This window comes from Bacillus sp. AFS018417 (assembly GCF_002560985.1).
Taxonomy (GTDB): Bacteria; Bacillota; Bacilli; order Bacillales; family Bacillaceae_G; genus Bacillus_A; species Bacillus_A rhizoplanae.
The window spans coordinates 1-57,671 of the sequence record NZ_NTTM01000026.1; the positions used below are offsets into that span (position 1 = coordinate 1).

57 protein-coding genes (1 of these 57 running past the window's edge) are annotated in these 57,671 nt (G+C 36.6%); 19 read left to right on the forward strand and 38 right to left on the reverse strand.

Translation table 11 applies throughout. The annotated features are described in order from the left end of the window. Positions 1-267: 267 nt before the first annotated feature. Together CN326_RS11735 and CN326_RS11740 are read left to right on the forward strand one after the other, a co-directional pair. Positions 268-954 carry an MgtC/SapB family protein gene (locus CN326_RS11735; RefSeq protein ID WP_098309214.1) on the forward strand — a complete coding sequence of 229 codons (687 nt, stop codon included), beginning with the start codon at positions 268-270 and terminating at the stop codon, positions 952-954. An 86-nt stretch (positions 955-1,040) separates the two neighbouring features. Continuing rightward, on the forward strand, positions 1,041-2,036 hold the full coding sequence (locus tag CN326_RS11740) for a potassium channel family protein (protein ID WP_098309215.1): 996 nt from the start codon (positions 1,041-1,043) through the stop codon (positions 2,034-2,036). Here CN326_RS11740 and CN326_RS11745 read toward each other — a convergent pair. Both CN326_RS11745 and CN326_RS11750 read right to left on the reverse strand, forming a co-directional pair. Then, positions 2,026-2,433 (reverse strand): YugN-like family protein, encoded by a 408-nt coding sequence (locus CN326_RS11745; RefSeq protein WP_098309216.1) that lies wholly within the window; start codon positions 2,431-2,433, stop codon positions 2,026-2,028. The genes CN326_RS11740 and CN326_RS11745 overlap by 11 nt on opposite strands. Positions 2,434-2,576: 143 nt before the next feature. Then, positions 2,577-3,929 (reverse strand): glucose-6-phosphate isomerase, encoded by a 1,353-nt coding sequence (locus tag CN326_RS11750; protein ID WP_098309217.1) that lies wholly within the window; start codon positions 3,927-3,929, stop codon positions 2,577-2,579. A gap of 279 nt (positions 3,930-4,208) precedes the next feature. Between CN326_RS11750 and CN326_RS11760 the strand changes: the two genes are divergently transcribed. Then, positions 4,209-4,442: a DUF378 domain-containing protein gene (locus tag CN326_RS11760; protein ID WP_098309218.1), complete on the forward strand. Its 234-nt coding sequence runs from the start codon at positions 4,209-4,211 to the stop codon at positions 4,440-4,442. 223 nt (positions 4,443-4,665) lie between these two features. Here CN326_RS11760 and yugI read toward each other — a convergent pair whose 3' ends face one another. The 3 genes from yugI to CN326_RS11775 form a co-directional block, all read right to left on the reverse strand. Further along, positions 4,666-5,010 carry a S1 domain-containing post-transcriptional regulator GSP13 gene (gene yugI, locus CN326_RS11765; RefSeq protein WP_098309219.1) on the reverse strand — a complete coding sequence of 115 codons (345 nt, stop codon included), beginning with the start codon at positions 5,008-5,010 and terminating at the stop codon, positions 4,666-4,668. 157 nt (positions 5,011-5,167) lie between these two features. Further along, positions 5,168-6,358 (reverse strand): aminotransferase, encoded by a 1,191-nt coding sequence (locus tag CN326_RS11770; protein WP_098309220.1) that lies wholly within the window; start codon positions 6,356-6,358, stop codon positions 5,168-5,170. Then, positions 6,355-6,852: an Lrp/AsnC family transcriptional regulator gene (locus CN326_RS11775; RefSeq protein ID WP_098309221.1), complete on the reverse strand. Its 498-nt coding sequence runs from the start codon at positions 6,850-6,852 to the stop codon at positions 6,355-6,357. The genes CN326_RS11770 and CN326_RS11775 overlap by 4 nt, the downstream gene beginning before the upstream one ends. A gap of 255 nt (positions 6,853-7,107) precedes the next feature. Here CN326_RS11775 and CN326_RS11780 point away from each other — a divergent pair, with 255 nt between their 5' ends. Further along, positions 7,108-8,076 (forward strand): 2-hydroxyacid dehydrogenase, encoded by a 969-nt coding sequence (locus CN326_RS11780; RefSeq protein WP_098309222.1) that lies wholly within the window; start codon positions 7,108-7,110, stop codon positions 8,074-8,076. Positions 8,077-8,214: 138 nt separating this feature from the next. After that, positions 8,215-9,054, forward strand: a complete 840-nt coding sequence (locus tag CN326_RS11785) for an alpha/beta fold hydrolase (RefSeq protein WP_098309223.1) — start codon at positions 8,215-8,217, stop codon at positions 9,052-9,054. A 221-nt stretch (positions 9,055-9,275) separates the two neighbouring features. On the opposite strand, the gene CN326_RS11790 is transcribed toward CN326_RS11785, so the two are convergent. Beyond that, positions 9,276-9,527 carry a DUF1871 family protein gene (locus CN326_RS11790; RefSeq protein WP_098309224.1) on the reverse strand — a complete coding sequence of 84 codons (252 nt, stop codon included), beginning with the start codon at positions 9,525-9,527 and terminating at the stop codon, positions 9,276-9,278. A 116-nt stretch (positions 9,528-9,643) separates the two neighbouring features. On the opposite strand from CN326_RS11790, the gene CN326_RS11795 reads away from it, so the two are divergent. Further along, the gene (locus CN326_RS11795; protein WP_098309225.1) at positions 9,644-10,822 is read left to right on the forward strand and encodes a MalY/PatB family protein; all 1,179 of its coding nucleotides are present in this window, start codon (positions 9,644-9,646) and stop codon (positions 10,820-10,822) included. 188 nt (positions 10,823-11,010) lie between these two features. On the opposite strand, the gene CN326_RS11800 is transcribed toward CN326_RS11795, so the two are convergent. The 6 genes from CN326_RS11800 to CN326_RS24615 form a co-directional block, all read right to left on the reverse strand. Beyond that, entirely contained in the window at positions 11,011-11,679 is a 669-nt protein-coding gene (locus CN326_RS11800; RefSeq protein ID WP_098309271.1) for a DUF3995 domain-containing protein, read from the reverse strand. A 26-nt stretch (positions 11,680-11,705) separates the two neighbouring features. After that, positions 11,706-12,776, reverse strand: coding sequence for a hypothetical protein (locus tag CN326_RS11805; protein WP_255258127.1), 1,071 nt, complete (start codon positions 12,774-12,776; stop codon positions 11,706-11,708). A 208-nt stretch (positions 12,777-12,984) separates the two neighbouring features. Beyond that, complete coding sequence (locus tag CN326_RS11810) at positions 12,985-14,199, reverse strand: HAMP domain-containing sensor histidine kinase (protein WP_369680115.1); 1,215 nt, start codon at positions 14,197-14,199, stop codon at positions 12,985-12,987. A 134-nt stretch (positions 14,200-14,333) separates the two neighbouring features. Then, positions 14,334-15,008, reverse strand: a complete 675-nt coding sequence (locus CN326_RS11815; RefSeq protein ID WP_098309228.1) for a response regulator transcription factor — start codon at positions 15,006-15,008, stop codon at positions 14,334-14,336. Positions 15,009-15,533: 525 nt separating this feature from the next. Beyond that, positions 15,534-16,091, reverse strand: coding sequence for a superoxide dismutase family protein (locus CN326_RS11825; protein WP_098309230.1), 558 nt, complete (start codon positions 16,089-16,091; stop codon positions 15,534-15,536). Positions 16,092-16,390: 299 nt separating this feature from the next. Beyond that, positions 16,391-16,567 carry a hypothetical protein gene (locus CN326_RS24615; protein WP_176524603.1) on the reverse strand — a complete coding sequence of 59 codons (177 nt, stop codon included), beginning with the start codon at positions 16,565-16,567 and terminating at the stop codon, positions 16,391-16,393. A 126-nt stretch (positions 16,568-16,693) separates the two neighbouring features. Here CN326_RS24615 and kapB point away from each other — a divergent pair, with 126 nt between their 5' ends. Continuing rightward, positions 16,694-17,077: a kinase-associated lipoprotein KapB gene (kapB, locus tag CN326_RS11830; RefSeq protein ID WP_098309231.1), complete on the forward strand. Its 384-nt coding sequence runs from the start codon at positions 16,694-16,696 to the stop codon at positions 17,075-17,077. Between the two features lie 59 nt (positions 17,078-17,136). On the opposite strand, the gene kapD is transcribed toward kapB, so the two are convergent. Next, entirely contained in the window at positions 17,137-17,760 is a 624-nt protein-coding gene (gene kapD / locus CN326_RS11835) for a 3'-5' exonuclease KapD (RefSeq protein ID WP_098309232.1), read from the reverse strand. A gap of 330 nt (positions 17,761-18,090) precedes the next feature. Between kapD and CN326_RS11840 the strand changes: the two genes are divergently transcribed. Then, positions 18,091-19,416: an ArsB/NhaD family transporter gene (locus CN326_RS11840; RefSeq protein WP_141525035.1), complete on the forward strand. Its 1,326-nt coding sequence runs from the start codon at positions 18,091-18,093 to the stop codon at positions 19,414-19,416. A 129-nt stretch (positions 19,417-19,545) separates the two neighbouring features. On the opposite strand, the gene CN326_RS11845 is transcribed toward CN326_RS11840, so the two are convergent. After that, the gene (locus CN326_RS11845; protein WP_098309234.1) at positions 19,546-20,034 is read right to left on the reverse strand and encodes a hypothetical protein; all 489 of its coding nucleotides are present in this window, start codon (positions 20,032-20,034) and stop codon (positions 19,546-19,548) included. Between the two features lie 140 nt (positions 20,035-20,174). Between CN326_RS11845 and CN326_RS11850 the strand changes: the two genes are divergently transcribed. Together CN326_RS11850 and CN326_RS11855 are read left to right on the forward strand one after the other, a co-directional pair. Continuing rightward, positions 20,175-20,858: a DNA alkylation repair protein gene (locus CN326_RS11850; RefSeq protein ID WP_098309235.1), complete on the forward strand. Its 684-nt coding sequence runs from the start codon at positions 20,175-20,177 to the stop codon at positions 20,856-20,858. A 403-nt stretch (positions 20,859-21,261) separates the two neighbouring features. Next, on the forward strand, positions 21,262-22,638 hold the full coding sequence (locus tag CN326_RS11855) for a glycine--tRNA ligase (RefSeq protein WP_098309236.1): 1,377 nt from the start codon (positions 21,262-21,264) through the stop codon (positions 22,636-22,638). Positions 22,639-22,904: 266 nt separating this feature from the next. Here CN326_RS11855 and CN326_RS11860 read toward each other — a convergent pair whose 3' ends face one another. Beyond that, positions 22,905-23,282 carry a hotdog fold thioesterase gene (locus CN326_RS11860; protein ID WP_098309237.1) on the reverse strand — a complete coding sequence of 126 codons (378 nt, stop codon included), beginning with the start codon at positions 23,280-23,282 and terminating at the stop codon, positions 22,905-22,907. Positions 23,283-23,376: 94 nt separating this feature from the next. On the opposite strand from CN326_RS11860, the gene CN326_RS11865 reads away from it, so the two are divergent. The 5 genes from CN326_RS11865 (at position 23,377) to CN326_RS11885 (ending at position 28,978) form a co-directional block, all read left to right on the forward strand. Beyond that, a complete protein-coding gene (locus CN326_RS11865; protein ID WP_098309238.1) occupies positions 23,377-24,120 on the forward strand; it encodes a DUF3298 and DUF4163 domain-containing protein in 744 nt (247 codons plus the stop codon). Between the two features lie 50 nt (positions 24,121-24,170). Next, complete coding sequence (locus CN326_RS11870; protein WP_098309239.1) at positions 24,171-24,761, forward strand: biotin transporter BioY; 591 nt, start codon at positions 24,171-24,173, stop codon at positions 24,759-24,761. A 211-nt stretch (positions 24,762-24,972) separates the two neighbouring features. Next, positions 24,973-26,529: a murein biosynthesis integral membrane protein MurJ gene (gene murJ / locus CN326_RS11875; protein WP_098309240.1), complete on the forward strand. Its 1,557-nt coding sequence runs from the start codon at positions 24,973-24,975 to the stop codon at positions 26,527-26,529. Continuing rightward, the gene (locus tag CN326_RS11880) at positions 26,522-27,589 is read left to right on the forward strand and encodes a glycosyltransferase family 4 protein (RefSeq protein WP_098309241.1); all 1,068 of its coding nucleotides are present in this window, start codon (positions 26,522-26,524) and stop codon (positions 27,587-27,589) included. The genes murJ and CN326_RS11880 overlap by 8 nt, the downstream gene beginning before the upstream one ends. 12 nt (positions 27,590-27,601) lie before the next feature. Beyond that, positions 27,602-28,978: an O-antigen ligase family protein gene (locus CN326_RS11885; protein ID WP_098309242.1), complete on the forward strand. Its 1,377-nt coding sequence runs from the start codon at positions 27,602-27,604 to the stop codon at positions 28,976-28,978. A 35-nt stretch (positions 28,979-29,013) separates the two neighbouring features. On the opposite strand, the gene CN326_RS11890 is transcribed toward CN326_RS11885, so the two are convergent. From CN326_RS11890 to CN326_RS11970, 17 genes are all read right to left on the reverse strand, one after another. Then, positions 29,014-31,566, reverse strand: a complete 2,553-nt coding sequence (locus tag CN326_RS11890; RefSeq protein ID WP_098309243.1) for a YfhO family protein — start codon at positions 31,564-31,566, stop codon at positions 29,014-29,016. A 128-nt stretch (positions 31,567-31,694) separates the two neighbouring features. Beyond that, positions 31,695-34,391, reverse strand: a complete 2,697-nt coding sequence (locus CN326_RS11895; RefSeq protein WP_098309244.1) for a YfhO family protein — start codon at positions 34,389-34,391, stop codon at positions 31,695-31,697. Positions 34,392-34,472: 81 nt separating this feature from the next. Then, the gene (locus CN326_RS11900) at positions 34,473-34,895 is read right to left on the reverse strand and encodes a GtrA family protein (protein ID WP_098309245.1); all 423 of its coding nucleotides are present in this window, start codon (positions 34,893-34,895) and stop codon (positions 34,473-34,475) included. Positions 34,896-34,907: 12 nt separating this feature from the next. After that, positions 34,908-35,912 carry a glycosyltransferase family 2 protein gene (locus CN326_RS11905; RefSeq protein WP_098309246.1) on the reverse strand — a complete coding sequence of 335 codons (1,005 nt, stop codon included), beginning with the start codon at positions 35,910-35,912 and terminating at the stop codon, positions 34,908-34,910. A 140-nt stretch (positions 35,913-36,052) separates the two neighbouring features. Next, a complete protein-coding gene (galU, locus tag CN326_RS11910) occupies positions 36,053-36,943 on the reverse strand; it encodes a UTP--glucose-1-phosphate uridylyltransferase GalU (RefSeq protein WP_098309247.1) in 891 nt (296 codons plus the stop codon). Positions 36,944-37,659: 716 nt separating this feature from the next. Then, positions 37,660-38,052, reverse strand: a complete 393-nt coding sequence (locus CN326_RS11915) for a DUF2304 domain-containing protein (protein ID WP_098309248.1) — start codon at positions 38,050-38,052, stop codon at positions 37,660-37,662. Beyond that, entirely contained in the window at positions 38,049-38,765 is a 717-nt protein-coding gene (locus CN326_RS11920) for a glycosyltransferase family 2 protein (RefSeq protein ID WP_098309249.1), read from the reverse strand. The genes CN326_RS11915 and CN326_RS11920 overlap by 4 nt, the downstream gene beginning before the upstream one ends. 20 nt (positions 38,766-38,785) lie before the next feature. Next, positions 38,786-40,747: a DUF2142 domain-containing protein gene (locus tag CN326_RS11925; protein WP_098309250.1), complete on the reverse strand. Its 1,962-nt coding sequence runs from the start codon at positions 40,745-40,747 to the stop codon at positions 38,786-38,788. 68 nt (positions 40,748-40,815) lie between these two features. Further along, positions 40,816-41,154, reverse strand: a complete 339-nt coding sequence (locus tag CN326_RS11930; RefSeq protein ID WP_098309251.1) for an EamA family transporter — start codon at positions 41,152-41,154, stop codon at positions 40,816-40,818. After that, positions 41,147-41,488, reverse strand: a complete 342-nt coding sequence (locus CN326_RS11935) for an EamA family transporter (protein ID WP_098309252.1) — start codon at positions 41,486-41,488, stop codon at positions 41,147-41,149. The genes CN326_RS11930 and CN326_RS11935 overlap by 8 nt, the downstream gene beginning before the upstream one ends. A gap of 350 nt (positions 41,489-41,838) precedes the next feature. Then, on the reverse strand, positions 41,839-43,563 hold the full coding sequence (locus CN326_RS11940) for a phospho-sugar mutase (RefSeq protein WP_098309253.1): 1,725 nt from the start codon (positions 43,561-43,563) through the stop codon (positions 41,839-41,841). A gap of 162 nt (positions 43,564-43,725) precedes the next feature. After that, complete coding sequence (locus CN326_RS11945; protein WP_098309254.1) at positions 43,726-45,210, reverse strand: leucyl aminopeptidase; 1,485 nt, start codon at positions 45,208-45,210, stop codon at positions 43,726-43,728. 62 nt (positions 45,211-45,272) lie between these two features. Then, entirely contained in the window at positions 45,273-45,653 is a 381-nt protein-coding gene (locus CN326_RS11950) for a DUF309 domain-containing protein (protein WP_098309255.1), read from the reverse strand. 88 nt (positions 45,654-45,741) lie between these two features. Further along, positions 45,742-46,368, reverse strand: coding sequence for a 3D domain-containing protein (locus CN326_RS11955; RefSeq protein ID WP_098309256.1), 627 nt, complete (start codon positions 46,366-46,368; stop codon positions 45,742-45,744). Between the two features lie 131 nt (positions 46,369-46,499). After that, positions 46,500-46,817, reverse strand: coding sequence for a YuiB family protein (locus CN326_RS11960; RefSeq protein WP_098309257.1), 318 nt, complete (start codon positions 46,815-46,817; stop codon positions 46,500-46,502). 24 nt (positions 46,818-46,841) lie between these two features. After that, the gene (locus CN326_RS11965) at positions 46,842-47,333 is read right to left on the reverse strand and encodes an NUDIX hydrolase (RefSeq protein WP_098309258.1); all 492 of its coding nucleotides are present in this window, start codon (positions 47,331-47,333) and stop codon (positions 46,842-46,844) included. 244 nt (positions 47,334-47,577) lie between these two features. Further along, positions 47,578-48,786, reverse strand: coding sequence for an NAD(P)/FAD-dependent oxidoreductase (locus CN326_RS11970; RefSeq protein WP_098309259.1), 1,209 nt, complete (start codon positions 48,784-48,786; stop codon positions 47,578-47,580). 687 nt (positions 48,787-49,473) lie between these two features. Here CN326_RS11970 and CN326_RS11975 point away from each other — a divergent pair. Then, positions 49,474-50,463, forward strand: coding sequence for an NAD(P)/FAD-dependent oxidoreductase (locus CN326_RS11975; RefSeq protein ID WP_098309260.1), 990 nt, complete (start codon positions 49,474-49,476; stop codon positions 50,461-50,463). A 366-nt stretch (positions 50,464-50,829) separates the two neighbouring features. On the opposite strand, the gene yhdJ is transcribed toward CN326_RS11975, so the two are convergent. Next, positions 50,830-51,783, reverse strand: a complete 954-nt coding sequence (gene yhdJ / locus CN326_RS11980; protein WP_098309261.1) for an adenine-specific DNA-methyltransferase — start codon at positions 51,781-51,783, stop codon at positions 50,830-50,832. A 349-nt stretch (positions 51,784-52,132) separates the two neighbouring features. Next, the gene (locus CN326_RS11985) at positions 52,133-52,660 is read right to left on the reverse strand and encodes a hypothetical protein (RefSeq protein WP_098309262.1); all 528 of its coding nucleotides are present in this window, start codon (positions 52,658-52,660) and stop codon (positions 52,133-52,135) included. A gap of 413 nt (positions 52,661-53,073) precedes the next feature. Here CN326_RS11985 and CN326_RS11990 point away from each other — a divergent pair, with 413 nt between their 5' ends. Beyond that, positions 53,074-54,324: an MFS transporter gene (locus tag CN326_RS11990; RefSeq protein ID WP_098309263.1), complete on the forward strand. Its 1,251-nt coding sequence runs from the start codon at positions 53,074-53,076 to the stop codon at positions 54,322-54,324. Between the two features lie 17 nt (positions 54,325-54,341). On the opposite strand, the gene CN326_RS11995 is transcribed toward CN326_RS11990, so the two are convergent. Then, a complete protein-coding gene (locus CN326_RS11995) occupies positions 54,342-55,232 on the reverse strand; it encodes a helix-turn-helix domain-containing protein (protein WP_098309264.1) in 891 nt (296 codons plus the stop codon). A gap of 127 nt (positions 55,233-55,359) precedes the next feature. Between CN326_RS11995 and CN326_RS12000 the strand changes: the two genes are divergently transcribed. Both CN326_RS12000 and CN326_RS12005 read left to right on the forward strand, forming a co-directional pair. After that, positions 55,360-55,812 carry a 2-thiouracil desulfurase family protein gene (locus CN326_RS12000; RefSeq protein WP_098309265.1) on the forward strand — a complete coding sequence of 151 codons (453 nt, stop codon included), beginning with the start codon at positions 55,360-55,362 and terminating at the stop codon, positions 55,810-55,812. A gap of 106 nt (positions 55,813-55,918) precedes the next feature. Continuing rightward, complete coding sequence (locus tag CN326_RS12005; RefSeq protein WP_098309266.1) at positions 55,919-56,557, forward strand: acetylglutamate kinase; 639 nt, start codon at positions 55,919-55,921, stop codon at positions 56,555-56,557. 16 nt (positions 56,558-56,573) lie between these two features. On the opposite strand, the gene CN326_RS12010 is transcribed toward CN326_RS12005, so the two are convergent. The 3 genes from CN326_RS12010 to CN326_RS12020 all read right to left on the reverse strand — a co-directional run. After that, a complete protein-coding gene (locus tag CN326_RS12010) occupies positions 56,574-56,723 on the reverse strand; it encodes an FbpB family small basic protein (protein ID WP_098309267.1) in 150 nt (49 codons plus the stop codon). Positions 56,724-57,175: 452 nt separating this feature from the next. Further along, complete coding sequence (locus CN326_RS12015) at positions 57,176-57,331, reverse strand: FbpB family small basic protein (protein ID WP_098309268.1); 156 nt, start codon at positions 57,329-57,331, stop codon at positions 57,176-57,178. A 339-nt stretch (positions 57,332-57,670) separates the two neighbouring features. Beyond that, position 57,671, reverse strand: a 1-nt sliver of a protein-coding gene (locus CN326_RS12020) for an amino acid permease (protein WP_098309269.1). Its footprint extends 1,337 nt past the window's final position; a 1-nt sliver of its 1,338-nt coding sequence is all that appears in the window; its start codon lies off the right edge, out of view; the stop codon is cut by the window's right edge — 1 of its three bases falls inside, at position 57,671.

Genomic DNA, 57,671 nt, shown 5'->3' on the forward strand with positions numbered 1-57,671 from the left:
GTTTTCAAAGAACTTGTCCGTCGCTCAATTGCGACTTCCTTATGTTAACATCTTTGTTTTTTGATGTCAACATTGTTTTTTATTTCTTTTTTCTTTTCGCTTTCTGCTGTTGTGCATCAGCGACGTTTATTAATATAGCATGGTGAAAATCGAAATGCAACATCCTTTTTAAATTTTTTTTATAAAAACTGTCCAACTTCCCTTCCTTTTACCATATACATAAAATATAAGCTCGTCTATTACCTCAATTTACAGGAAGGGATACAAATGGAACACTTCGATTTATTACTCAAGCTAGGCCTCTCTGCCATTTTAGGATTTGGGATTGGTTTAGAACGGGAATTAAAGCGCAAGCCACTAGGCCTCAAAACTTGCTTAGTTATTTCTATTATTAGCTGTTTACTTACCATTGTTTCAATTGAAGCAGCTTATAACTTACCAAGCTCCGTCTCAAACAGAATCGGCATGGATCCCCTCCGCTTAGCAGCTCAAGTTGTATCAGGAATCGGTTTTTTAGGAGCAGGCGTTATTTTACGAAGAGATAACGATAGCATCGCAGGCCTCACCACTGCTGCAATGATTTGGGGAGCATCTGGAATTGGCATCGCAGTCGGAGCTGGTTTTTATCTAGAAGCAATCTCCGGCATGTGCTTTCTTATGATTAGTGTAGAACTTATTCCTTTTGCAATGAGTGTTTTAGGGCCAAAGTCACTTCGTCAACGCGAGATTGCTGTAAAACTCGTTGTGAATAGTATGGAAAGCATCCCTATCGTTATCGAAGACATCAAAAAGATGGATATAAAAGTTAAAAATATGAAACTCAAAACGTTAGAAAATGGAGCTCATTTTCTACAAATGAAAATATCTGTTGACCAAAAAATGCATACAGCTGACGTGTACTATGCCATTCAGCATCTTGAAAGTGTACGACAAGCCGAAGTGGAAAGCATGTGAAGACTCCCTTATTCCTATAAGGGGGTTTTTCTTCTTTTTATAATGGTAACACTATAACCATATGAACTCGGGAGGAGCTGCAGACATTGAATGCAAGGAGTAGTATTTTAGACACATTTCGCAACTCTATCATTTTACGATTGGTTACCCTAATTACTGGATTCATTATCCTCTTTGGATTTCTTATACACAAATTAGAACCACTCCACTTTCCAACATGGTTTGACGGCATATGGTGGGCGCTTGTCACAACGTTCACTGTTGGATACGGCGATTACGTTCCTCACAGTATAAATGGAAGAATGCTCGCAATTATTCTCATTTTATTAGGAACTGGATTCGGCTCCTATTATATGGTATCGTTCGCTACGGAAATGATTAGTAAACAATATATGAAAATAAAAGGTGAAGAGGCTGCCTCTTGTCATGGTCATATGATTATTGTCGGTTGGAACGAACGTGTTAAGCATGTTGTAAGCCAATTGCACGCATTACAACCAAACCTTGATATTGTTCTTATAGATGAAACACTTCCTCTACTGCCTAAGTCATTTCATCATCTACAATTTATTAAAGGCTGTCCTCATCATGATCATATTTTACTCAAAGCAAACATTCGTACCGCACATACAATTTTGATTACAGCTGATAAAGAAAAAAGTGAGAGTTCTGCTGATACACAATCTATTCTAACCATTTTAACAGCGAAAGGATTACATCCAAATATTTATTGTATTGTTGAAATGCTGACTTCCGATCAAGTTCGAAATGCAAACCGAGCTGGGGCGACAGAAATTATTGAAGGAAATAAATTAACAAGTTATGTATTTACCGCTTCCCTATTATTTCCTTCGATTTCAGAAGTGCTGTTTACAATTTATAATGAAATTACTGCAAATAAATTGCAGCTTACGCATATTCCTCAGACATACGCTGGTGAAACATTCGAATATTGTAACAGTGCTTTATTAAAACAGAATATACTATTACTTGGTATACAACGCGACGGACAATATCACATAAATCCAGTTCACTCACTTACTCTGCAAGAAAATGATTCACTCATTGTCATTAAACATTAAGGAGATATCCTTCTAACTCTCGAACTATAGCTTTACCAATATCAATATGTTTAGCTTGCATGTCCCCATCTGCATCTTTCGGTTCTGCAAACTGATCGAAAGATAAGCCTGCTGTGAATGTATTCACCTCATCATCTAGTTCATCTTGGTACACATGCGAAAGAAGATAAGGTGTATCAAGACGAACGATAACTCCGTTTACATCAAGCTCTCCTTCAACTGCTGTAAACGGTAATCGTAAAAATTGATATCCGTCTTCTTCATCTATTTTATAATCGAAACATCCTTTCTCATAATCCCAATTCCCGCCGATTGTATAACCGAGCGGCTTTAATATTTCTTCTAACTGGAAAAGAGCGAATGTTTGTCCTTCTAACTTTGAATGAATCCCAATCAAATGTATCATCCTTTCTAGATTTTTTTTAGCATACCCATTTCGCGCTCCATATATCGGCGCTTCGGCACAATATAAAGACCTTGCGACAACATTCGACGCATATTCATCAAAAAAAGCTGTTGGGATTATCCCAACAGCTTTTCTTATTTCAAACGTTCTTCTAGTTCTGCTTTTAGTTCTTCGAATCCTGGTTTTCCAAGTAGAGCGAACATGTTTTTCTTATATGCTTCTACGCCTGGTTGGTCAAATGGATTTACGCCTAATAAGTAGCCGCTCATCGCACATGCTTTTTCGAAGAAGTATACAAGATAACCGAATGTATACTCATTTAGTTCAGGAATATTGACGATTAAGTTTGGTACACCGCCATCGCTATGTGCAAGCAATGTTCCTTCATATGCTTTTGTGTTAACGAAGTCCACTGTTTCACCAGCAAGGTAATTTAATCCATCTAAATCGTTCTCATCTAATTCAATTTTTAGTTCGTGTGTAGATTTTCCTACTTTTAGAACTGTTTCAAATAGGTCACGGCGTCCTTCTTGAATGTATTGACCTAAAGAATGCAGGTCAGTTGAGAAGTTTGCAGAAGATGGGAAAATACCTTTTTGATCTTTTCCTTCACTCTCACCAAATAATTGTTTCCACCATTCAGCAAAATATTGAAGTGCTGGTTCGTAGTTAACAAGCATTTCAATTGTTTTACCTTTATTGTATAAAGCATTGCGTACAACTGCATATTGATAAGCTGGATTTTCTTCAAGTTCTGATTTCGCAAAATCATCACTAGCTACAGCTGCCCCTTGCATCATTTCTTCAATATTTAAACCACTTACAGCAATCGGCAATAAACCAACTGGTGTTAATACAGAGAAGCGACCACCAACATCATCTGGAATCACGAATGTTTCGTATCCTTCTTCGTTAGCTAATGTTTTTAAAGCACCGCGCGCTTTATCTGTCGTTGCATAAATACGTTTACGCGCTTCTTCTTTTCCGTATTTCTCTTCTAATTGCTTACGGAAAATGCGGAATGCAATTGCAGGCTCTGTTGTTGTACCTGATTTAGAAATAACGTTAATAGAGAAGTCTTTACCTTCTAATACATCCATTAAATCTTTCATGTAAGTGGAGCTAATGTTTTGTCCAACAAATAGTACTTGTGGAGTTTTGCGTTGTTCCTTAGACAGCGTGTTGTAGAAAGAATGGTTTAGCATTTCAATTGCTGCTCGCGCTCCTAAGTAAGAACCACCAATCCCAATAACAAGTAAAATGTCAGAATCATTTTTAATTTTCTCAGCGCATTTTTGAATGCGAGCAAATTCCTCTTTATCGTATGCAAGCGGAAGTTCTACCCAACCTAAGAAGTCATTTCCTGCTCCTGTTTTTTCATGAATTGCATGGTGTGATACTTTTACTGCATCACGTAAATATGTTAATTCTTGTTCACTGATGAACGATAACGCCTTTGAATAGTCAAACGTTACATGTGTGCTCATCTTTTTCCCTCCAATACAATATGTATATGTATTTCTGTCTTCACTTTAGCGAAACCACAGTTGTAAATCAAGCGAACTACAAATTGTAAGCGTAGCCAATTTATTTTTTTTACAAAATCGTCATAACTTCCGTTTTTTGGTCTAGACAAGTATACAATGAGAAATTTTAATTTTTTGGGTATAAGAACAACAAAAGGTATCCATTCTATAAAGGAAGCTTCATTAAACGAGTGAATGTATCTCGTTTTTGCTTCATCATTTAAGGAGGGACTGCTTAAAATGAGTACATTACAACGCATTGCCTTAGTATTTACGATTATCGGCGCAGTAAACTGGGGACTCATTGGTTTCTTTCAATTCGATTTAGTAGCAGCTATCTTCGGAGGGCAAGATACAGCATTTGCTCGAATTATCTATGGTATTGTGGGTATTTCAGGTTTAATTAACCTTGGCTTATTATTTAAACCTTCTGAAGAACTTGGAACACACCCAGAAGCACGTGAAGTACGATAAATCTAATACCATTCTAAAATGATATTATAAAACATGCATCTCCACTTGTTTTCACACAAGTGGAGATCTATGATGCTTTACTAACTTCTGACATACGGATGTTTCTTTATACTGATTACAAATGCAGCAAAAGAAATGTTTGATTATTTTATATCATAATGTATCACATTCACCGATTACTTGGTGAACAAGTAATAAAAGCAGAGAGCTATGCTCCCTGCTTTTATTTTGTGATTTGAGATTCTTCAATCCACTCTGTTAACTTTTCTCGCAATGTGTTAAATCCATTTGCAGAAGGATTCGGTATACGCACCTTTCCTTGCTTACGTTTGGCAGCCTTCAATGATAGACTCATTTTTCCGTTCTCTCTATTAACTGAAAGCACCTTTACTTCTACTTCATCCCCAACTTTTAAAAAATCATGAATATCTTTCACATACCCATTTGTAATTTCAGATATATGCACAAGACCTTGCGTTTCTTCATCTAATGCAACGAATGCACCGTAATCTTGAATTCCTGTCACTTTTCCCTTCACAACCACTCCTGTTGTGTATTTGTCTGACATAAGAAACACTCCCATATGTTTTACCTTTTGTATTAGTAAATTATACCACTTACTAACATTTCATTCAAAAATCATGAAAAAATTTTCCTTAACATGTATAAATCTTCAAATATCGGGATAAAATACTAACACATGGCTTTCTAGTATTCCCCCCCTTTTATGGACAAAACGTATTATGTTTTGTCCTTTTTTCGTTCTCCATAAACCGTTTCATGCGTTTCATCGCTTCCATAAGTTGTTCAAGTGATGTTGCGTATGAACAGCGAATAAATCCTTCACCACTCTCGCCAAACACACTTCCAGGTACAACAGCGACTTTTTCCGCTAATAATAAACGTTCGGCAAATTCCGCCGAAGATAATCCCGTTGAACGAATTGAAGGAAATACATAGAATGCTCCGCCTGGCATATGACAATCTAGTCCCATTTCATTAAATGAAGTCGCCATAAAGTTTCGGCGTTGTTTATAGCTCTCACGCATTCGAACAACTTCTTGTTCTCCAGAGCGAAGTGCTTCTAATGCTGCAAATTGCGACATCGTCGGCGCACACATCATAGAATATTGATGGATCTTTAACATCAATTCCGCAAAATGTTGAGGGGCTGCGATCAAACCTAGGCGCCAACCTGTCATCGCAAATCCTTTTGAAAAACCAGAGATTAAAATTGTATGATCACGCATATGTTTCACACTCGCAAAGCTTGTATATGTCTCATCATAGACAAGCTCTGCATAAATCTCATCGGATAGTACGATTAAATTGTATTTCTCTATAATGACCGCAAGTTTTTCTAACTCTTCTTTATTTAAGAGCGTTCCTGTCGGATTGTTTGGCGAACATAATAAAATCGCTTTCGTGTTCGATGTAATGGCAGCTTCAATCTGCTCCGGCTGTACTTTAAATTCATCCTTTGGAAATGTAGAAACAGGTACCGGTACCCCGCCAGCCAGCGTAACAAGCGGTGCATATGATACAAAGCTTGGTTCAATAATAATAACTTCATCACCAGGATTTACAATTGCACGCATTGCGACATCTAACGCCTGGCTTGCTCCAACCGTTACAATAATTTCTTCTTTCGGATCATAAGATACTGCGAATTGTTTTTCTAAATATTTTGCAATTTCTTCGCGCAGCTCTAACAATCCAGCATTCGCAGTATATGCCGTATATCCTTCTTCTAATGAACGAATGCAAGCTTGTCTTACATTCCAAGGCGTTACAAAGTCAGGCTCGCCAACACCTAATGAAATAACCCCTTTCATACCCGCCGCTAAATCAAAAAACTTACGAATACCGGACGGTTGTAAAGATTGTGCTACTTTTGATAATTCAAATTTACTCATGGTGCCACCACAATTCGCTTATCATCATCTTTGTTTTCATATATAATTCCTTCATGTTTATACTTTTTCAAAATAAAATGCGTTGTCGTCGATACAACAGATTCTATTGTCGCTAACTTTTCCGCTACAAATGTCGCAACTTCAGCCATCCCTTTTCCTTCTACAGTAATGGAAAGGTCATATGTACCTGACATTAAATAAACTGACTTCACCTCTGGATATCGGTAAATTTGCTCCGCTACCGCGTCAAATCCAACACCGTGCTTCGGTGTAACTTTCACATCAATCATTGCTGTTAAACCTGTATGTTCTTTTACCTTTGTCCAATCAATAAGCGTAACATAGTCTACAATCACTTTTTCCTTTTCTAATTTTTCAAGGATTGCTATCACTTCTTCTACATCTATGTTTAGCATTTTGGCTAATGTTTCTTCAGATAATCGGCTATTCTTTTCAAGACAAGCTAACAATTCTAATTCTTTTTCTGTCATCATATTCGTCCTTCCCTTTTTGTGTATTTTCTAAATTATACAGACTGCTTTTCCTATTTGAAAAGAAGATTTTTTCAGAGAATTATGTAACAATAAAGTGAAACTTCCTTTTGGAGTGTTCTTCTCCAAAAGGTTAGTTGAACCAATCGGGCGCATGCCAGCAGTTAACTCTCACCTATCTTCTTGTTTTCTCACAATCTTGGGGTGAGAGTCTTACTGCCCAAAAGTAGTGGGATAATATAAAAAGGGGATGAAACCATGAAACAAAGAGTATACATCGCAGAACAAGTTCCTGCCTTTGTTGAAGAATACATTGCTGAGCATTATGAATATGAGGCATGGGATAAAAACGAAAAAATCCCACGCCACGTACTATTAGAAAAAGTAAAAGATGCACATGGACTATTAAATTTCGGGGCAAACATTGATGAGGAATTACTCCAAGCAGCTCCGCAGTTAAAAGTAGTAAGTAATATTTCTGTCGGCTATGACAACTTCGATATCGAAGCTATGAAAAAAAGAAACATAATCGGAACAAATACACCGTACGTGTTAGATGATACTGTCGCTGATCTTGTATTTGCATTAATGCTATCTGCCTCTCGCCGCGTTTGCGAGCTTGATCGTTACGTGAAATCTGGAGAATGGAATGCAGAAATTAACAAAGAACATTTCGGCTTAGACGTTCACCACCAAACAATCGGAATCATCGGCATGGGTCGCATCGGAGAAGTCGTTGCCAAACGTGCGAAATTCGGATTCGATATGGACGTTTTGTACTACAATCGAAGCCGCAAAGAAAAAGCAGAACGAGAGCTTGGCGCAACATATTGCGAATTAGAAACGTTACTGCAAAAAGCAGATTTTATTGTTCTACTTACACCATTAACAGAAGAAACTCATCATTTAATTGGAGAAAAAGAATTTAATGTAATGAAAGAAACGGCTGTTTTTATTAATGCGTCTCGCGGTAAAACGGTAAATGAAACAGCATTAATCGAAGCGCTGCAACAACGAAAAATTTTCGCGGCAGGCATTGATACATTTACACAAGAACCAATTGAAAAAGATAATCCATTGTTATCTCTACCAAATGTCGTTACGCTCCCTCACATTGGTTCCGCGACGTTAAAAACACGCCAAAACATGGCGATGACAGCAGCAAAAAACTTAGTAGCCGGACTGCAAGGGATTACCCCTCCAAATCTCGTCAATGAACTGAAATGATCAACCAAAAGACAAGACCACATCACAGTGGTTTTGTTTTTTTTATACATTTGGTTTTCTTCCTGCTTTCCCTTCTTCCACGGGATAATTTCCCCTAACTAGGAGATGATATGAACAAAAAACAACGGAGTGATGAAGATGGAAAACGAAGTTCGACTCCCTCACTTCACCTTTTCTACAAGAGGGATTACGGTTCATTATGAGCTCTATCAGTCTTTTTGTGCAGAAGAAAAACCAACATTTGTTTTAATTCATGGTTTTCTCTCTTCGACCTTTAGCTATCGGCGTCTCATCCCGCTTTTAGCTCAGCAAGGGAATGTGATTGCTCTAGATTTACCGCCATTTGGAAAAAGTGATAAATCATTTCATTTCACATATTCTTATCAAAACCTCGCAACGATTGTTATTGAACTCATTGAACATTTACAAGCAAAAAACATTATTTTAGTAGGGCATTCAATGGGCGGACAAATTGCTTTATATATAAGCCGGTTGCGGCCTGATTTAATCCAAAGGACAGTTCTTTTATGCAGTTCAAGCTATTTATCACGAGCAAGATTGCCACTTATCTATACTTCTTATTTACCGTTCTTTCATTTATACGTAAAAAATTGGATTATACGACGAGGCATCATCTATAATTTAATGAACGTTGTTCACGATCATTCTTTAATCGATGATGAAATGATGCAAGGCTATGCAGCACCTTTTTATGATAATCGCATCTTTCCTGCACTAACCCGCATGATTCGAGATCGCGAAGGTGACTTAACATCAAAAGAACTACAAAAAATTAAAACACCTACTTTGCTTATTTGGGGAAAAAAAGATCGCATTGTTCCTATTAATGTCGGATACCGATTACACAATGACCTGCAGCATTCACACTTTATCTCTTATGAAGACACAGGACATCTATTACCAGAAGAAAAGCCGGAACACGTATATGAAGAAATTATGACCTTCTTAGCAAATTGAACGCACTTGGCGCATACCAGCACTAAGCCCTCGAATAGCAGGATAAAGAAAGAGGCTGACACCCAAAAGTCTAACTTCTATGACCTTCTGGATTTCAGCCTCTTTCTCCCGCTACTTACGAGCACTATACTTAAGACAATTCTTATGAAAGAAGCGTCCGTAAGGGCCTGATTGGTTCAACTAACCTTTTGGAGAAGAACGCTCCAAAAGGAAGTTTCACTTTATAGCGTACAGCTTCCGCCACCTTTTAATAGTAACAATTGTTCTGCTAACCATTGACACTTTTCAATAGGTAATGTTTTTTCAAATGATAGCAAATAAATGTGCTGTATTTTCTTTGCGATATATTTCGCATCATCAAATGTACTTACAATGTAGACGATGTCACTTGCTTCTGTTTCATAAAATTCTGGCCCCATTCGAAACGGATCCCAACTCTTCACAAAATCTATCATTTTCTCATACGTCCCCATACACTTCCCGCCTTTTTCTTATTTTCCACTTTTCTTTATCGTATCATATCAGCTATGCTAGAAGAAATGAGAGAACATTCAGTACTTTTAACCTATTATTGAAAGGAGTAACAAATATGGGGAATTTTAACGAAATGGTAAATCGCCGCGGGACAAATTCCGTTAAATGGGATACACATAAAAACGAGGAACTTCTTCATGCCTGGATTGCAGACATGGACTTCCCTGTTCCTTCACCAATTCAAGACGCCTTAACCAAACGGTTACAACATCCGATTTTCGGTTATAACACTTCAAGTGAACAAGTAAAAGAAGCAATTTGTCATTGGGTAAAAACACAATATAATTGGGTCATTGAAAAAGAATGGCTTGTCTTTAGCGCTGGCATCGTTCCTGCACTTAGTGTTTCTGTACAAGCTTTTACCGAAAAGCAAGATTCAGTACTTGTACAGCCGCCTGTATATTCACCATTTTTCGAAATGGTAACAACGAATGGACGTCAAGTGCTTACCAATCCACTGCGCTTAGAAAACGGTGTTTACAAAATGGATTTTGAACAGTTAGAGAAACAATTTCAGCAAGGTGTGAAACTGATGTTCCTGTGCAGTCCGCACAATCCGATTGGCCGTGTATGGACAGTGGAAGAGTTGACTAAACTCGGTACGCTCTGCGAAATATATGATGTAATCGTCATTGCAGACGAAATTCATGCTGATATTATCTTTAATGGACGCAAGCATATACCACTTGCCTCTTTATCAGCAAACTTAGCAGAGCGAACTGTTACATGCATCGCTCCAAGTAAAACGTTTAATATTGCTGGACTGCAAGCATCGGTTATTATTATTCCAAATGAAAAGCTGCGAGATGCCTTTACCGCTGTGCAGCACCGCCAAGGCTTTCACGGCTTAAACACGTTTGCTTACGCAGCAATGCAAAGTGCATACACAGAATGCAATGAATGGCTAGCGGAGCTGTTACCTTATATAGAAGAGAATGCACGCTTTGCATGTGACTTTATTAAACAGCATATTCCGAAACTATCCGTCATTCAGCCAGATGGTACATTCTTACTTTGGATTGATTGTTCCAAACTTGGGCTGACTCAAAATGAGCGAATGGAATTATTAGAAAAAAAAGGGAGAATCATTGTAGAGCCAGGAGAAAAATTTGGTGTTGGCGGTGAGCAACACATTCGTTTAAATCTCGGCTGTCCACGCCCTGTATTAGAAGATGCGCTCCGCCGCTTACAATGCGCGTTTTCATGTACTTCCAAGGAAAAGCTATCTATGTGACTTAAGCCTGGTTATTATACATTCCAACATTCTTTGATTGAACTACCCCCACCTATCTTCTTTGCTTTTCTCTGAATCTTGAGGTGGGGGTCTTACTGCCCGTTAATGCGGGATAAAAATCCGCTGCTGCGCCAAACCAAAATCTGTATGGTGATAGATTCATATAAGATCCGACGCAGTAGCGGTAATTATAATTTTCCGAAGTCAAAAATTATAGCGAACACAAAAAGCGCAGTAAGGAGAAAAACCAAACTCAAATAAATTAACGTACAGCGTCTAAATGCAGAAAGTGAAACACCGGAAGCTTGCGCATAATGGGAAGCAGTCAAACCTGCCAAAATACCCATAATGACAAACCACGGTTCGTAAAACAAGAGATCCCATACAGCTAGGCTATGGACATCGAGTACAATCCAGCCAGGGAAGTTAATTGTAATAACACCTGCCAAAAGCAAAGCTTTTGTAATCATGCCACTGACTCCATGAGCAATTAAAAAGGCAGTTCCGATAAGAGTAGGGATTAATAAAATAAGACGATGGATCTTTCTGTTTCCAATCAACGGCACCCATTTCGGAATGACCTTTCCCCATGGTTTGATAAGTAAAAGCAAGGCAAATCCACATAACATGATGATGACACCAGCAATGTAACTTGCCATATAAACTGATTTAGGATCATTAAATTGGCCCGAAAGGCCTATCTTCCCCCCTGCCGCTTCATAAAACCGAACAAAAACTGCATACATGAATGCCCATAGACAACCAACGTAACCAGGCCATACCGCTTTCTTTGTAAAGCGTTCAAAAACATTCAATATTTGCACGGAAGATTCTCCATTATTCGTTATTTTGTTCATATTCATGCAACTCTCCTTTTTCTGCTTCAATTTTGATCGTCTCTCCCACAATGCGTACACTTACCACGCCGACGATAATAGTAAGCGATGGCAGCAAGACCAAGCGCTACTCCCCATGGCACCCAGAAAACCATAGGTCCAACCGTCCCCCATATCTGACTGAGGAGGATGTTATCGACTGGCATAAGGTGAAATGTCACAGCAAAAAAACTAAAGGTAAAGACAAAACCGGCTGCAGTTACAGCAATGGCTATAATAGAGGCTGGAACTACCGCGAGCATGATGGGAACTCTTTTACCACCAATGAACGGGAACCAACGAGGGAATATTTCACCCCATTTTTGAATCAAACCAAGTGTAAGAATCCCTCCACCTATGCAAATAGACCCAAATACCCATTCTGTTATCTGTGCCGTAGGATTGAGCTTTGAAAAATCATGAAGGAATTGCGGGTCGACTCCTAAAGGGATATTAAGTGCCCACGCAAAACGTGTGAGGGCATAGGGAATAGGTGCAAGAGCTGCAATAATGGTCAGCCATCTCCCCCAGCGTACCAATAAAAATGTGTTTCCATTCTCTGTCCGTCCACAATATTCACAAGCATCACGGGTCCTACGTTGATATGCGACAGCAGTCATAATCCAAAGAAGAGCACCTATAATACAAATGACCTGATTGAGCATAATCCAGTTAAAAGCAAACTTAAATAAAAAGGCATAAGCCATGACCATAATTAGGCTAATATCAGGAATAAAAAGGAGCAAGGCAACAGCAAAACCCCAAGCAAAAGTAAGGATTAGCCACCGAGGAAAAACATTTCTCCATGTTTTTTGCATAGCTACACCAATCACTATTCCTAATAAACAAAGAATAACAAAAATGAGGCCTCCAACTTTGGAGGGAAGATAAGTAACCATAGCCGCAAACAAATCCATTTCACCACGTTTGAAGGGATAACCCCCCCCTCCAAGTAACCAATAGAGCTGTACAGCCCCGTAGAGCAGTGACCATCCCACAGCGCCATATCCAATCCATAAGGGCCATCGTGTAAAACCTTTTCTAATCTTTTCTTCAATTATGGGTGATGAAGTCTCCATTGAAATCATCCTCTTTTCTTTACTATTGTAAACACCTACGACCTGAAGCTAAGGAACCAACCAGATAGGGTATTGGTATTTATTTATGTTTCAAAATTTAACCCCACCATCATTCTAATCAGTGAAGGTTAAAATGATGGTGGGGTCTAGTTTAAATTTCGTTTAACTTTTTCCAGACGAGCTAATGCATGTACAGTGCTTATTTCATTTACAGTTCAACTTTTTCATATAGATAAATGCGAGTGCCGTTCGTAGAACTTGTTATTTGCCATTCAAGATTCATTTCTTGGAGCATCAATGAAACGATGGATAAGCCGATTCCGGCTCCTTTTTCATTAGAGATGCTATCCATTCCGGGGCCTTTGTCCTCAACAACAATAGCAGTCCTTCCATTTAACTCTTCCAAACTTACACCAACATACCGTCCAGCTTTTGCGTGTCTAACAACATTCTGGAATAGATTATCTAATATACGGGTAAACCAGTGCGGATCAACATTCCACATTAAAGCTTTTTCTGCCAAATGAACTTCTACTTCAAATCCTTCCTTTTCAAATACAGGAAACCACCCTGCAGCGGAAGTCCGGATTAATCGGATAATATCTGTCTTCTTCTGTTGCAAAGTATATTTTCCCGCCGATAATAACGTGTAGGAAAGAAGGTTTTCAAGCAATTGGCTAAGAGCATCTACCTTTCTTTCAATCAAATGAAGCGATTCCCTCCCTTTAGGAGATAAAGTTTCCTTTTGCAATGAATAAGCATGTCCACGGATGGTGGTGAGTGGTGTCCGTAAATCGTGTGATATATTAGCAATCAATTGTTTACGAAGAACTTCCTCCTCCAGTTCACGTTTCCTACCGTTTGTCAACTCGTCAATCATATGATTGAATGCCGACCCTAGTTGCGCGATTTCGTCCTTTTTACGAATGAGAATTTTCTGAGGAATGCCGTTCTCATCGACTTCGGCCATTGCGGTTTGTAGTTGAACGAGCCGTTTGCGAATTTTCGAGAAAAATACCCAAGATGTAATTAGAAAAATTGCAAAGACAAGCACAGCATATACTAGCAAAAACTTATCATCGATGAAAGACAAGCTGGCTGGTTGTGTAACGGAAAGAGGGACTTGAAAAACCATAAAGCCTTGACTCTGGTCGCCGCCAATAAAAGCAATCATTGTGAACAGGTTATTATCAACATTTTTCTTCATAAACTTAGTGCTTTCCTGAAACGTCCATTGGTCAGGTATACTCTGTTTTTCGGGAAGTTTGAGCTGCGTTTTGCCTGCGGCGTCAACCCAAAACATTGTCGCCATTGAATATCGCTCTTTTAACGAACGGAGTTGTTTGTCCACTTGATCTGGAGGCGCCCCGTCCAACTTTGCTGCCTCATCATTCCACATTTGTTCCAACTTTTTTGTATCCATATACTTGACCTTTTGGTACATCTCCTTGTCTAGTGTATATTTCGGCAAGTAATAAAGAGGTAAAACAAACGGCCATAAAACGAGCGCAGTTGTAATGATCAACAAATATCTAGCTAACAGCGAATGTCGGAATTTCATTGTTTCACCCTGTATCCAATACCGCGAATTGTTTCAATTATTTGTGGTTGACTTGGCTCCTGCTCTATTTTTTCGCGTAAATGGCGGATATGTACCATTAAGGTTTTATCTCCTTCGATATACGGATTTCCCCATACAGCCTCATAAATTTGTTCTTTTGTTAAGATTTGGTTTGGATGACGGAGTAAATAGGTGAAAATTTGAAACTGCTTAGCCGTAAGTATGACATCATTATTCGATCTGGAATCCACAATGCGGTTCTCATTCAAATAAATGCGGAGATGTGATAGTACAATGAGCGGGGAGCTTATCTTGTCAAACCGTCTGAGCAGCACTTCCACCCGTGCCGCGAGTTCATCGGGGTGAAAAGGCTTTGTCATATAATCATCTGCAAACTGCAGCCCCTGCACCTTATCATCAATCGATGATCTAGCGGATAGCATTAAAATAGGGGTTTTTGGAAATTCCTTTTTCAATCGCTGTCCAACTGAAAAACCATCCAATCCTGGAAGCATAATATCAAGAATTACTAGGTCGATTTCCGCCATATGTTCAATGGCACCTTCACCTGAAGTAATCCAAGTTACCTGATAGCCCCGTTCGAATAAATCTTCACATACCCAAGCACCAATTTCCTTATTGTCCTCAATATATAGAAGCTTCTTTTTCATGTAATCCCCTTTCTTTATCCCCCGCCTATCTTCTTTAGAAAAGCGGAAGCGGCTCGCTCAGAATCGCAGGACGTTGGAGCCCCCGACAGAGAGGTGCTTTTTGCCTCGTCCGAGGGGGCGAAACGACCGGAGATTCTAGCCGCTAGAGCTGGACAACGTTTCTCTCTGAATCTTGAAGTGAGGGTCTTACCGTCCACAAATACAGGGATAAAATGGAAATATCATATATTAATAGGTTATATTAATACAAACTGGGGTATCAAGTAGTAAAACAAATATTTTCAGGTGATAAAGTGAAACTTCCATGTTCGTTCTTCGACGGCTGCTTATCGTCGTGAAATTGCCCGTGCTTTAGCGGATGTCGCACGTGAATATGAGTTACCTTACACAAAGGATCAAATTTTGTTGAAACACTTTGTGCCCGCATCCAAGAACGTGTATCCGCGATTTTAACATCAAAATATATAAAGGCTGCCGAGACTTTCCCGGCAGCCTTTAAACGTTCGGTCTTTCGAACATTTTTCTTTACTTCCCTTTTCCTTTTTCCTTTTTTATCTCTGAAGCTTTTTTCACAATCACACCGCATACAATCCGTTTCCCCGAATTTCCAGCTGGTTGCGTCATCCCGTCATCTGCATTTTCTGTAATAATAAGCGATGCGCCGTCTTTTTTATGCAGCGTTGTTTTTCCTTCTTTTAAACTCACTTGCGGTGCAGTAAGGTCCGCTTTAATCTTTCCTTCACCATCTGCAATTACATTCGGTAAATCTCCGTTTTCATACCCTTCCGGATGCAATAATCCATGTTTCTTTTTTTTATCGAGATTAAAATGATCTCCAGAAGAAATAAAGTCCGGTGCTTTACATTCACCCATTTCATGAATATGTACTCCGTGTACACCAGGTGTAAATCCTTCTGCTTTAATAGAAATCTTTACACCGCTTGTCTCCTGAGAGACCTTAGCTGTTCCAACTTTATCTCCAAAAGCATTGTAAAGCTTCACTTCTATTTTTGTCGGCTTCTCTTGTGCACATCCAGCAAAGAGGAAGGCTGCGAAACATCCCAATACGAGTTGCTTTTTCATCCGTATTCCCTCCAGACTCATTCTGTTCTTATATTGTCCGAGCCTAGAAGGAAACATACAAAAACTCCTGCCACTTATAGACGCTATACTTAAGACAATTCTGGACGAAAAAGCATCCGTAAGTGCCCGATTGGCTTAACTAACCTTTTAGAGAAGAGCACTCCAAAAGGAAGTTTCGCTTTATCCCGCTCTAACAGTCGGTAAGATGCTCGGCTATGAAGAAATAACAAACCGTCTGTAAGAACCCGATTGGCTCAACTAACCTTTTGGAGAAAAACACTCCAAAAGGAAGTTTCGCTTTACCGTTTCTCTTGTCCCATAATACGTTTTTCCATCTCTTTTAGATTCTCCGCTTCTCGTTCTGATGATTTAATAAAAATACGCCATGTAGCAACTGCTCCAACAAGAAATAACACGCATACAATACCAGGTATAATATATTCTGTCTTGTCTTCTGGAAAGTATAAAGGCATCATAATTCTTCACTCCTTTGTTTATTTCCTTATACAACTAATTATACAGAAATTTCAGTCTAAACAAAACTTCCTTTCTTTTTTGACTCCTTCTCTTTCATTGCTTACTATGAAAAAGAGGTGAATAATATGAATGAAACATTCCAAATTGGTGATGTTGTAACAGGCATTTACAAAACAGGGAAGTACATTGGTGAAATTACTAATGTTCGTCCACAGCATTATCTTGTAAAGGTGCTCGCAGTTATGAAACATCCAATGCAAGGCGACTTACATAACGTAAAACAAACTGACGTGCCCTTTTTCCATGAACGCCGTGCCTTAGCATTTCGTGAACAAACAAATATCCCACAGCAAATGGTCAAGCAATATGAAGGTGACGTGCCTGATTATAAAGAATCGCTTCAAAAAGCATTAACCGAACAAATGCAACAATTACAAGAGGACGACTCTCCATTTGCACAGCGAAGTTTACAAATGCTAGAACAATTAAAGCATGATTATCAATTGTAAGATCAGTAGCGCTGAACAAACAAAACAGCCAAATTACAATTATGATTGTAATTTGGCTGTTATTGTGCACTTACCTTTTTTAATACTTTCGAAAAGTCTACAAGCTCGCCAAGTGTTGGAGGAGCTGGTTTTACTAAGTATTGTTTATCTTTCTCAACAAGTTTAAAAATGTTATATGTCGTCATCGCATCATCTAACGCACAGTGATGCTTACCTGTAGCGACCTTTCCGTATGCTTCAATAGCTTTCCATAATCCAGTTTGGTTGCGGTCCCCAAAAAAACGCTTATACTCTAACGATAAATCACGGCATTGTCCCGTAAACGGATAAGGAATATTCGCTATTTCGCAATTATGTTTCAGCACTCTCATATCCATGTTTCCCCACGTCACAATTGTTGTACTGCAACGTTTATCATAGTTTGCCAGCTTTTCAACAAGCATTGCAAATGAAATCCCATCATCCACTGCTTCTTGCTGAATTCCTAAAAACTTTTTGCACCGTTCTGTTAACGATGAAAAAGTTTCCGGTTTTACATAAGAAGAATACGTATCAACTACAACATGATTTACAACCGAAACAATTCCTACTTCAATAATTTCCGGAAAAAATCCTTTTGGCTTTTTTCGATTCTGAGGCATCGTGAACTCAAAATCTAAAAATAATAATTGTTGTTCATCCATACGATCCCTTCCTTATAAATTCTTCCATATTCATCCATTATATCACACCAAATACCCGCGAACACGTTTACATACATGAATCCTAATTGAGAAAGGAAAAGCTTCCGTAAGAGCCTAATTGGTTCAATGAGATGTATCTTATATATATGTCAAATAACAGCAAATATTTTCAAAAATAAGAAAATAACTCAATTCATTTATGCAGAAAATATGACAAAACAATTGCTTTCATTTACATCTTACATTTTTCTACTTTATAATGGCTTTAATTGTGTTTATTACATAATCGTATCAAACAATAAGAAAAACTACTGAGAGGAGATGGGATTTTTGCATGAAACAACACAAGAAATTGCAAACTGGCAATACTATTTTGCAATTGCTGTCTTTTTAGTTACATATGCCATCATCATTTCTGAAAAAATTAACCGCGCTGTCATCGCACTGCTTGGTGCAGCTTTAATGGTAATTGTAGGAGTTGTTGACTTACATAATGCTTTTACGAAGCATATTGAATGGGGAACGATTACCTTACTCATTGGTATGATGATTTTAGTTAACATTACGAGCAAGTCAGGGGTCTTTCAATATGTTGCGATTAAATCCGCTAAGAAAGCGAAAGGAAATCCAATTCGTATTTTAATTATCCTTTCTTTATTAACTGCAGTTGGCTCCGCTTTTTTAGACAACGTAACAACGGTTCTTCTCGTTGTACCAGTTACACTATCTATCACACGTATTTTACAAGTAAATCCTGTTCCGTATTTAATATCAGAAATTATTTTCTCAAATATCGGTGGAACCGCTACACTTATCGGTGATCCTCCAAATATTATGATTGGCTCTGCAAATAAACATTTAGATTTTAATGCTTTCTTAGTGAACTTAGCTCCAATTGTAATCATCATTATTGCAGTGACAGCGGTTATGCTGTACTTCATGTATAGAAAACAATTAATAGCTGATCCAATCCAAATTAAAAAATTAATGAGTCTAGATGAAAAGCAATACATTAAAGATCCAGTACTAATGAAAAAATCACTAACTGTACTGGGGCTTACAATCATCGGATTCATGACGCACTCTATTTTTCACGTTGATGCAGCAGTTATTGCCTTAACAGGAGCAACAGTATTAATGTTAATCGGTGTAAAAGAGCATGAAATTGAAGAAGTATTTGCTAATGTAGAATGGGTTACAATTTTCTTCTTTGCTGGCTTATTCGTACTTGTTGGCGGTCTTATCGATATTGGTTTAATTAAATCGTTAGCACAGCAAGTATTAAATATAACTGGCGGTGACATTTCTTTCGCTGCTGTACTTATTTTATGGGTATCTGGCATCGCTTCTGCAACGATTGATAATATTCCATTCGTCGCAACAATGATCCCGCTTATTAATGATATGACAATTGGACTTGGCTTAACACCATCTGATGCACAGGTCGACGTACTCTGGTGGGCGCTAGCACTTGGCGCTTGTTTAGGCGGAAACGGAACATTAATCGGGGCATCCGCAAACGTAATCGTTGCAGGTATTGCAAACCGCGAAGGACATAGCTTTAGCTATATGGAATTCTTAAAAGTTGGCTTCCCAATTACAATTGTTTCATTAATCATTTCGAACATTTATATTTATTTCCGTTACTTAATGTAACGGAAAGCGAAAGCGGCTCGCTCAGAATGAGAAGTGAAGCCACTGACCATGCTAGCCACTGACCATGCTAGCCGCTTGAGCTAGACAATAGAAAAAACGGAAGGAAACCCCTTCCGTTTTTTCTTATCCTTAATATCTCGGTTCCTTATTTCGAATTACAAATAAGTGAATTGGAAGAAAAATAGAACATGTAATAACATGTAGCACCGTATATAGTACTGCATTTGTTGTGTATCTTTCTAATAGTAAATATACGATATAAATACCTAACGCAATCAATAGGACTGAAGATATAGTATGCAAAAATGGAATCCATCCGATAATAAAGCAGGCAACATACACACCAAATAACTTCCATCCCGCTTGCGGCTGCATAAATTGCGGTAATTTCTTTCCAATTAAATCTCCCCATGTTTTACAGTTTAAAAATGGAATAAATGCAAAGAAGGCATCTTCCAATCCATCAGCTTTTGCCATGTTATACAGCGCAAATGCTGTTAATAAATAAGCAGCTACAGCCCAAACTAAAAAGATAATGACAAAAATAAGTCCTAATGCTAAAAATCCGGCTATAATCCCGTCATCCGCTGTCCCGCTTATTACAACTTGATCCCCCATCTTAATACCCCCTTTTAACTCAGTTCCGTTCTTTTTCTATATATTCGTAACGGAAAGTATTAAGAAGTGGATAAAAAAATTTTTATCTTGTCCCAAAAGCGTTACACTTAAATAGAAAAATAAGAATAAGGAGTGAATATATGCATCCTTTCACAGAAAGCCTACAGAAACACTTTGAAGCACATCGCAACCGGGAAAAAGCAGAACCAATGGAACGTTATATGAAAAATCACTTTCCATTTCTCGGCATTCAAACACCAGAGCGAAAACAGTTATTTCGGGAAGTGTCACAAAATACTGAGGCACCAAAAGGAGCAGAACTTCCTGTTATTCTTCGCGAACTATGGGCACTGCCAGAACGAGAATTTCAAATGCTTGCTTTAACTCTATTAGATAAATATCGCAAACATTTAAAGGAAACGCATTTACCACTCTTAGAAGAGCTCATTACTACAAAATCATGGTGGGATTCTGTGGATATGCTTGCAAGTCATTTTGTCGGCCTCATCTTGGCGGCGCATCCGCATTTAATCGAACCGTATGTGCAAAAGTGGATGGCGTCTAACAATATGTGGCTACAAAGAACATGCCTTTTATTCCAGCTTAAGTATAAAGAAAAAACAGATATGAAACTCCTCTTCTCGTTAATCGAGCAGCTCAGTCACTCTAAAGAATTTTTCATTCAAAAAGCAATTGGCTGGGTGCTTCGTGAATACGCAAAAACAAATCCGAAAGCTGTATGGGAATTCGTACAAACACATCATCTTGCACCGCTTAGTAAACGTGAAGCTATTAAACATATCAAAAATGTATTCGAGCAGTAATTTTTGGGCTATACTACATACTAGATACTGCATATACTACGCTAAATACGTCTCTCTATTGTGAATTAAAAGAGAACATGATAAAATATGGTCATCTATTTTTTAAATATGGTAGCGATGAAGGACAAATAAGTACTTGCAAAAACGAAGCGATTCAGGGATGGTGAAAGCCTGAAACTGCAAGGAAAAAGGCAGTCCCGAGCAATGCAATATAAAGTGGACATACAATTTTGTGTGTCAACTAGGGTGGAACCGCGGGCAAACGCTCGTCCCTAGGCTGAATAAGCCTTGGGACGAGCGTTTTTTTATTGAAAAGCGGAAGCGGCTCACTCCCCTAATCACTTCTACAAGTACTACTCTATCCTTCATCGCCAATACGTTACCTTTTAAGGAGGAATTGAAAATGGCTTCAATGGAACAAATCGTAAACTTAGCAAAGCATCGTGGTTTTGTTTTTCCAGGTTCTGAAATTTACGGCGGTCTTGCAAATACTTGGGATTACGGTCCACTTGGTATCGAATTAAAAAACAACGTGAAAAAAGCTTGGTGGAAAAAATTCATTCAAGAATCTCCGTATAACGTAGGTTTAGACGCAGCAATTTTAATGAACCCAAAAACTTGGGTAGCATCTGGTCACGTTGGAAACTTCAACGATCCAATGATCGACTGTAAAAAATGTAAAGCGCGCCACCGTGCTGATAAATTAATCGAAGATGCTTTAGATGCAAAAGGCATCGAAATGATTGTTGACGGTCTTACTTTCGATCAAATGGCTGGATTAATGAAAGAACACGAAGTAAAATGCCCAGATTGCGGCAGCGAAGACTTTACTGAAATTCGTCAGTTCAACTTAATGTTTAAAACATTCCAAGGTGTTACAGAATCTAGCACAAACGAAATTTTCCTTCGTCCTGAAACAGCACAAGGTATTTTCGTAAACTTCAAAAACGTTCAACGCTCTATGCGTAAAAAGCTTCCATTTGGTATCGGCCAAATCGGTAAAAGCTTCCGTAATGAAATTACACCTGGTAACTTTACATTCCGTACACGTGAGTTTGAACAAATGGAACTTGAATTCTTCTGCAAACCTGGCGACGATTTAGAATGGTTCACATTCTGGCGCAACACTTGTAAAAACTGGCTTCTTACACTTGGTATGAACGAAGAAAGTATGCGTCTTCGCGACCACGGTGAAGAAGAATTATCTCATTACAGTAACGCAACAACTGATATTGAATTTAAATTCCCATTTGGCTGGGGCGAACTTTGGGGCATCGCGTCTCGTACAGACTTTGACTTAAACCGTCATATGGAGCATTCTACTGAAGACTTTAACTATGTAGATCCACAAACGAATGAGCGTTACGTACCATACTGTATCGAGCCATCTCTTGGCGCAGACCGCGTAACATTAGCATTCTTATGTGATGCATACGAAGAAGAGCAATTAGAGAACGACTCTCGTACAGTTCTTCGTTTCCACCCAGCATTAGCGCCATTTAAAGCAGCAATCCTGCCACTTTCTAAAAAGCTATCTGAAGGTGCACAAGAAGTGTTCGCAGAACTTGCAAAAGACTTCATGGTGGACTTCGATGAAACAGGTTCTATCGGTAAACGTTACCGCCGTCAAGACGAAATCGGTACACCATTCTGTATCACTTACGACTTCGACTCTGTTGAAGACAAAGCAGTTACAGTACGTGACCGTGACACAATGGAACAAGTACGTATGCCAATTAGCGAACTAAAAGGCTTCTTAGAAAAGAAAATTCAATTTTAATGAGAAAACGACTGCTTGAAGCAGTCGTTTTTTTCATCTTCTCAATATATCGGCGCTTCGACAGGATATAAAGTGAAACTTCCATCAGTGACGCTTTTCTCACTGATGGAAAGCTCTCACCAATCGGGCTTTTACGGGCAGTTTTCTTCCCCGCTCTTCTCGATCCTTTACTGCCCGTTAATACGGGATAAAGACCCTTCCACAATGTTCAACACATGAATACAGCATGAAAGAAAAAAAACGATTGCCAATATCGGCAATCGTTTTTATTTTTTCTCTTTCACTGCAACTGTACATCTGGAAATACAAATTAAAGTATTGTCTTCATCAATAATTCGAATGTCCCACACCATCGTCGTTTTCCCTTTGTGAAGTGGTGTTCCGATCGCTGTTACAATTCCTTCTCGTTTTGAATGTAAATGATTTGCATTAATTTCAAGACCAAAGCACAGATATTTATCTTGATCAATTAAATTATATGTACCAACACTTGCAACTGTTTCCGCTAGAGCAACAGATGCTCCTCCGTGTAAAAAACCAAATGGTTGATGCGTACTTCCATGTACTGGCATTGTCGCTACAACCTTCTCCTCTGTCATTTCTAATAATTCAATACCTAATGCTTCCATTAATGTTTTAGGCATACGATTATCCCCTTTCGAATTACCAAAAAACGCATAATAATATCTATTTCTTTTCAAACTATCAGTGAATCTATAATACATGGAGGTACCTTTTATGAAGAAACTATTATATATTATATTATTTTTTTACTTCTCTATCGCTATTGTACCAAAAAATGCAATAGCAGCCCAAACATCTAACCTTACAATTAAAGTTCATACTATGACCCAAAAAGGTAAGAACCCTTATTTTGAATATCAACTTAACTATCCACAATTTCATAATATTCCAGATGGACAATTTCAAAAGAAATTAAATACGTATTATGAAAAAAGCACGAACCAGTTTAAAAAGAACTTAGAAAAAGATGCAAAAACATATTATGAACAATCAAAAGAGACAGATGCTCCATTTCATCCATATATCGCGAATGTTGACTACAAAGTAGGATTAAATAAATTCCCATTGCTCAGTCTATATGTAAATCGCTATCAATATACGGGCGGCGCTCATGGCATGTATGAGTGGAAAGCAAATACATTTGATGTAGAGAAAAACAAACCTCTCCGCTTAGCAGACTTATTTCAAAAAGATAGTCAATATGAAACAATCATTAAGACAGAAATCGTTAGACAAATTGAGCAAAATAAGGAGAACTTCTTCCCAGATGCTGCCGAGAAAGCGATGAACGAAAAAAAGCTCAAATACGTTTTAGAACAAGATCATCTCATGATTTATTTCCCGCTGTACGAAATTGCGCCGTACGCAAGTGGTATTCCACAATTCCGGATTCCATATACACTACTTCGTGAAGTGTTAAATCCAAAATATCAAAATATTCTAATTGACAATGCATAGATGAATTCAGTACGATAATGTTAACTACAAAACACTCGGGGGTTAACATTATGAATAAACTTCGTGCATCAGACTTAGCTTTAGCTGCAATGTTTGTCGCACTTATGGCGATTGGTGCAAATATTACATCTTGGGCACCATTTCTACAAGTTGCAGGTGTTCCGCTTTCTATGCAGCCATTCTTTGCTATTTTAGCTGGTCTTCTTCTTGGAAGCCGAATCGGGGCCTTATCTATGATTGTTTATACACTAGTTGGAATTGCAGGAGCACCTATATTCGCTGGCTTTCAAGCTGGGTTTAGTACTCTATTAAGCCCAACTGGCGGATTTATTCTTTCTTTCATTGTTGTTGCTTATGTAACAGGTAAAATCGTTGAGCAAGTCAAAAACCCAAAATTCGGTACATTTGCTACTGCTTCTGCTGTCGGAATCATTCTTGTCTATATCATCGGAACGACTTATATGTACTTAGCTATAAACAATTGGGTAGGCGGTCATATTAGCTATGCAGCAGCTTGGAAAGTTATGATGTGGTTTGCTGTAAAAGATATCATCTTTACAATGATCGGTGCAGTTATTGCACCTCGTATATACTATGCTGTTCGCCGTTCTGCCTATCAGAATAGTCACTTTGCTTCATAAGGTGAAACCGTTATTTCATACTATTGTTTTGTTATAAGAGGCGGGAATTATTACGGTCTTTTATTGCGAGCTAAAAAGGATATCCGCCCCTATTAGGTGATATCCTTTTTTAATTGGGAAACATTTTACGTTACCAAGATATATTTGATTTTTACATACAAATAAATTATGCTTGAAAAAGAATTAAATTTAAATAAGGAATTGATTATAAATGAGTAGAGAGGCATCTCAAGACAATACAAAAAGATTTCTCATTGTAACACTATTTTTCACCCTTGGGACAGCTTTAGGAAAACTACTTGGATTCACAAAAGAAGTAACACTTGGAGCTTATTTTGGTACAAATTATGCCGTTGACGCATACGTTGTAGCTTTAAATATACCAACTATTGTTTTCACTGGTATTACAGGGGCTTTCGCCTTTTCTTTCATTCCTATCTTTATGGAGTTAAAAGGAAAAGATCCACATAAAGCATATCGATTTATGAATAACTTTTTAAACATCGTTCTACTTATTTTTTTCATTCCGCTTTTGCTCATTGAATTACAGCCCCGCTTCTTCATTTCAATATTTGCGCATGGGCTCCCTGAGCAAACAGCTTTATTATCGGCTCATCTATTGCAAATTATTTTTCCGACTGTATTTTGTACATTCATGATTGATATTTTTAATGCTTATTTGAACAGTTTACATAAATTTCGTATTACGAGTATGCAATGGGTTGTATTAAACGGTATTACACTTATTATTTTTATTTGCCTTGTACAATGGATAGGAATTTATGCACTAGCATTAGGTGTTATTGTCGGAAACATCGTACAAAATATACTCGTTTATTTCGCCTCCAAGCGTGAAGGATATCGCTATCAATTTGTAATCGATTGGAAAGATCCTTCTTTAAAAACCATGATATCTTTGAGCATTCCTGCTTTTATTACAAGTATGTCTGTTCAAATTAATCTACTTGTAGATCGTACACTAGTCTCCGGATTACAAGAAGGATCCATCGCGGCTCTTAATTACTCCCAAAAGCTATACTTTATTCCGCTTGGGTTAATTGCTGCTCCTGTTTTAACAGTTATGTATCCTAAATTTGTCGAATACGTAAATCATTCGAACTGGAAAGACTTCACAAAATTAATGGAAACAAATATAAAGGTGCTGTTATATTTGTTTATTCCTGTTTTTATTTATTTCACCTTTTTTACAGAGGAAATTGTCAAAGTTGTTTATAACTATGGTGCATTTGGGGAAGATTCTATCATAATGACAGCAACCGCGCTGCAATTTTATGCGTTAGCTGCCCTCATGCAGCCTTTAAAAGACTTACTTGATCGCTTGCTTTTTTCTTTGAAACTGAATCGATACATTATGTATGCATCGATTATTTCCATGATTATAAATGTTATATTATGCATTATACTCGTTAACCAAATTGGTTTAGCTGGTGCAGCTCTTTCCACTTCAATAGCATCAGCCAGCACTGTACTCATGCTATTATGGATGCTCCGAAAATTCATGAAAGAGAAAGAACAGGTAAGCTCGCACTACGGTGGCTTTTTACTTAAATGTATTGTTGCATCTTTTGTAAGTTTGTATGCTTCCAAACTGCTGCTTCATTTCTCACACGATACAAAGTTGCTTATCTTATTAGCAATAGCAATTGGTGCCATCGTTTACTTACTCGTCACTTATATATTAAAGATAAAGGAGCTACAACAATTGCTGTCGCTATTTTTAGGTAAAAGGAAGAATATAAATGAATAAAATTATGTACCTTTTAAATTATATCGGGGATGGCGGATCCGAAAAATACGTTCTAGATTTAATGGAATCCGTTGGTCCAGAACACTGTATCCTTGTATACTCTATCCCTGGTCCTTTCTTAAAAAAGTTTGAACAACTAAACGTACCGATGTATCAAATCAAAATGCGTCATCCTTTTGATATACAAGCTGCTATGCAGTTAAAGAAAATTATAAAAAAAGAAAAAATCGATATTGTTCATGCACAGTTTTTACGTGAAAATTATATTGCTATTCTAGCCAAATTATTAGGTGCTCCTATTCGGGTTATTTGGACATACCACGTAAATGTGCCGATGTCATTTCACCTAAAGTGGAGCAATTCCTTTTTTACCCGCTATAATGATGCTATCATTTGCATCTCTCAATTTATGAAGGAGCAGCTATGTCAAAAGGGCGTACCAGAAAAAAAGATAAAGGTCATTTATAACGGGGTTGCAGATCCGTATATAGATGCCTCTCTTTCTCAGCATCGCCCCCAAAAAATAGCTGTTATCGGAAGGCTTAGCAAAGAAAAAGGACAACTATTCTTATTAAAAGGCTTGAAAGAGCTAAGAGTACTACATCCATCTTTACAATGGCATTGTGATATTATCGGTGAAGGACCATTAAAAGAAGAGTTAACAGAGATGATTCAAGAGTTATCACTATGTGAACATGTATCATTAACAGGCTTTCAAGACGATATTATAAAAGAATATACAAAACATGACATTATTGTGATTCCATCAGAAAATGAAGGATTATCCTATGTCGCTATTGAAGCAATTGCTATGAAAAAACCTGTTATTGCAACAAATGTCGGTGGTTTGCCAGAAGTAATTGTTCATAATCATTCGGGTTTATTAATACCGTATGGATCGGAAGAAACATTGGCTGCATCTTTAGCACAATTATTACAAGATGAAAAGTTATATCATTCCTTAGCAGAATGCGGACGCGAACATTACTTACAAAACTTCACTTTTTCAAAAATGTTAAAGGAAGTTACAGCAATTTATCGCACACCATCATCATGTTAAAGGAGGATATATATGACACATTCAACTCGATTCTACTATATATGGGCAAGTATCTTCTTCGTTATATTGGGATTACTGTTTCCATCAACTTATACCGGACTTTTCATTTCTGTCGCACTAGCATGTGCTGCTTTTCGAGATGAAAAGCTCGGTATTGCTTATTTACTAATGTTTATTCCAATGCGCCCCTTTCTCGTTGCTTATAATCCTGGGCTAAAGTTTATCGGTCTATTCATCATTATTTCTCTCTTATTGCGTCTATTATGGCAATACCGACATAATATTTCACAGCTTTTTTCATTCCGATACTTTGAAATATTATATTTTCTTTTCTGCTTGTTTGGTGCTGCTATCGGTCTATCGCATGGTGTTTCACTTGTCGCAATTGCTATGCAGTTACACACACTGCTTCTATTTTATTTTTTATACTATATCGCTTCTCGTATCACCATTCACGATGAGGATATATTATTTTTTGCGAAGATTACCTTTATCGCTTCTGTCATTATGTCTATACAGGGGCTGATTGAGAAACTATCACTGCGAACCATGTTATTGCCGGAAGCTTGGAAAGATCTTGTGCTTGCTCCAACAAACAAAATTCGGATATACGGAATGGCGGGCGGCCCAAATGAATTGGCACTATATTTGATATTAGCTTTTCTTATTTCACTATACGTTCTTCGAAACGTATCAGGGAAAATGAAATATGTCACATATATAGGACTCACACTCATTGCCACAACATTATGGCTCACATATTCACGTGGTGCATTTCTAACAGTTACCGTCTTTTTAGTTGTCTATTTATGCATCAACCGGAAATTTTCAAATTGGAAATCACTGCTAGCAATTGCCCTTGTGTCATTTCTATGCGCTACATGCATCTCAAAAATGACGAACTATTTAGAGGGAGATAGAATGGGTGTAAAACGATTTACGGAAGCACTCTCAGAAGACACAGTTGAACTTAGTAAACAAGACGGGCGCATTTACTATGTAAAAAAAGCTGTTGAAATCTTTCAAGATAAACCAATTACCGGCTATGGATTTGGAACATTTGGCGATGCTGCTACGCAAACTTTCTCATCGCCTATTTATAAACAATATGAGATTACATGGGACTTCTATTCCGATAATCAATACATTCAAATACTTGCTGAAACAGGTATAATAGGTGTGTTCTTATGTGCGGGATTCGCCTTTGGATTCCTTTCTCTTCTTTGGAAATATAGGAAAGAATCACCTTTTGCTCCCCTTGCTTTATATTTAATAGTCGGAGTACTTATTGGCAGCGCATTTTATAACATATTAGAAAATGCTTCATTTATGATGTACTTCTTTTTAACAACTGGGTATATACAGCACCGTACAAAAAAAAGCTACTGATGAATTCAGTAGCTTTTTTCCTTATTTTTCATTCCTTATTCTACGCTTTTCCGTAACATCCTTGCCTGTACAATAGCAAATAATACAGTAAGGATGACACTCACAACAGAAATACTGATACCTAGTTTTAAACCTGGAGAATGGTAAGTAAGTACAACTTCATGGTCACCAGCGTTCGCCTTGACTCCTAATAAACCATCCACAATTTTTTCTGTAGGCTGCTCTTTCCCATCAATTGTAACGGACCAGCCAGCATCATAAGGAATCGGAAATACAAATGTAGATTCATTATTTAATGCTATATTTCCTTTTATTGTTGTTCCTTTGTTTTCAGTAACTTTCATTGTGCTCTTTTGTAATTCTTTTACCGTCTCATTAAATTTGTCTATATCTAATCCATAAAACTGGAGCCCTTTTAATGAGAAGACATCTTCGTCCTCAACCTTTATCTTCATTGTTGTAATCCCTTTTGTTGGGAAGTATCCAAAATCAATTATAAATTTTTCTGGATCAGGCGGTAAGTAACACGTATACTGGTCATTCACTACGATTTCTTTCCACTTTTCAATTCCATCAGCTAATCCATATAATTGAACCTCTTTTGGTATACTTACTTGAATCGTAATATATCCCGGTTCTGCCTTATTAACTCTTTCATATATTCCTTCTTCTCCTGGAACAGCGGCCATATTTTTTAGCGAAATTTTTGGGTCTGCTAGCTTTTTAAATAGCGTTCCCTCTTTTGCACCAACCAGCTTTTCTTGAAAAACAAAAGGATTCTTTTCATCTTTAGAAGGTATACGTTCAACCGGATAGCCGAATGGAACAATATTGTTATCCTTAAACACATTAGCAAAACCAATTTGCTTTATTTTCTCGTACCCGTATTTCGGTATACTACCATCTTCAATTCTATATCCAATTTTTAAAATAGCGTCTAATAACAATGTGTCACCATGATTATTTGCTACTAAAAAATCGGGGGACGTTGAGTACCCTGTCTGCTTTAAAAAGCGATGAAATGATCCATTTGCCATCGAATTAAATGTTTGAAAAGATGGATAATCATATTGTAATGAATCATTTAGCGTTCGAAAATATTGAGAACTTACACGATACCGCTCTGTATTGATTTCATTTACATATTGAATAGCTTGTTTAGCAGTTTTATTCAGTTCGTATTCTTTCCGCTTTGCATAAGTCATTTCTTTATGGAGACCATGAATGTAGTTATTTGTATTAAAACCAACATCAACTATTAAACAAATGAACAATAATCCTGTTGTTAATTTTGATAATGATGGTTTCATCATACGAATATGCAATACTATAACAACAACCGTAATAAAAAGAGCGTTTGTAAGCAGTATATCGTTATGAACTGCTTTATATCCTTTCACTGATAATGAATAGAGTAGAATAAGATGTACGATGTAACTAATCCATAATGGCACAACATATTTTCGATTCATATGTTGAAATACTCTGGCTGCCATAAAAATTGTTAACATAACAAATACAAAGGCAAAACGATGTGGATACGCATTTGGCGGCTTATTCCCATGCCAAGCTAAATTTAAAAACGGAATTGCAAAACTGCAAATTAAGAACAAAAATACAAATATAGATAAGAATTTTTCTCTCTTGTTAATTTCTTTATTAACAAAGTATAAAGGTAATAATACTAATACTAATGTGGATGCATATACATTAGGAGCACCAAATAAACTTGAATCATATCCTCCAGATAATAGCTTCCAATAAAAATCAAGTAAATTAAGATTCCATTCTAATTTGAAGTCCATTGAACTGATACTATATGGGTTACTCTTTAACGCTCCAAGAGTTGGAAAAATAATTACAGATCCTATTCCAACAGCTAGTCCCGTTCCAATGCAAAACAACAGAAAATATTTCCCCCATGTTTTTATATCTCGAAACTTATATTGTGAAAAGAGTCGAATGATAAAATAAAGGAATGTAAAAATCCCGAACATAAATGAAATATAGAAATTAGCGATAAACATAATCGCTAATGCAACCGTAAAGAAAATAACCTTTCTGTCTCGTAAGAGCTTTTCCACTCCGATTAAAACAACAGGTAGGAACACGACACCATCTAGCCACATGACATGAAATGAATAGGCCATAACATACCCTGACAATGCATAAGCAGTTGAAAACAGTAACAACCCTTTATGCTCTTTCCCTATCACATAACGTAAAAACCAACCACATGTTAATCCTGCAAATCCCACTTTTAAAAGTGTAATAAGAAAAATAAATTCTGGAATGCTTTCCTTATTAAAGAAGTAAAGAAGAACAGAAAACGGGCTTGCTAAATAGTAGGCGAATGTCCCGAGAAAGTTAAGTCCCCCGCCTAATTCAATTGTATATTGTAAGCTCTTCCCTTCTGTAAATACGCTATGTAAATAAGAATAAAATTGAACATATTGCGTGTTTAAATCACTAATTAATATTGAATACTTTCCAAACGGATATACACCGAACAAAGCATAGCATATAAGTAATATACAGAATGGAACGAAAAAGAACAGAACGCCATACAGACTTCTTAATTTTTTCATTATTTTACGCTCCTGTTTTATTTTTATTTTCCTCTTGCGTACTTGCTGTTTCTTGACGTAAGCGAATATATAAAAATCCTCTCTAAGTAGGCTCTGTTAGCCCTACTTAGAGAGGATCCTCTTTCATTTTACTTCCTCTTCTTCAGCACGATAAAGCAAAGTAAAACCGTTGCTAGTAAGCTGATAACAGAAACAATGACCCCTACTGTAAATCCTGGGGATGTATACTTCAATTCAATTGTATGCGTACCTTTTGGTAGTTCTATTCCAAGAAATGCATCATTTAATTTCAGTACTTTTGCATCTTTCCCATCAACTGTTGCTTTCCATCCTTTATCATATGGAATAGATAAGAAAAGGAAATTATCTTCTTTTACATCAATCTTTCCTTCAACACTGCGACCCGTGTAGTTTGTTACGTTCAACGGCTGTTGTTTTAATTCATCTACCCGTTTTTCAAATGTATCTACATCAAGTCCATAGAACAATTGTTGATCTAATTCAATAGAATGAGGTTTTACCTGCACTTCTACTTCCACTTTTTCATTTTCAAAAGAGCCCAAGTCAAGAATACCATTGTTCCAATAATACTCTGGATAATTAGATAAGTCGCTATCCGGTCCCTCACCAATTGTTTTACCTAATGTTTTTCCATTTACGTAAACCTTTGTTACACCAGTTGGGTTCACACGCAATTTTGTATATAACTGTTGTTTTCCTTTAACATCAAACACGTATTTAATACTCGCTGGCTTATCATCTTGCAGTTTTGCCAACTCGATTGGTTTTTGGTTTGTAAGAGCCATTTTTTTCTTTTCATTAGCAAGTTGTTTCTTGCTTTTTTCTGTTTCTACTACTTGTAAGTTGTCATATTGAACAGAAACCGGTTGAAGCGCTTTATAATATTCAACACTTTGTCCATTTAACTTGCCAATTAGTTTATTTTGCTCTTCAAATGAGTTTGTATAATTGTATTTTTGAACCTTTAACTTATCTTTTCCTTTTGTATCAAACTCTTCTTTATTGACCATATATCCAAACGGAAGGGCATTTTTATTCTCATATATGGAGAAGTCACCGACACTGTCGATTTTTTCAAAACCATATTTATTTAATGGACTATCCGAGATCATATATTTCATACCAAACAGGGCATCAGTTGAAACAATTCCTTTGCCGTTTTGTAAAATTAATGCGTCCAAATAACCGTAACCTAAATCTTGCATATATAAATTCAAATGACCATTCGCAACAGAATTGAAATGAGTAATACCTTTATACCCGAAGCGCATCGCATCATTCCAGGTTCTCCCCATTGTCGTTTCCATGCGATATAACCCTGGATCTTTTTCAGCTACTTTTTGAATCGTTTCTTCATATCCCGGATATGGAGATGCATATTCTTGACGATTAATGTAACCATACTCATAACCCATTAGCTTAATCGAATACATTGTATTCAGTGCAACATCCAGCGAGGCTATAGCTAACAAGGCAAAAGATACTAATGCTTTTTTGTTTTTTAGTCGAACCTTTAAGTATAGTAACAACGCATAAACAACAACCAAAAAGATGTTTGCCATCATTTTATTGGATTGCATATAAGAAGGTGCTACTTTCCCAAGTAAAATGATCATAAATAGGTTAAAGAAAACTACTTTTTTCAATGCTGGTAATAAGTCTTCTCCAAATACCATAAATGTTCGAGCAGCCACATAAACAAGCAAAAATGAAAATACAAACGAATAACGATACGGGAAATTCGTTGGCGGCTCAAAACCATGCCAAGCAATATTTAAAAACGGTAGTTCAAAAGAAAGAACTAAAAACAGCATCACTGTCCCATACACAATTTTTTCTTTTAATGAAATTTTCTTTGTTACAAAGAACAATGGTACAAGCAGTACTGTTAATACACCCGCATAAACGTTTGGCATTCCATTAACCGTTGTATCAATAACCCCATTAAAGAAGCGACTATAAAAGTCCAATGGGTCAAAATTAAACGTTGTAGAAAATGGAATTTTCGTACGTTCCGCAAAGTTGCTGTTTAAATCCAAATACGTTGGCAGCACGATGAATGCTGACATTCCAACTGCTAAACCTGTCCCAATACAGAACCATACAAACTTTTGAAAGAATTGCTTTACATTGCGAATGTCATAAAGGACACAAAAGCGCACGATAAAGTAAATAAATGTAAAGATTCCAACCATATAAGAAATATAGAAGTTTGTAATAAATGTAAGAGCTAAACTAAAAATAAACAATCCATATTTTTTAGTCGTCAACAACCTCTCAATTCCAAGCATAATGAGTGGAAGTAGATAAATTGCATCTAGCCACATGACACAGAAAGAATAGACTGTTACAAATGACATTAACGCATAAAAAGTTGAGAATACTGCAATTGTAATATCACGACGCTTCATCATGTGACTTAAATAATGCGTCATTGTCATACCAGCTAACCCGACTTTTAATAATGTCATGACCATAATCGCTTCTGGAATATGAGCACGATCAAAAAAGAGAATTAAAATAGAAAACGGGCTTGCTAAATAATAGGCAAATACGCCAAGGAAGTTTAGTCCCATTCCGCCTTCCCAGCTATAAAAAATGCTTTTTCCATTTTTCATAACATCATATAAATATGTGTAAAACTGTACATACTGTGTGTGCAAATCAGTAACAAGAATTGACTTTTCTCCAAATGGAGCAATACCAAGCAGCATAAACATTACACCATAAATAGAAAACGGAAGGAAAAAAGCTAATGCGTACAAAAATTTCTTTTTCTTAAATAAATCTAACAGTTGTTGCATTATACGCCTCCATATTATTCCTAGTTCAAAATATATATGTATAAAAAACAATAGCCGGCATAAAGCCAAGCTATTTGTTTTTTATGCATTTTGGCCTTCTTTAACTTCGACCTTTTTTTTAAAGATTATATATTTACTTGCAAAATAGTTAACAACTACAACAATAACATTCGCGATAATTTTAGATACTAAATCATTGATACCTAACCATTCGACTAATGCAATCATAGAGAAAAGATCGATGAAGTAAGATAAAACGCGAAAGCCCATAAAATAGAAGAATTCTTTCATGGCATGGGCAAAGCTTGTGTGTTGGCTGCTAAATACATATTTTTTATTTGTAATATACGCAAACAGCACAGATACAATCCATGCAATTGTCGTGGCAACTTTGTAATCCATTCCAGCTAAAGTTGCACAAACATAATACGTAACAATGTTGACCAGCGTCGTTAAACCGCCAAAAAGCAAATAGTTAAAGATTTCCTTCGTCTTGTTATTCACGTTTGTAATCTCCTAACGATTTGATTTTACTTTATGATCTTCTACGCGATATAACTTTGCTGTCGGCTTTTCATCCAAATTTGTTACTTTATCATCATTATACTCATCTACAAAGTATAGTGGACGATTTTTCGTTTCGTTAAAGATACGTCCTAAATATTCACCGATAATTCCAATTGCGATTAACTGTACGCCGCCGATGAATAAAATCGCTGTCATCATAGATGGATAGCCGCTTACCGGTTCACCATACATCATCGTCTTAATAATAATCCACACCATGTAACAAAATGCAAAGAATGATACGGTAAACCCTGTGAAGGATGCAAGACGTAATGGAAACGTTGTAAAGGATGTGATTCCTTCGATTGCTAAATCCATTAGCTTAAAGTAGTTCCATTTCGTTTCACCAGCCGCACGCGGATCACGGTCAAATAAAATTTCTTTCTTATTGTAGCCAATCCAACTGAACATTCCTTTTGTATAGCGCTGTGTTTCACGAATTTTCTTTAATGCTTCCACGCAGCGTCTGTCCAGTAAACGAAAATCGCCTGTATTTTCTTGAATTGGGATTCTTGTTGTTTTCTTTAATAGGCTATAGAATTTCCCAGCTGTCCATTTTTTCGCCCAAGATTCTCCTGCACGAGAACGTCTTTTGGCATAAATGTCATCATAGCCTTGCTCCCAATATTTAATCATTTCTGGGATTAATTCCGGTGGGTCTTGTAAATCAGCATCAATAATGATAACCGCATCTCCCATTGCATGATCCAGTCCGGCAATCATTGCTGTTTCTTTTCCAAAGTTACGAGATAAATCTACATAAGAAATGCGTTTATCGTGTACTCGAAACTCTTTAATAATATTTAATGTATTATCTTTACTTCCATCATTCACAAATAAAATCTCAAAGTCGTAATTTGGCACCGACTCAATTACTCCTGTCAACCGACTATACAACTGATCTAACACTTCTTCTTCATTGTAGGCCGGTACTAAAATTGTAATGGTCTTCAAAGTAGGTACCCCTTTCTTTTTCAAATTTTCCAAGTAAAGAACAATTTATAAGCACAGATTAGACATAGTAAATTGGATGTTTTCCTTAGAATACCTCATTCTCCAATTCACTATGTCTAATCTTACACATCTATCAATAATTAGTTTTTAATCGCTTCTCCTTGTTCTTTCACAAGGTTTTGCATAATTTGTAGTAAATCTTCTTTTAATTCGTCATGTTGCAGCGCCATTTCAATTGTTGTTTGAATAAAGCCAAGTTTCTCACCAACATCATAACGTTTTCCTTCAAAATCGTAAGCGAATACGCGTTGAATTTCATTTAGATTTTGAATTGCATCCGTTAATTGAATTTCACCGCCAGCACCGATATGTTGTTCTTCTAAGAAACGGAAGATTTCCGGTGTTAATATATAACGGCCCATAATCGCTAAATTTGAAGGTGCTGTACCTTGTGCTGGTTTTTCAACAAATTGTTTTACTTGATAACGACGGCCGTCTTTTTCTAATGGATCAATAATACCGTAGCGATGTGTTTCATCTTCTGGAACTGTTTGCACACCAATTACGGATGACAGTGTTTTTTCATACTCATCGATTAACTGTTTTAAGCAAGGTGTTTCTGCTTGTACAATATCGTCTCCAAGTAATACAGCAAACGGCTCATCACCAATGAATTTGCGCGCGCACCATACTGCATGGCCCAAACCTTTTGGTTCCTTTTGACGGATATAGTGAATATCCACCATTTTAGAAGAAGCTTGTACCCTTTCAAGTAGCTCATACTTTTTCTTTTCTAATAAATTTTGCTCTAATTCAAAAGCATTATCGAAATGGTCTTCAATTGCACGTTTTCCTTTACCTGTAACGATAATAATATCTTCAATACCTGCAGCAACTGCTTCTTCAACGATATATTGAATTGTTGGTTTATCAACAATCGGTAACATTTCCTTTGGCATTGCCTTCGTTGCTGGTAAAAAACGTGTTCCAAGACCAGCAGCTGGGATAATGGCCTTTCTTACCTTTTTCATGCTTATAACCTCTTTCTTTGTTGGTTTATATGCGCATTTATACAAATATTTATTTTTTTAATTTGCCCCGTCAAAGTATATTTATTGAATACATTTTATTCCTTGACAAGACATCTCTTATAGAAAAAACGCAACTTCTATATTATATATCTATTAATCTGAGTGTCATATTACAGTTTTCTTACATGTTTGTTTCTCACTTACCGAAAATGACACTTCCTACAAATTCTACATGATTGCTTCTTTATTCGTCAAGGTTACTTTATAGTTGTCCTTTATTTGTCACTTTCCTTTAATAAACAGTTAATATCTAAAAGCGCACATCATGTAACATGCTTTGTTCTAGCATTACCATATGCTCCTGCCGTTACTTCTTCATTCTTTTTACTTCAATAAAATAAGAATTTACTATACTTTTCCAACGAAAAAATCCACTTAAATAGTAAGAAAATGAAGCAACCCTAATTATTATATAAACATCACCAATAATCATAATATTCCTACTTTATATTCACCTAAATGAGTTTGAATTACACGCATGCAAAAAGGAGTGAATACAAGATTCACTCCTTTTTGTTCTCTTTATCCCACTCTAATAGGCAATAAGCCCTCAACTCAAAGTCCTGAGCAATCCAAAAAGTTAGGTTTCCTGTTAGGGACCGATTCGTTCAACTAACCATCAGTAGGGAAAGCGCTACGATAAAAATTTCACTTTATTACATAGTCACTTTTTGGTTCTCTTCTTTATAATAGTTATCCAATTTTTTCTTCATTTTTTCATTTTCATGCTGATGAATCGCTACGATTTGCGTCAACTCTTTAATACGAGCAGAAGATCTTGAAACAACAATCGTTAAAAAGAACAATACACATGTTACAAATATAAATCCGAAGAAAAACAATGCGTTAATTGGCGTTGCAACGCCTAATAAATCCGATACAACATTAATCGTTTTTGGCAAGATTCCAATGATGAGAATACCGATTAAAACGCCAAACCATGTTAGTACATACTTCAGGTCTAATTTCTCTTTACGCACTAAGTTTGTAAAAATAATCAATCCTACTAATACACCTAAAATAATTAATATTTGAAGGCGAATTGTCATGAAGCATTCTCCTTTCGTTTAGGTTTTAATCTGTCGATTGTAATCGCAAGTGTCACTTTAATCATATAATAAATTGCTTTGTAATTTACAATTGAAGATGTGCCACCGATTCTTTCTCGCATAAGTACAGGGGCTTCCTCTATTTTATAGTCATTTCTTAATACAGAAACAATACTTTCTGGTTCTGGATAATCTTTTGGATAGTAATCGCAAAATTCATTAATAATATCGCGATTCACCATTCTAAATCCAGAAGTAGCATCTGTGATTATTTTTCCAGATACAGCTTTAATTAACTTTTCAAAGAAACGAATTCCTAATCTTCTTGTGAAGGAAGACTGAAAGCCTTCTTTATTAATAAAACGTGAACCAATAACCATATCCGCCTGTTTTTCTTCCATCGTCTGAAGAAGAACGCCTAAATAGGCAGCATCATGTTGACCATCACCATCAAATTGTACAGCAATATCATAACCGTAGCGCTGCGCATATTTATACCCCGTTTGCATCGCTCCGCCGATTCCTAAATTAATTGGCAAACTGACGTAGTTAAAATTATTATCTTTACAAATTTGCTCTGTATCATCCTTTGAACAGTCATTAATAATGACGTAATCAAAATCCGGTGCATTCGTTTCTATATCCTCTACAACATGAATTAAGTTCGTTGATTCATTATAGGCAGGAATAATAATGAGCTTCTTTTTAAACAAAAGTAATCCCCCACTCCACTTTAATATAAATAACCTAACATAAAAACATTTGCATACAACAACATCCAACATGCTAACTTTGCTGACCTTTGTGCAGTTAACTCCGAATGCTGTTTCACATTCATTTTTTCATTAAACATGAACAATATAATTGGTAAAATAGGTAAGAAATATCTTCCTTGTAGCCCACTTATAAAATCTGCACCTACTTCAGACCAAGTCAAATATAAACTTAACATAACTAGTCCAATTATACTTATACTTGTTAAAATAAAAATCCCATAATCGAAGTTGCGTAATTTAAACTTATCTTCTGTATAATCAAAGATTGCTGTCATAACAAGCCCAACCAAACTAATAATTACAATACCGCTCAGTAAGTGCGTTACCCATCCAACTTGATTTAACATGGTCAGCCACGTACTCATTCCGTTTTCAAAAGTTCCAAAGAATGTTTTCATAGCCTCAACTGGATGTCCAAACATGAATTTCAATTGCTCAACTGGATTAATTTTTTCATTTGGATTAATTGTTCCAACAAACTTCATTACAAATAAATTCCAAGAACTCATCATTAAACCAGATATACCTGCAAGCATAAGGAAAGAAGTAATACCTTGCATTTTCGTACGGAATAGGTCTCGTCCAACAAATGAAAACATTAAGAATGATAATGGCCAATACGTAAATTTACACAATACAATAAGGATTAATAACAAGGTTGGAATAACAAAATCCTTAACTCGTAATACATCCTTTTCCGAACACATAAGTTTCTGTAATATAATAGCGATAAATAAGTAAGTTAACCCCATCAACATTGCATCAGCCGAAAATGATGCAGCTAATGATACAAATAACGGAAATGCAGCTAAAAACGCTAGCGTATTTTTCAATCTTGGAATTATTTTTATCGCCATTGCAGTCAAGGCAATATACACAATTAAGTTGAAAATTCTTCCTAACATCAAAGCGCTAAAAGCTTTTAAACCTAATATATTGGCAATAAACAAACCAAGAGCCTGTGGAATATATGGAATTGGTGTATAAACAGCCGTTGTCGGTTGCTCGACAAATTTTGTTTTATTTGCAAAGGTATACGTATCCCAAGCCTCGCTCTTAGCTCTATCGTATCTTTCGCCATTTGCAAGCAATCCATAGGTTGTCTCAAATTGATTTGGTCGTGGCATGTCATCTATATTTTCTGGCAAGTTAACGCCTACTTTATCACCTTGTTTCGTAGACAGAAGATGCCCTAAACTAATATCATAAGCTTTTGCAAAATGAAAATTCTCATCAGTTGCTTCAAACAGTGGATTATTAAAACTAAACATAATCCCCATTGCTCCAGCCACAACAACAAAATTCTTAATTGTATTTTTCCCAATTAAAGCTAAAACAACTAGGGCAACTAATGCAGTAATTGTAGCTTGTCTAATTTTTAGCCAATCCAGCTGATCGTATAATATTTTAGCTGCTACTGCTTGTCCTTTATCTTCTTTACCATTAACAATCAATTTTCCATCTGATGATAATGATGCCCCAGTACGAATACCAATTTTTTCACCATTCTCCGCTTTCACGATTTTCACTTTTAAGACAACATCATTATCTAGATCTTTTGGAATAGGAACTATGATACTACTTTTAAAATGAGGATCTTTAATATAGTCTTCTCCACCCCATTTGTTCAAATCGATTGTCTCTTTACTCACTACTCTTCCTTTAACCGAAAGTTCATACTCCAATAGTGCATTTTTATGATAACTTTCGCTTGTAAGAGGTAATAACAAATTCTTTGGGTTTTCCCCATCAAAATGAAACTCTTGTCGTAATTCATCGCCCTCGGCTAAATCAACCATCTTATAATTGCTATAAGCAAGACTTTTGCTTACAGTATGAGTAGATCCCGTCAGGCATACATACAAAACTGCACAAAAAACTACAAAAAAAGAAAAAAGTATCTTTTTCCTATTTACCATACAACATAACACTCCATTTATATTATTTGTCTTAAATTAACACTACTTATTATAGAAATACACTCCTCTCACTGCATACAAAACACAGCAATTCCTATAATGATAATAATATTTCCGATTACTTTTCTTTTCGTGATTTTCTCACCAAGAAAATACCAACTGAATATTAAAATAACAACATAACTAAGTGATTCTAAAACAGGTGCTTGCTTTAACGGGACACCTTTCATCGCAATTACATTTAAACCCGCATTTATCACAAATAAAGAATATCCAATAATCACATAACGATTTACATATTCCTTCCATTTCTTATCATAAACAGCTAACGTTGCTTTTTTTAATAAAATTTGGGAATAGTTCGCCAAAATAATCCCGAAAATATAAAGCAGTACAAATTTATTCATCCCTTGTCACCACAACAATTCCAATTATGATAATAGCTGCACCCAGTAAATTATTCCATTTTATGACATCTCCAAAAAATACTACGGACCATAGAAGTCCCCATAAAATAATAATCCCTCGATGTGAATACGCTTTAGATATTTCAAAATGTTTAATTACTTGCTGCCAAATAATTGCATATCCAAACAAAAGAATAATAAGTCCCATGTAAGCTAAGAAAAAACTAATTGAAGTAACTGAAAATTTTGCCGCCCATTTCATATACACCATTATGATAGAGTATAAAAAAAAGGCTGCATGTAAAAACACATAATTTTTAGTAGATGCTTTCATACACTCAACTCTCTTTTTATGAATTAAACCTAGATAGAAAATGAAACTTTCATCAGTGGAAATTCTCCTGCACTGATGATCAGTTGAATCAACCGGGCTCTTCTTCAAACATTCCGAATATTCCGATATTAACTCGCCATTCTTGACGTATAGATAGAACGTAATTCTTCTAAACTTTCATTTCTTACACAAACTTTCAATTTGAAAGCGTATACTTATCCCACACGATATAAAATTCTATCACAGAATAAGAGAAATTTCATGCTTATCTCATAATCTTTCTTGTCTTTATTATAGAAACATAAATAAAATAAAAAAAAGAGGGAAAATATTCCCCCTCTTTACTCATATTAAAAACGATTCATAATATCTTCTTTAATCGCTTCAAGCTTCTCTTCACTATGTTGTAGTGAATCTCCTTGTACACCAAAGTAAAACTTAATCTTCGGCTCTGTTCCTGATGGTCGCAGGCAGAACCAAGATCCATCTGCCAAATAATACTTTAATACATTTGATTTTGGTAATTCAATTTCTTCTGTCGCATCTTCTTTTACTTTTGTTCTAACGCTCGCTTTATAATCTTCCGCAATCGTTACTTCTAAGCCAGCCACTTCTGTCGGTCTATTTTCACGGAAAGATGTCATCATATTTTGAATTTGCTCTGCTCCATCTTTTCCTTTTAACGTTAAGGAAACAAGTCCTTCACGGAAATATCCGTACTTTTCAAATACTTCAAGCAAACCATCATATAATGTTTTACCTTGCGCTTTATAATATGCGGCAACTTCACATGCAAATAATACAGACTGTACTGCGTCTTTATCACGGCAGAACGGGCGAATTAAATAACCGTAGCTTTCTTCATAACCAAACTGGAACTCATATTCTCCGCTCGCTTCATATTGCTTAATCTTTTCACCGATGAATTTAAAGCCAGTTAACGTATCGATTGTATCAAGTCCGTAAGCTTTTGCGATTGTGCGTCCTAATTCAGATGTAACAATTGTTTTTAATACAACACCGTTTGTCGGTAAAATACCTTGTTCTTTCTTTTGTGTTAATAAGTAATCCAACATTAAAGCACCTGTTTGATTTCCTGTCAACACTTGATACTGGCCATCATGATTACGAACTGCTACACCAAGACGGTCAGCATCCGGATCTGTTGCAATTAATACATCTGCATCAATTTCTTCACCGTACCGAATTGCCAATTCAAATGCAGCATGTTCTTCTGGATTTGGTGACTTTACTGTTGAGAAGTCTGGATCTGGCTGTTCTTGTTCTTTCACGACCGTTACATTTTTAAACCCAACTGCATCCAAACCACGGCGAGCCGGAATATTAGATGTTCCATGTAAAGGTGAGAAGACAATTTTTAAATCTTGTCCAACTTCCTTCACAAGCTCTTTATTAAGAATAACCGTTTTTAATTGTTCTAAATACGCATCGTCAACTTCTTGACCGATGATCTGTAAGAGACCATTTTGTTTCAATTGCTCTACATCAGCAACCTCTACTGTCAATTCGTCACTTACATCATTTACATAATGAATTAACTCATCCGCTTCTTTTGGAGGCAATTGCCCGCCATCATCTCCGTACACTTTATAGCCATTATATTCAGGCGGATTGTGGCTTGCCGTAAGAACGATTCCACTGCATGTATGTAAATAACGTACTGCAAAAGAAAGCTCTGGTGTTGGGCGTAGGCTTTCAAATACATATGTTTTAATGCCATGAGCACCTAGTGTTGCTGCTACTTCCATCGCAAACTCTGGAGACTTGTGACGAGAATCATATGCGACAACAACGCCGCGTGCTTTTGCTTCTTCACCTTGGTTTTCAATGAAACGGGCTAAACCTTCTGTTGCCTTGCGGACAGTGTACACATTTAAACGATTTGTGCCAGCACCTAGTTCCCCGCGCATACCACCTGTACCAAATTCTAAATCTTTATAAAAACTATCTTCAATTTTCTTTTCATCACTTTGCATTGCTTCTAGTTGCTGCTTTAACTCTGCATCTAAATTCGCAAAGGAAATCCAGCGTTCATATTCTTTTTTCCAATTCATGTTGCTCTCTCCTCTCAATAGACATAATCCCATTATATGAAAAAAATAGCGCTTCCCTCAAATATTTTTTATCTTTTTACAACATTTAACTCTTTGTTCACTAAGGGAAAACATTGGCAATAATCTAAAAAAAGGACTGGCATCTGCCAATCCTTTCCTCATTTACTCTTCCCCAAAACGCTCAACAAATGTTGCTAATGTACGCACCATCGCGCCTGTTCCACCAACTGGACCTAAGTCGTGTACGCTCTTTGTATCAGATGTTCCTGCAATATCTAAATGCACCCAAGGTGTTTCTTCTGCAAACTCTCCAAGGAATGTTCCTGCCATAATTGCATGACCATCGCGTCCTGGTGAGTTATTTAAATCTGCAAATTTACTGTTACGAACACGCTCTTTATCACGTTCAAAAATCGGTAATTGCCAAATTGGCTCATCCGTTTCCATCGCTGCTTCTAACATTTGCTCATAAAATGCTTCGTTATTTGTCATTGCACCTGTTGTATGGTTTCCAAGAGCAACGATAATACCGCCTGTCAATGTCGCAACATCAACAAGATAATTTGCACCAAGCTTTTTCGCATACGTAATACCGTCAGCTAATGCTAAGCGGCCTTCTGCATCTGTATTTAATACTTCAATTGTTTTACCGCTCATTGAGGTAATCACATCATCTGGTTTAAATGCAGTTGCGCTCACCATATTGTCCGTAGAAGGAATAATCGCAACTACGTTTTGCTCTGGGCGAAGCTCACCGATAATTTCCATCGCTCCAAGAACAGCTGCTGCGCCGCCCATATCGCCTTTCATACCAACCATGCTTTCGCGCGGTTTCAAAGAATAACCACCTGTATCATATGTAATACCTTTACCAACTAAGCCGATTACATCTGTCCACTCTTCTTTACCTTTATATAAAAGAGCAATCATTTTTGGCGGTTCTGCGGAGCCTTGGTTGACCGCCAGAAGCGCACCCATTCCAAGCTCTTCCATCTCTTCTTTCTCAAGCACTTTATAGTCCATATCATATTTTTCTGCCAGATCAACTGCATAGTCTGCTAAAGCAGTTGCCGTTAATACGTTTGGCGGCAAATTCACAAGCGTACGCGCAGAATTTGTAGCACGTCCATGTACATAACCAACCGTTAATGCTGCTTCAATCTCTTGCGGATCTTCTTCTGTAACAACAACAAAGCTTTCTAATTGATGCGCTTCTTTTTTATCCGTTTTATATGTTACTAACTCATATGTACCAAGTAAATAAGTTTCTGCTGCAATATGCGCTACATCAATTGCGTCCATTTTTTCAGTGACGAATGAATCTAATACAAATGCGACATTTTTTACTTTTGCACCGTGTAACGTTCTCGCTAATTTCCCAAGTGCACCGCGCAATGTTTCTGTTGTACATCTGTCTTTTTTGCCAAGACCGACAAAATAGTAACGCTTTACATTTGTTTTCCCTAAGCTATGTACTTTAGAAATCACTTTTTTCTTCGGAGAAATTTCTTTTTCGCCTAATAGCACTTGTATATGTCCATCAAACGCTTGATCTAATTCTTTTACAAAACTACTCATTACCTCATCTTCAAATAAGGCAACAACTACCGCTTCATGACTTGCTAGTTTTTTTTGTACTTGAAACATGCTAGCACCCCCAGATTTTTTCTGTTTCTATTATAGCTTTATTTTCGTGAAAATGCGACAATTCAAACTTCTTCCATATATAAAATAAACTCTGGGAGCTGCGGCAAATTCTGAACTTGCTCGTATGGAATTCGATTTATCTCTTTCGGTAAAATTTTGCGGCACAATTGAATAAAGTGTACGACCTTTTCAACATTCAAATTCCAATAAACAGGGCAATATGGAGTTAAATATTCTTCCGCTACTTCCATCATCATTCGTGCTCCCTTTATATTCCCATAGCTGTAATGATACTGAGCGACTGCCATTTGCAATAAACCTTTTAAAAACAAATTCCCCCGATCTTCAAGCCACATTTCTTCTAATAAGTCATGACACGTATAATAATCGCCTTCGTTATACTTTATGAAAAACTCATAATACGCTAAAGGATAGTCTTCCATATATGCTCTCCCTTTGCTATATTTTCTTTCCCCTCTATTTCATGATGACAAGAGAATAAAAAAAAGTCTAGCGCTATAAGCGTCTAGACTATCGTTGGTTTAAATATTGTCCGCGAAACACTTGCATCGGTTCCGCTTCGTTTAAAAGTGTTAACTCTTGTTCTGTAAATTTTCCATTTCCCATTTTTACAATGTAAACATTCACTGTCTTCTTTCCCCATTGACTGTATACATCTTGCACGGTTTCATAATATAAATCAAGTCGATTTCCTTTAATAGCACCGCCTTTATCCGCTACAACACCATAGCCATAGCCAGGAATAAACAAGATTGTTCCAATCGGAAATACGCGCAAATCAGCCGCAATTGTTGAATATATGTCCCGTTTTACTTTTACACCGGAATATGTAATCCCATACTCAGGATGTCCTTTTGTCTTCCCTGTTGACTCTCTGCCAGCTGTATATCCTGTTGCCATAACTTCCATCGAACGATATTTTGACCAATCTTTTTCATTCTCTAAAGCACGAATGACTGTGGCACTTGGAATCGCTTGCTCACTTTGCTCAGCTGCGTGAACTTCTTTCACTTCATTTTTCTTATACATATGAATCATTTCAGAAAGAGAGATTCCTGACACAGCTTGCCAAGTTACACATAATGCAACTAAAAATAAGCAAACCATCATCATGCGAATGCTAAATCGTTTTATCATTTTTCACACTCCTTCATCGTTATTGTTCCCTAAACGATGAAGAAAATACGCATGAAAAACGTAAGTGTCCTGTTTAGCAATGACAAGCGCTGAAGCTAGACAACTCTAAAAAAGCTTCTAAGAAAGGATCCTCAAAACATTTGATACCCATTTTTCCGCAATGTTTTGATCACAACACCAGATAAAGCAGCACCAACTAATCCAGTTGATAAAATCATAATATCAGCTTGTCCAAGATGAAGAAAACTTGTTCCTAATGAAGAGAAAGCCTCTTTCGGCTGTACAAAATAATCGAAGAAATCAACTTTATCAATAATAAACACACAAATAAGCGGATATACAACGACCATCACCCATGTTGCTCGTAAAATCATATTTAATAAAAAGCCAATTCCAAAAAATAAGACTAAAAATAACATCATTGAGATTAATAAAACAGGTATGCTCATGATTTCTTCACCCTTTCTTACTTATCAATCTACTCTTCCTACAAAAACGTTATATACCGTATAATCAAACTGTTCCCCTGGATTTAACGTCTCGTCCATTTTTAAAAGCGGTGCTGGCATCGCTTCTAACAAATAACGAATTAACACTGAGGCATTTTCATCATTTACAATATCCTCTGGAAATAGGAACGCTCCCTCATACAATTCTCGCTCTTGAACGACAATGTCTTCTCCTTTTGGCTCTAAAAGAAAAATAATCATATTATCACTAATCTCACCGCGTATCACGCCAGATCGTGCACCCATTATTCCTTTTACACTTGTGGCAATTCCTGTTTCTTCTAATACTTCACGCTGCACTGCTTGATCGATTGTTTCTCCTTCGTTCACAAAACCCGCGGGCAATGACCATTCCCCTTTTAATCCACCATATTTTTTCTTAACGACCAGCCATCTTCCATCTGCTGTGATAACGAGACCACTTACCGCTAGCCACACATTTCCTCGCTTACTCATCACTGCAAACCCCTTCCAATCAAACGAACAGAATATTCATTCTTTTCTTTCATTATACTATAAAGTGAAACTTCCGTCAGTGGGGGTTTTACTGCCCGCGAATAGCGGGATAAAGCTTTCGAAAGGAGAATGTTGGGAAATGTGTGCTCTTTGTGAAAGGTCTTCACTTATTTTAGAATATTCAGTAAAACCAAAATAAAAAAAGCAGAAACAGCTTACAGCCATTTCTGCTTTACATTACGTATTAAAATAACTTTAACTTACCTTTTTTAAGAACTAATAAAGGTCCGCCAAGCATGAATAGGTAACGGTTGTCGATTACTTTCTTCATGAATGAAGCTTTCCAACCAGTTAATTTTTTGCCCATTACAACGCCCATTGCATCGTCATGACCTAATGAACATACAGAGCCTTTGTTATCGAATACAAACTTCTGCATTTCGCCTTTACCACGAACAAGAACAGCTAAGTTATGTGCAATGTTATAACCTTGTTGAATTGCAATTTGTGCTGTTGGTGGGTATGGACGGTTAATTTCTTCGTTAATGATTAACGCTGCATCACCAACCATGAATACTTCTTCATGACCTGGAGCATGCATGTACTCGTCCACTTTTACACGGCCGCGCATTGCTTCAAAGCCAGACTCTTCTACAATACCGTTACCGCGAACACCTGCAGCCCAAACTACAGTTGCAGATTTCAGTAATTCTACATCGTCACCGTTTGCAACAAGAATACCTTCTTCAGTTCCTTCTTTAATTGCTGTACCGATGCGGAATTCTACACCTTTTTTCTCTAATTGTTTTACAGCGTACTCAACTAGCTCTGGATCGAAACCAGGAAGCGCTGTTGGAGCAGCCTCAACACAGATGATGCGTGCTTTTTCGCGAGGAACATCATACTCTTTGCAAAGCTCAGGAACACGGTTTGCAAGTTCACCTACGTACTCGATACCTGTAAATCCAGCACCGCCGACAACGATTGTAACTAACTCGTCACGTTTTTCTGAAGCATATAGAGAGAACATGTACTCCATATGCTCACGGATTTGACGAGTTGCATTAATGTTAGCAATAGAGAATGCATGCTCTTTTAATCCTTTAATACCAAACGTTTCAGATTCAAAACCAAGACCGATTACTAAGTAATCATACTCTAGCTCGCCATTTTTTAAGATAACGCGCTTTTCAGCTGCTTTAATTTCTACAACTGTGTCTTGCACGAAGTTTACTTTGTTTGTGTCGATTACATCTTTGATGTCTAAGCGAACTTTATCATGATGCAACGTACCAGCTGCACTTTCATGTAACCAAGTTGCTTGATAATGATAGCTGTTGTTATTTACTAATGTGATTTCAGCTTCACTTACAGATAATGTTTTTTGCAGACGAACAGTAGTAATCATTCCGCCATAACCTGCGCCTAGAACTACGATTTTTGGCTTCTTCACCCTAATCACAACCCTCTTCTTTATATAGATAGTAAAAAATAATAAAAAATAATGCTAAAACAATTTAAATGCTAAGAATGTAGACTTTCTCACAATCTAGACAAAATAAAAAAATTAATCTTCTTTATATAGATAGTAAAAATAGCAAAAATAATGCTAAAACAATTTAAATGCTAAGAATGTAGACTTTCTCACAATCTAGACAAAATAAAAAAATTAAGTTTGAAAAATGTTACGAAATTTGTCACAAAAAATTAACAAAGTCACTTTCCTATATTAGTCGTTTTCTCTTTACTTTTCAAGCAATTGTAGAATTATCAATATTTTAAAATAACGAGGTCTTTTTAAGTTTTTTCACATTCCCTTATTTGCTCAGAATTTAAGGGACAATTACTGTCTTCTCACCTTCAAATGTGGAATCATTATCTATAAATCTATTCAATTAACTACAAATGGTTATAATTACCAAGTAATATATACCTCACTTATTGGCTAGTTTTTCTTTTCTAACAAATCTATACGAAGTGTATACACAATTCAGTCGTTTTCTAACGCTTTTTTTTATAAAATATGATATTATTTGTCTTGAGTGCGCTTGCACTCCGTTCACGGAAGTTCCGTATAACATACATACGAGTGTATATAGGAGAATCACGAAAAATTTCCTAATTATAGGGGGAGTAAACAGTGACAGAAAATCAAAAAGTATATGACATCACTATTATTGGTGGAGGCCCAACTGGACTATTCACAGCTTTTTACGGAGGTATGAGACAAGCAAGCGTAAAAATTATCGAAAGCTTGCCACAACTCGGCGGTCAATTATCTGCATTATATCCTGAAAAGTACATATATGATATTGCAGGTTTTCCTAAAATTCGTGCACAAGAACTCATTAACAACTTAAAAGAACAAATGAGCAAGTTCGAACCAACTGTTTGTTTAGAAGAAGCTGTTCAAACGTTAGAAAAACAAGCAGATGGCGTGTTCAAACTTGTAACAAATAAAGAAACACACTACTCTAAATCAGTCATCATTACAGCTGGAAACGGTGCGTTCCAACCACGCCGTTTAGAATTAGAGGATACAGAGAAATTCGAAAAAGCAAACTTACACTATTTCGTTGAGGATATGAATAAATTTGCTGGCAAACGCGTTGTCGTGTTTGGCGGCGGAGACTCTGCGGTAGACTGGACAATGATGTTAGAGCCAATCGCAGAAGAAGTAACAATTGTTCACCGTCGTGATAAATTCCGCGCACATGAGCATAGCGTTGAAACGTTAATGAACTCTCTCGCACAAGTCAAAACACCATACGTTCCAGTTGAACTAATCGGTGAAGAGAAAATTGAACAAGTTGTACTTCAACATGTGAAAACGGAAGAAAAAGTTGTCATTGATGTTGATGATGTCATCGTAAACTACGGCTTCGTATCTTCTCTTGGTCCAATTAAAGACTGGGGCTTAGATATCCAAAAAAACAGCATCGTTGTAAACTCTAAAATGGAAACAAACATCCCTGGTATTTACGCAGCTGGTGATATTTGTACATACGAAGGAAAAGTAAAACTAATTGCATGCGGATTTGGCGAAGCGCCAACAGCAGTAAACAATGCAAAAGCGTACTTCGATCCAAATGCGAAGCTGCAACCAATGCATAGTTCTAGCATGTTTTAATATAGGGCTGATCCAAAAGGCACGTAAGTGCCTTTTGAGATCAGTCCCTTTTTTACGTGTCCGCCGATTTATCGGCGCTTCGACATGATATAAAGTGAAACTTCCATCAGTGATGCTTTTCTCACTGATGGTTAGTTGAACCGATCGGGCTTTTACGGGCAGTTTTCTTCCCCGCTCTTCTCCAGCTTTTACTGCTCATTAATGCGGGATAAAGACCCTTCGACGATGCTCGATATGCGAGTAGCCGAGCCGCTGGAACTGGATAATATCGAAAAGTAGAAGGAAATATTCATTAAAAATAGATTGATATAAGATGCCAACCTAGTTTTAATGAAACCAAAAAGGAGCTGATTTAAAAACCCGCATTTAGCGGACTTTTAAATTAGCTCCTGAAAACATTTCAAGGTGTTCTATTTCTTCCACTTCAGAAGTAATGTCACCTTCTCTAACTACGTGGTCTTTTTTAGATTTATTGGTTGTTTTTCGACTCTTATCTTTTTCTAATTTAATTCCGTCATATCTTTCTGTTATTCCTGTTCTTCTCAAACCGATTAAATAGAAGTCTTTATTGAACTCAAACCCCAATGCTTTTCTGCCATTCTTAACAGCAACCGCAGCAGTAGTAAACGAACCAGAAAATGGATCTAAAACAATATCACCCGGATTAGAAGAAGCTTTTATAATTCTTTCCAAAAGAGCTTCTGGTTTCTGAGTCGGATGATTTTCGTATTCTTCCATCTTAAATCGAACACGCGGAAATTCCCACACATTCCCAGGAACTTTTTCAGTACTATAAGGCTGTGGTGGATTCTTACGATAATCAATTAGTTTTCTTTTTGCACCCGTTTTTGCTTCAACTAAAATATCTTGAGCATTAAAAGTATAAGCTGCTTTAGAGTCCTTATTTACCATAAGAATGGGTTCATAAAGTGAACCGAACATTTTTTTAGACTGAACACCTGAGCTATCGTATGTCCAAATAATTCTAGATAGTACATTGTAGTTTTCACTAATATAAACATCTAAGTAAGGCATGTATTGTGTTGCTGTCATAAAATAAAATGTTCCATTATCCTTTAACACACGGAAACATTCGTCAATCCATTGCTTGCACCAATTAATGTATTCATGAGTATTATCCCACTTGTCCTTATTATTACCAAAATCTTTCCCGATGTTGTAAGGAGGATCTGCAAATATTAAATCAATCGTTTTATCATTAACCTTCTTAAGTAGATCTACACTATCTCCCAATCCTACAAAGCTATCATTATTGTGAAGGTTTTCAAATTCCATATTTTTAAAAACTTTGTTCCACATTTATAATCACCTCATAATTTGTCAAACGGATAATTCATGGGCTAAACTATTTTAACATACAATAACAGTGCGACAAATCACAATAAAATACTGAATCCCACANNTGTGGGATTCAGTATTTTATGTTTTAGGCGATATGCTATATTTGTGATGACCTCTAAACGACTTATGCAAATCAAGCTGTTATTATAAAAAAACAATCATAAAAGATATAAATTCCAAAATACGGTAAATACCTATATGAAATTTGAGCAAATATCAAAATAATTAGGTACTTAATCAATCAAAAGAATCATTCGAAAAATTAATCAACTTTTTTCGAAGTGTCTATTAATGGAACAGTTTAATATCAACCTACATTATCTTTTATTTCTAATAAGTCATTTAATAAACTACTTATATTATTGTTGTGAAGTTGTAAAAGTTCATTTTGCACTTTTATATTTGGGATCATCATACCTTGAATACGAGCTATTTCAGAGTACTTAAATGTATTCCAAAGCTTATCTCTTTTTTGATCTACAGCTTTATTTTTTTCCATTATGATAAGTAACTTGTAAATAGTATCACCAAAAATATTTTTTGCTGTCTGTTCACACATTAACGTTTTAATAATTTTACCGTACGAAATAAATTTCCTATTTCCATAAAAAAGGGCAATATCGCCTTCATCAATTTTCTCCCAAAGCTTTTGATTTTTAGGGCTGTAGCGCATAGCCCATATCGATACAGAATCTAAAGAACTATCAACTTCTTGAATAGCTACTTTAATATTTTTGCCCAATTGATTAACTGATACTGGTTGCTCAACGGATTCTTGAAAATTTTTATAAGCTTCTGAACTACAAGCACTAAAACATATTATTTTTTGTTCCATACATGAATCACCTCTTACAAGTAATTATGGTCAATTACTACCAAATATACACACTTGTACTATTACTGTATTGACTTAGTTACTTATCTTCACCATAATTATCCTTAAATTAGACATAGGAGTAGTTACTATCAACCATTCTTCTTTGCTTTCTCTCAATCTTGAGGTGGGAGCCTTACTGCCCGTTAATGTAGGATAAACGAACTTTCGATCCAAATAATGCACAAGTTGATATTTATATTGCGTTAGTTTAAAGTGTAAAATAAGAAGATGCCTCGGCACCTTCTTATTTTTATGCTTCAAAAATCCGCTGGGCAAATTCTGCTTTTTTGAATACAATGGAAAAGTATCTGTATAGAAAAATTAGAAACTGTTAACAAAGATAAAAAGACATATGACAGAAAGGGATTCATATGGAGGAATTACATAAAAGTAAACTTGCTGTAAAAGAAATGGGAACGCCTTTATTAAAAAATACAAACTTCCTCTTTCTTTGGGGCGCTACCCTATGTTCAAGCTTTGCCTTAGCATTTTTTACGTTTTCGCAAACGTGGTACATAGCAAAGACATTAAACTTAGAAGCATCACTTGGAATTGTATTTGTTGCCCTTAGTGTTCCGCGCCTAATCTTTATGATTATCGGCGGAGCCGTTGCAGACAAATTCCAGAAAAAAAACATCATGTTTTATTCTAATATTGTGCGCGCGCTTCTTGTAACAGTCATTCTCATTTGGTTCATCGTTGGGCACGTCACATTATACACATTTGCTTTCTTTGCGCTCTTCTTTGGTTTAGCTGATGCCTTTTTCTGGTCAGCTGATGGCTCTATCTTACCGGATCTCGTAGAGAAGCATCGCCTTACACAAGCAAATTCACTCACGCAAATGACAAACCAAGCATCTGTTATTCTTGGTCCTGTCCTTGGCGGAATACTAATTAAATTCAGTAATTATGAAACAATTTTTACGATAGCGATTTTATTATTACTTATTGCTGCCATACTCATCCAAAAAATTCACACAAGTACAGTGCAAGAAGAAACAAATCCAAACAAAGGCATGTTCACTTCTATTAAAGAAGGCATCCTTTATGTGAAAGAATCATCATTTTTATCAACGTTTCTTATTTGCAGCGCCTTTTTGAATTTATTTTTAATTGGACCGATGCAAGTCGGTTTTCCGCTGTTCATTAAAGATGTACTGCACGGCGACTCGCTCCACTTTAGCTACTTAGAAGCTGCTGTTGGCGGGGGAATGGCCATTGGTGCAGTTATCGTCGGGCTGCGAAATATTAATCGGCGACGCGGTTTATTTTGCATTATTATGATGCTGCTATCTGGTATTTTCTTCTTATCTATTAACTTTAGTACAACACTTTGGCAAGCAGTTCTGGCAGGCTGCTTTTACGGTATTTCAATCGCAATGGCCATCGTACCGTTAATGGCCATGATTCAATCAACTGTGAAAGAAGAAATGATGGGCCGAGTCATGAGCTTACTCATGTTATCATCGATGGGCTTTATCCCTATTTCGTATGCCCTTACCTCACTTGCACTAGCTGCCGGGATACCAATTGTCACGATTATGAAAAGCGGTGCAATTGCTGTCATTCTGTTTGTATTATTTATCGCCATTCGCGTTCCGACTGTGCGAAAATTTGATTAAAAGTAGAGAGTTATGCTTCATAAGCATGACTCTTTTCTTTTTACACTTTCAAATGGATTATATAAAACAATCCCGCTGTTCCTTCTCACTGCCGCCCCCCACTCTAATGCGATATCTAAAAATAATGCCTGCATCGTACCATATAAAAGTGCACCAAAATCTTTGCGAATCTCACCGTACTTATACGCCCTTACAACGCTTTTTGTCCGCCTAATGATTTGCATTTGTATATCATCATGCTTCATAATCTGTTCCCACAACAACCCTAGCTCAAATAAACCGCTCTTTTTATAAGCGAGTTCCACTTTACTCCAGGTAAAATTAATTGTTTGTGGATGACGAGACATTGGTGAAATCGCATCTACAAATCGCACTGGAATATCATGACGGCAATACGTTTCGTCCATATCATACGCTTTTATTTTCTGTTGTATCTTTAAATTGTTTTCATAAACAATAGTTTCCGTTTCCTCATTCAACTGCTCCTTCTTACACTCTCCTGCACTCTCGCCATTTTCACATGCGGTCATTTGCATACGGTCACTCATGCGGTCAACTGTCTGTTTACGAAACACATACAAATTCGCACTATATCCCCCGCGCTTATACCTCTCTTTCGTAAACACACGCTTAATAATCCTAAGCTGTTCAAGTTTTGCAATCGAACGGCGTACAGTCCGTACACTCTTCCCTATTTTCACTGCAATTGTTTCCATTAATGGACATGCAACACCAACCGTTTTTTGCTTTTCGTTTATCGCATACCTTCCTAACAAACAGATTACGAGAAAATCTGTTTTATTCATATGAGCTTGATACCGCGTCAAAATTTGCTGTTGATATGTATTAAACTCTTCTTTACTTTGAAACTCGCTATATTCTTTCATTAATGTATATAATTTACTCATGCTTATCCCCCTGTTTATCCCACTATTCATGGGTAGTCTTTCACTGTATAAATAAGAGGAAAAACAGAAAAGTGGCGAAAGATTTTGTTGTATGATGAAAGTAAATCCATCAAACTGAGGTGAAAACATGATCGTAATCAGTGCATGCTTAGCTGGAATTGCTTGTCGCTATGACGGAAATGATAATCTCGTTACAAAGATTCAAGAACTGCTAGAAAAAGAAGAAACGATTCTTATTTGTCCGGAGGTATTAGGCGGATTGCCAACACCTCGTACACCTGCCGAAATTGTCGGTGGAAACGGTGACGATGTATTGAACGGAACTGCAAAAGTAATAGACCAAAACGGAAATGATGTGACGGAAATCTTTATTGCTGGGGCCTATGAAGCATTACATCAAATAAAAGATTTAAATCCTGAGTATATTATTCTGAAAGAACGCAGTCCATCTTGCGGAAGTTCCGTCATTTATACAGGAGAGTTTAACGGACAAAAACAAAATGGGTACGGCGTTACAACTGCACTATTTAGACGACATGGCTTTACAGTTATTTCGGAAGATGACTTTATACAAACGTAAGAAGAATGAAGAAATCGTTATAGAAGATAAAAACATTTGGACACAGAACTTAAGAATGACGTTTATCATATCGTGAAGTATATATGTTCAAAGGAGTGTAATCATTATGTACCCTTATTGGCAATCCAATTATTTCACATATGATATACCTTATGTAAGTTGGGATCCACAATCTGCGTTTTCAATGGCAAGAAATTACCGTATCAGTAAAAATGAAGTTGATTTAAAAAGCTATATGCGCTCACTATGGGAACAGCATGTCGCTTGGACAAGGCTGGCCATCATTAGCATTATTTTTAATTTACCAGATGTTAACGTTACTATTACACGACTCCTTAAAAACGCTCCAGATATGGGTAATTTACTCAAACCTTTCTACGGTCAAAATGCAGCTACAAAATATAGTAATTTGATAAAAGACCACTTAGTAATCGCCGCAGACCTTGTCAAGGCAGCAAAGGCCGGCGATCAAAACGCTGCCTCAATCGCAGAGAAAAAATGGTACGCCAATGCAGACCAAATTGTTGAATTCATAGGCAGCATAAATCCTCATATACCTAAAGAAAAATTCAGAAAAATATTTTATGAGCATCTAGCATTAACTAAAGCTGAGGCAGTATCCATGCTAAAGAAAGATTATCAATCAAGTGCGCAATTGTATGACAAAATTGAGAAGGAAGCCTTAGAAATGGCGGATGCGCTTACTGAAGGAATAGTAAAGCAGTTCCCTCAAGTATTTCAGTGAAAGAAAAAACCAGCCATTATGAGGCTGGTTTTGTAATTATATAACGTTGTTCAATTCGTTGTTCAATTCTTTCCAATTCTTGTTTATCATTAAGTATCTTTTGTTTATTTTCTTGCACTAATTCTTTAAATGATTTACTGAGTAATTTACGGTGCCTTCTTGTCATAATCATTCCTCCTTATTTTCTTTGGAATCAAAGATGCAGAATGAAAAATACAACCACAAAATTTCTCGCTCTTTGTAAAAAAATGTCTTAATTTGTCGAAAAGTTCGACTTACCTAAATAATAATATAACTTTTAATTTTTCAAACGTTATTTATTTGAACGTTATGTGAAAATTTTTTTCCCAAGTTACCATTAATTATCTGGGGATTTTTCCAAAAAATTTCATGTTAACTAATCATGTATGGAATATGCATTCTGCTAAAGTCTTGCAGAAGCTTTTTTTAATAAAGTGAAACTTCCATCAGTGGGGGGCTTCATCCCCCACTGACGGTTAGTTGAACCAATCGGGCTTTTACGGGCAGTTATCCCCCCTATCTTCTTTGCTTCTCTCTGAATCTTGAGGTGGGGGTCTTACTGCCCGCGAATAGCAGGATAAATGAAAAAACCAGCCATTATGAGGCTGGTTTTTTATTTATATGACGTTGTTCAATTCGTTGTTCAATTCGTTCCAATTCTTGTTTATCATTAAGTATCATTTGTTTATTTTCTTGCACTAATTCTTTAAATGATTTACTGAGTAATTTACGGGTTTTTTTTGGCATAATCATTCCTCCTTATTTTCTTTGGAATCAAAGATATAGAATGAAAAATACAACCACAAAACTTCTCGTTCTTTGTAAACATTTGACTTTATTTGTCGAAAAATCAACCTTAATTAAATAATAATCTAATTTTTTAGATTTTTCAATTTTTTTCGGTCGTTATGTGAAGAATTATTTTTCCATAATTACTATTAATCATCTGAAATTTTTTGCAAACATGTTATATGAACTAATCATGTGTGGAATATGCATTCTGTTAAAGTCTCGCAGAAGTTTTTTTAATAAAACGGAAATGCTAAGACAAAAAAAAAGCCGCTTCACACGGCCTTTTTAAGCTGAAGATCTT

Coding starts and splice junctions, on each gene's coding strand:
- CN326_RS11735 (WP_098309214.1), top strand. CDS start 268: ATGGAACACTTCGATTTATTACTCAAGCTAGGCCTCTCTGCCATTTTA.
- CN326_RS11750 (WP_098309217.1), bottom strand. CDS start 3,929: ATGAGCACACATGTAACGTTTGACTATTCAAAGGCGTTATCGTTCATC.
- CN326_RS11760 (WP_098309218.1), top strand. CDS start 4,209: ATGAGTACATTACAACGCATTGCCTTAGTATTTACGATTATCGGCGCA.
- yugI (WP_098309219.1), bottom strand. CDS start 5,010: ATGTCAGACAAATACACAACAGGAGTGGTTGTGAAGGGAAAAGTGACA.
- CN326_RS11770 (WP_098309220.1), bottom strand. CDS start 6,358: ATGAGTAAATTTGAATTATCAAAAGTAGCACAATCTTTACAACCGTCC.
- CN326_RS11775 (WP_098309221.1), bottom strand. CDS start 6,852: ATGATGACAGAAAAAGAATTAGAATTGTTAGCTTGTCTTGAAAAGAAT.
- CN326_RS11780 (WP_098309222.1), top strand. CDS start 7,108: ATGAAACAAAGAGTATACATCGCAGAACAAGTTCCTGCCTTTGTTGAA.
- CN326_RS11785 (WP_098309223.1), top strand. CDS start 8,215: ATGGAAAACGAAGTTCGACTCCCTCACTTCACCTTTTCTACAAGAGGG.
- CN326_RS11790 (WP_098309224.1), bottom strand. CDS start 9,527: ATGGGGACGTATGAGAAAATGATAGATTTTGTGAAGAGTTGGGATCCG.
- CN326_RS11795 (WP_098309225.1), top strand. CDS start 9,644: ATGGGGAATTTTAACGAAATGGTAAATCGCCGCGGGACAAATTCCGTT.
- CN326_RS11800 (WP_098309271.1), bottom strand. CDS start 11,679: ATGAACAAAATAACGAATAATGGAGAATCTTCCGTGCAAATATTGAAT.
- CN326_RS11805 (WP_255258127.1), bottom strand. CDS start 12,776: ATGGAGACTTCATCACCCATAATTGAAGAAAAGATTAGAAAAGGTTTT.
- CN326_RS11810 (WP_369680115.1), bottom strand. CDS start 14,199: ATGGATACAAAAAAGTTGGAACAAATGTGGAATGATGAGGCAGCAAAG.
- CN326_RS11815 (WP_098309228.1), bottom strand. CDS start 15,008: ATGAAAAAGAAGCTTCTATATATTGAGGACAATAAGGAAATTGGTGCT.
- CN326_RS11825 (WP_098309230.1), bottom strand. CDS start 16,091: ATGAAAAAGCAACTCGTATTGGGATGTTTCGCAGCCTTCCTCTTTGCT.
- CN326_RS24615 (WP_176524603.1), bottom strand. CDS start 16,567: ATGATGCCTTTATACTTTCCAGAAGACAAGACAGAATATATTATACCT.
- kapB (WP_098309231.1), top strand. CDS start 16,694: ATGAATGAAACATTCCAAATTGGTGATGTTGTAACAGGCATTTACAAA.
- kapD (WP_098309232.1), bottom strand. CDS start 17,760: ATGGATGAACAACAATTATTATTTTTAGATTTTGAGTTCACGATGCCT.
- CN326_RS11845 (WP_098309234.1), bottom strand. CDS start 20,034: ATGGGGGATCAAGTTGTAATAAGCGGGACAGCGGATGACGGGATTATA.
- CN326_RS11850 (WP_098309235.1), top strand. CDS start 20,175: ATGCATCCTTTCACAGAAAGCCTACAGAAACACTTTGAAGCACATCGC.
- CN326_RS11855 (WP_098309236.1), top strand. CDS start 21,262: ATGGCTTCAATGGAACAAATCGTAAACTTAGCAAAGCATCGTGGTTTT.
- CN326_RS11860 (WP_098309237.1), bottom strand. CDS start 23,282: ATGCCTAAAACATTAATGGAAGCATTAGGTATTGAATTATTAGAAATG.
- CN326_RS11865 (WP_098309238.1), top strand. CDS start 23,377: ATGAAGAAACTATTATATATTATATTATTTTTTTACTTCTCTATCGCT.
- CN326_RS11870 (WP_098309239.1), top strand. CDS start 24,171: ATGAATAAACTTCGTGCATCAGACTTAGCTTTAGCTGCAATGTTTGTC.
- murJ (WP_098309240.1), top strand. CDS start 24,973: ATGAGTAGAGAGGCATCTCAAGACAATACAAAAAGATTTCTCATTGTA.
- CN326_RS11880 (WP_098309241.1), top strand. CDS start 26,522: ATGAATAAAATTATGTACCTTTTAAATTATATCGGGGATGGCGGATCC.
- CN326_RS11885 (WP_098309242.1), top strand. CDS start 27,602: ATGACACATTCAACTCGATTCTACTATATATGGGCAAGTATCTTCTTC.
- CN326_RS11890 (WP_098309243.1), bottom strand. CDS start 31,566: ATGAAAAAATTAAGAAGTCTGTATGGCGTTCTGTTCTTTTTCGTTCCA.
- CN326_RS11895 (WP_098309244.1), bottom strand. CDS start 34,391: ATGCAACAACTGTTAGATTTATTTAAGAAAAAGAAATTTTTGTACGCA.
- galU (WP_098309247.1), bottom strand. CDS start 36,943: ATGAAAAAGGTAAGAAAGGCCATTATCCCAGCTGCTGGTCTTGGAACA.
- CN326_RS11915 (WP_098309248.1), bottom strand. CDS start 38,052: ATGACAATTCGCCTTCAAATATTAATTATTTTAGGTGTATTAGTAGGA.
- CN326_RS11925 (WP_098309250.1), bottom strand. CDS start 40,747: ATGGTAAATAGGAAAAAGATACTTTTTTCTTTTTTTGTAGTTTTTTGT.
- CN326_RS11930 (WP_098309251.1), bottom strand. CDS start 41,154: ATGAATAAATTTGTACTGCTTTATATTTTCGGGATTATTTTGGCGAAC.
- CN326_RS11935 (WP_098309252.1), bottom strand. CDS start 41,488: ATGAAAGCATCTACTAAAAATTATGTGTTTTTACATGCAGCCTTTTTT.
- CN326_RS11940 (WP_098309253.1), bottom strand. CDS start 43,563: ATGAATTGGAAAAAAGAATATGAACGCTGGATTTCCTTTGCGAATTTA.
- CN326_RS11945 (WP_098309254.1), bottom strand. CDS start 45,210: ATGTTTCAAGTACAAAAAAAACTAGCAAGTCATGAAGCGGTAGTTGTT.
- CN326_RS11950 (WP_098309255.1), bottom strand. CDS start 45,653: ATGGAAGACTATCCTTTAGCGTATTATGAGTTTTTCATAAAGTATAAC.
- CN326_RS11955 (WP_098309256.1), bottom strand. CDS start 46,368: ATGATAAAACGATTTAGCATTCGCATGATGATGGTTTGCTTATTTTTA.
- CN326_RS11960 (WP_098309257.1), bottom strand. CDS start 46,817: ATGAGCATACCTGTTTTATTAATCTCAATGATGTTATTTTTAGTCTTA.
- CN326_RS11965 (WP_098309258.1), bottom strand. CDS start 47,333: ATGAGTAAGCGAGGAAATGTGTGGCTAGCGGTAAGTGGTCTCGTTATC.
- yhdJ (WP_098309261.1), bottom strand. CDS start 51,783: ATGTGGAACAAAGTTTTTAAAAATATGGAATTTGAAAACCTTCACAAT.
- CN326_RS11985 (WP_098309262.1), bottom strand. CDS start 52,660: ATGGAACAAAAAATAATATGTTTTAGTGCTTGTAGTTCAGAAGCTTAT.
- CN326_RS11990 (WP_098309263.1), top strand. CDS start 53,074: ATGGAGGAATTACATAAAAGTAAACTTGCTGTAAAAGAAATGGGAACG.
- CN326_RS11995 (WP_098309264.1), bottom strand. CDS start 55,232: ATGAGTAAATTATATACATTAATGAAAGAATATAGCGAGTTTCAAAGT.
- CN326_RS12000 (WP_098309265.1), top strand. CDS start 55,360: ATGATCGTAATCAGTGCATGCTTAGCTGGAATTGCTTGTCGCTATGAC.
- CN326_RS12005 (WP_098309266.1), top strand. CDS start 55,919: ATGTACCCTTATTGGCAATCCAATTATTTCACATATGATATACCTTAT.
- CN326_RS12010 (WP_098309267.1), bottom strand. CDS start 56,723: ATGACAAGAAGGCACCGTAAATTACTCAGTAAATCATTTAAAGAATTA.
- CN326_RS12015 (WP_098309268.1), bottom strand. CDS start 57,331: ATGATTATGCCAAAAAAAACCCGTAAATTACTCAGTAAATCATTTAAA.